47 protein-coding genes (2 of these 47 cut by a window edge) are annotated in these 57,671 nt (G+C 60.5%); 27 read left to right on the top strand and 20 right to left on the bottom strand.

The genetic code is table 11. The features are described 5' to 3' along the window. The 6 genes from nrdR to L6R21_01365 all read left to right on the top strand — a co-directional run. Positions 1 to 67, top strand: partial view of a transcriptional regulator NrdR gene (gene nrdR / locus L6R21_01390; protein MCK6557824.1) — the final stretch only. It extends 389 nt beyond the left edge of the window; the window shows 67 of its 456 coding nt (coding positions 390-456); its start codon lies beyond the left edge, outside the window; it ends in the stop codon at positions 65 to 67. A gap of 1 nt (position 68) precedes the next feature. After that, a complete protein-coding gene (tatC, locus tag L6R21_01385; protein MCK6557823.1) occupies positions 69 to 899 on the top strand; it encodes a twin-arginine translocase subunit TatC in 831 nt (276 codons plus the stop codon). 174 nt (positions 900 to 1,073) lie between these two features. Continuing rightward, complete coding sequence (dcd, locus tag L6R21_01380; protein MCK6557822.1) at positions 1,074 to 1,628, top strand: dCTP deaminase; 555 nt, start codon at positions 1,074 to 1,076, stop codon at positions 1,626 to 1,628. Between the two features lie 5 nt (positions 1,629 to 1,633). Further along, on the top strand, positions 1,634 to 2,464 hold the full coding sequence (locus tag L6R21_01375) for a PHP domain-containing protein (protein MCK6557821.1): 831 nt from the start codon (positions 1,634 to 1,636) through the stop codon (positions 2,462 to 2,464). Next, a complete protein-coding gene (locus L6R21_01370; protein ID MCK6557820.1) occupies positions 2,455 to 3,114 on the top strand; it encodes an MBL fold metallo-hydrolase in 660 nt (219 codons plus the stop codon). The genes L6R21_01375 and L6R21_01370 overlap by 10 nt, the downstream gene beginning before the upstream one ends. A 92-nt stretch (positions 3,115 to 3,206) precedes the next feature. After that, on the top strand, positions 3,207 to 3,866 hold the full coding sequence (locus L6R21_01365) for an HD domain-containing protein (protein ID MCK6557819.1): 660 nt from the start codon (positions 3,207 to 3,209) through the stop codon (positions 3,864 to 3,866). Between the two features lie 158 nt (positions 3,867 to 4,024). On the opposite strand, the gene L6R21_01360 is transcribed toward L6R21_01365, so the two are convergent. The 4 genes from L6R21_01360 to L6R21_01345 form a co-directional block, all read right to left on the bottom strand. Further along, positions 4,025 to 6,166, bottom strand: a complete 2,142-nt coding sequence (locus L6R21_01360) for a T9SS type A sorting domain-containing protein (GenBank protein MCK6557818.1) — start codon at positions 6,164 to 6,166, stop codon at positions 4,025 to 4,027. A 151-nt stretch (positions 6,167 to 6,317) separates the two neighbouring features. Beyond that, a complete protein-coding gene (locus L6R21_01355) occupies positions 6,318 to 7,094 on the bottom strand; it encodes a LytTR family transcriptional regulator DNA-binding domain-containing protein (protein MCK6557817.1) in 777 nt (258 codons plus the stop codon). A 78-nt stretch (positions 7,095 to 7,172) separates the two neighbouring features. Further along, on the bottom strand, positions 7,173 to 8,285 hold the full coding sequence (locus L6R21_01350; GenBank protein MCK6557816.1) for a histidine kinase: 1,113 nt from the start codon (positions 8,283 to 8,285) through the stop codon (positions 7,173 to 7,175). A gap of 75 nt (positions 8,286 to 8,360) precedes the next feature. Continuing rightward, positions 8,361 to 9,893 carry a xanthine/uracil/vitamin C permease gene (locus L6R21_01345; protein MCK6557815.1) on the bottom strand — a complete coding sequence of 511 codons (1,533 nt, stop codon included), beginning with the start codon at positions 9,891 to 9,893 and terminating at the stop codon, positions 8,361 to 8,363. A 239-nt stretch (positions 9,894 to 10,132) separates the two neighbouring features. Between L6R21_01345 and L6R21_01340 the strand changes: the two genes are divergently transcribed. The 3 genes from L6R21_01340 to L6R21_01330 all read left to right on the top strand — a co-directional run bounded on the left by L6R21_01340 (position 10,133) and on the right by L6R21_01330 (position 14,163). Next, positions 10,133 to 11,914: a DEAD/DEAH box helicase gene (locus tag L6R21_01340; protein MCK6557814.1), complete on the top strand. Its 1,782-nt coding sequence runs from the start codon at positions 10,133 to 10,135 to the stop codon at positions 11,912 to 11,914. 20 nt (positions 11,915 to 11,934) lie between these two features. Beyond that, on the top strand, positions 11,935 to 13,041 hold the full coding sequence (locus tag L6R21_01335) for a hypothetical protein (protein MCK6557813.1): 1,107 nt from the start codon (positions 11,935 to 11,937) through the stop codon (positions 13,039 to 13,041). 75 nt (positions 13,042 to 13,116) lie between these two features. Further along, on the top strand, positions 13,117 to 14,163 hold the full coding sequence (locus tag L6R21_01330; protein ID MCK6557812.1) for a 3-isopropylmalate dehydrogenase: 1,047 nt from the start codon (positions 13,117 to 13,119) through the stop codon (positions 14,161 to 14,163). Positions 14,164 to 14,184: 21 nt separating this feature from the next. Here L6R21_01330 and L6R21_01325 read toward each other — a convergent pair whose 3' ends face one another. From L6R21_01325 to L6R21_01305, 5 genes are all read right to left on the bottom strand, one after another. Next, the gene (locus tag L6R21_01325; protein ID MCK6557811.1) at positions 14,185 to 14,967 is read right to left on the bottom strand and encodes a hypothetical protein; all 783 of its coding nucleotides are present in this window, start codon (positions 14,965 to 14,967) and stop codon (positions 14,185 to 14,187) included. 88 nt (positions 14,968 to 15,055) lie between these two features. Continuing rightward, positions 15,056 to 15,544 (bottom strand): asparaginase, encoded by a 489-nt coding sequence (locus tag L6R21_01320; GenBank protein MCK6557810.1) that lies wholly within the window; start codon positions 15,542 to 15,544, stop codon positions 15,056 to 15,058. A 301-nt stretch (positions 15,545 to 15,845) separates the two neighbouring features. Beyond that, positions 15,846 to 16,469 carry an intradiol ring-cleavage dioxygenase gene (locus L6R21_01315; GenBank protein ID MCK6557809.1) on the bottom strand — a complete coding sequence of 208 codons (624 nt, stop codon included), beginning with the start codon at positions 16,467 to 16,469 and terminating at the stop codon, positions 15,846 to 15,848. A 416-nt stretch (positions 16,470 to 16,885) separates the two neighbouring features. Then, a complete protein-coding gene (locus L6R21_01310) occupies positions 16,886 to 18,352 on the bottom strand; it encodes an aminotransferase class III-fold pyridoxal phosphate-dependent enzyme (protein ID MCK6557808.1) in 1,467 nt (488 codons plus the stop codon). Positions 18,353 to 18,540: 188 nt separating this feature from the next. Continuing rightward, positions 18,541 to 18,708: a hypothetical protein gene (locus tag L6R21_01305; protein ID MCK6557807.1), complete on the bottom strand. Its 168-nt coding sequence runs from the start codon at positions 18,706 to 18,708 to the stop codon at positions 18,541 to 18,543. A 457-nt stretch (positions 18,709 to 19,165) separates the two neighbouring features. On the opposite strand from L6R21_01305, the gene L6R21_01300 reads away from it, so the two are divergent. From L6R21_01300 to L6R21_01230, 15 genes are all read left to right on the top strand, one after another. Next, complete coding sequence (locus tag L6R21_01300; GenBank protein ID MCK6557806.1) at positions 19,166 to 20,869, top strand: serine/threonine-protein phosphatase; 1,704 nt, start codon at positions 19,166 to 19,168, stop codon at positions 20,867 to 20,869. 208 nt (positions 20,870 to 21,077) lie between these two features. Further along, on the top strand, positions 21,078 to 21,995 hold the full coding sequence (locus L6R21_01295) for a radical SAM protein (protein MCK6557805.1): 918 nt from the start codon (positions 21,078 to 21,080) through the stop codon (positions 21,993 to 21,995). After that, positions 21,992 to 22,792: a metallophosphatase family protein gene (locus L6R21_01290; protein ID MCK6557804.1), complete on the top strand. Its 801-nt coding sequence runs from the start codon at positions 21,992 to 21,994 to the stop codon at positions 22,790 to 22,792. Before L6R21_01295 ends, L6R21_01290 begins: the two co-directional genes overlap by 4 nt. 87 nt (positions 22,793 to 22,879) lie before the next feature. Next, positions 22,880 to 23,209, top strand: coding sequence for an arsenosugar biosynthesis-associated peroxidase-like protein (locus tag L6R21_01285; GenBank protein MCK6557803.1), 330 nt, complete (start codon positions 22,880 to 22,882; stop codon positions 23,207 to 23,209). Between the two features lie 73 nt (positions 23,210 to 23,282). After that, entirely contained in the window at positions 23,283 to 24,476 is a 1,194-nt protein-coding gene (locus tag L6R21_01280) for an NAD(P)-binding domain-containing protein (protein ID MCK6557802.1), read from the top strand. A 311-nt stretch (positions 24,477 to 24,787) separates the two neighbouring features. After that, positions 24,788 to 26,341, top strand: a complete 1,554-nt coding sequence (locus tag L6R21_01275; GenBank protein MCK6557801.1) for a glycerol-3-phosphate dehydrogenase/oxidase — start codon at positions 24,788 to 24,790, stop codon at positions 26,339 to 26,341. A 242-nt stretch (positions 26,342 to 26,583) separates the two neighbouring features. Further along, a complete protein-coding gene (locus L6R21_01270; protein MCK6557800.1) occupies positions 26,584 to 29,472 on the top strand; it encodes an FAD-binding protein in 2,889 nt (962 codons plus the stop codon). Between the two features lie 493 nt (positions 29,473 to 29,965). Then, positions 29,966 to 30,451, top strand: coding sequence for a hypothetical protein (locus L6R21_01265; protein MCK6557799.1), 486 nt, complete (start codon positions 29,966 to 29,968; stop codon positions 30,449 to 30,451). Positions 30,452 to 30,650: 199 nt separating this feature from the next. Continuing rightward, a complete protein-coding gene (locus tag L6R21_01260; protein MCK6557798.1) occupies positions 30,651 to 31,745 on the top strand; it encodes a putative glycoside hydrolase in 1,095 nt (364 codons plus the stop codon). Positions 31,746 to 31,902: 157 nt separating this feature from the next. Further along, positions 31,903 to 32,247, top strand: coding sequence for a hypothetical protein (locus L6R21_01255; protein ID MCK6557797.1), 345 nt, complete (start codon positions 31,903 to 31,905; stop codon positions 32,245 to 32,247). A 179-nt stretch (positions 32,248 to 32,426) separates the two neighbouring features. Next, positions 32,427 to 33,782 carry a S8 family serine peptidase gene (locus L6R21_01250; GenBank protein ID MCK6557796.1) on the top strand — a complete coding sequence of 452 codons (1,356 nt, stop codon included), beginning with the start codon at positions 32,427 to 32,429 and terminating at the stop codon, positions 33,780 to 33,782. Positions 33,783 to 34,343: 561 nt separating this feature from the next. Continuing rightward, positions 34,344 to 37,358 (top strand): histidine kinase, encoded by a 3,015-nt coding sequence (locus L6R21_01245; GenBank protein ID MCK6557795.1) that lies wholly within the window; start codon positions 34,344 to 34,346, stop codon positions 37,356 to 37,358. A 12-nt stretch (positions 37,359 to 37,370) separates the two neighbouring features. Further along, positions 37,371 to 38,702 (top strand): T9SS type A sorting domain-containing protein, encoded by a 1,332-nt coding sequence (locus tag L6R21_01240; GenBank protein MCK6557794.1) that lies wholly within the window; start codon positions 37,371 to 37,373, stop codon positions 38,700 to 38,702. 108 nt (positions 38,703 to 38,810) lie between these two features. Continuing rightward, complete coding sequence (locus L6R21_01235) at positions 38,811 to 39,212, top strand: DUF309 domain-containing protein (protein MCK6557793.1); 402 nt, start codon at positions 38,811 to 38,813, stop codon at positions 39,210 to 39,212. Positions 39,213 to 39,220: 8 nt separating this feature from the next. Beyond that, a complete protein-coding gene (locus tag L6R21_01230) occupies positions 39,221 to 39,871 on the top strand; it encodes a response regulator transcription factor (protein MCK6557792.1) in 651 nt (216 codons plus the stop codon). Positions 39,872 to 39,896: 25 nt separating this feature from the next. Here the strand turns inward: L6R21_01230 and rnz are convergent, their stop codons facing one another. The 5 genes from rnz to L6R21_01205 form a co-directional block, all read right to left on the bottom strand. Then, on the bottom strand, positions 39,897 to 40,826 hold the full coding sequence (gene rnz, locus L6R21_01225; protein ID MCK6557791.1) for a ribonuclease Z: 930 nt from the start codon (positions 40,824 to 40,826) through the stop codon (positions 39,897 to 39,899). Next, positions 40,823 to 41,725, bottom strand: a complete 903-nt coding sequence (locus tag L6R21_01220) for a diacylglycerol kinase family lipid kinase (GenBank protein MCK6557790.1) — start codon at positions 41,723 to 41,725, stop codon at positions 40,823 to 40,825. Before L6R21_01220 ends, rnz begins: the two co-directional genes overlap by 4 nt. After that, on the bottom strand, positions 41,725 to 42,633 hold the full coding sequence (locus L6R21_01215) for a DMT family transporter (GenBank protein ID MCK6557789.1): 909 nt from the start codon (positions 42,631 to 42,633) through the stop codon (positions 41,725 to 41,727). The genes L6R21_01220 and L6R21_01215 overlap by 1 nt, the downstream gene beginning before the upstream one ends. Then, complete coding sequence (locus L6R21_01210; GenBank protein ID MCK6557788.1) at positions 42,630 to 43,475, bottom strand: alpha/beta hydrolase; 846 nt, start codon at positions 43,473 to 43,475, stop codon at positions 42,630 to 42,632. The genes L6R21_01215 and L6R21_01210 overlap by 4 nt, the downstream gene beginning before the upstream one ends. Positions 43,476 to 43,547: 72 nt before the next feature. Next, positions 43,548 to 44,213, bottom strand: coding sequence for an NAD(P)H-binding protein (locus L6R21_01205; GenBank protein ID MCK6557787.1), 666 nt, complete (start codon positions 44,211 to 44,213; stop codon positions 43,548 to 43,550). A 210-nt stretch (positions 44,214 to 44,423) separates the two neighbouring features. On the opposite strand from L6R21_01205, the gene L6R21_01200 reads away from it, so the two are divergent. Together L6R21_01200 and L6R21_01195 are read left to right on the top strand one after the other, a co-directional pair. Beyond that, positions 44,424 to 45,503 carry a hypothetical protein gene (locus tag L6R21_01200; protein MCK6557786.1) on the top strand — a complete coding sequence of 360 codons (1,080 nt, stop codon included), beginning with the start codon at positions 44,424 to 44,426 and terminating at the stop codon, positions 45,501 to 45,503. 48 nt (positions 45,504 to 45,551) lie between these two features. Beyond that, positions 45,552 to 45,908, top strand: a complete 357-nt coding sequence (locus L6R21_01195; protein MCK6557785.1) for a hypothetical protein — start codon at positions 45,552 to 45,554, stop codon at positions 45,906 to 45,908. A 534-nt stretch (positions 45,909 to 46,442) separates the two neighbouring features. Here the strand turns inward: L6R21_01195 and L6R21_01190 are convergent. From L6R21_01190 to L6R21_01170, 5 genes are all read right to left on the bottom strand, one after another. Beyond that, positions 46,443 to 49,205, bottom strand: a complete 2,763-nt coding sequence (locus tag L6R21_01190; protein ID MCK6557784.1) for an AAA family ATPase — start codon at positions 49,203 to 49,205, stop codon at positions 46,443 to 46,445. After that, complete coding sequence (locus tag L6R21_01185; GenBank protein MCK6557783.1) at positions 49,202 to 50,341, bottom strand: DNA repair exonuclease; 1,140 nt, start codon at positions 50,339 to 50,341, stop codon at positions 49,202 to 49,204. The genes L6R21_01190 and L6R21_01185 overlap by 4 nt, the downstream gene beginning before the upstream one ends. Before the next feature lie 310 nt (positions 50,342 to 50,651). Continuing rightward, positions 50,652 to 53,576 carry an ATP-dependent helicase gene (locus L6R21_01180; GenBank protein ID MCK6557782.1) on the bottom strand — a complete coding sequence of 975 codons (2,925 nt, stop codon included), beginning with the start codon at positions 53,574 to 53,576 and terminating at the stop codon, positions 50,652 to 50,654. 145 nt (positions 53,577 to 53,721) lie between these two features. Further along, entirely contained in the window at positions 53,722 to 54,555 is an 834-nt protein-coding gene (locus tag L6R21_01175) for a M23 family metallopeptidase (GenBank protein MCK6557781.1), read from the bottom strand. Between the two features lie 382 nt (positions 54,556 to 54,937). Then, on the bottom strand, positions 54,938 to 55,795 hold the full coding sequence (locus L6R21_01170; protein ID MCK6557780.1) for a sigma-70 family RNA polymerase sigma factor: 858 nt from the start codon (positions 55,793 to 55,795) through the stop codon (positions 54,938 to 54,940). Positions 55,796 to 56,157: 362 nt separating this feature from the next. Here L6R21_01170 and L6R21_01165 point away from each other — a divergent pair, with 362 nt between their 5' ends. Then, complete coding sequence (locus L6R21_01165) at positions 56,158 to 57,243, top strand: hypothetical protein (GenBank protein ID MCK6557779.1); 1,086 nt, start codon at positions 56,158 to 56,160, stop codon at positions 57,241 to 57,243. On the opposite strand, the gene rlmN is transcribed toward L6R21_01165, so the two are convergent. Further along, positions 57,217 to 57,671 carry the final stretch of a 23S rRNA (adenine(2503)-C(2))-methyltransferase RlmN gene (rlmN, locus tag L6R21_01160; GenBank protein ID MCK6557778.1) on the bottom strand. 598 nt of this gene lie beyond the right edge of the window, so only the last 455 of its 1,053 coding nucleotides appear in the window; the start codon falls outside the window, past its right edge — the gene reads right to left on this strand; the stop codon is at positions 57,217 to 57,219. The two genes, L6R21_01165 and rlmN, sit on opposite strands and share 27 nt — an antisense overlap.

Here is a 57,671-nt window from a genome sequence, read left to right as displayed (position 1 = left end):
TTACCGGAAGTTTCAAGCGAAAGAGGAATTTCTCGAGGAACTTAAGGGCCTCGAGATCTTTGCATAAGATGGAAGCCCCCCCCCAAGAGGTCAAGCGGCCGCGCCGGCACCTGGACGAACGTGAAATGCCATTTCTCGATCATTTGGAAGAATTGCGCCGGCGCATTTTCTATTCGTTGTTGTTTGTCGTGCTGGCCACGCTCGCCAGCCTGTTTTTCATCAACCAGATCTTTGCGTTTCTGGTAGCCCCTTACAATGACGCGCTCCGTATCGCGGCCGAGGGCCAGCCGGCCGGCGCCGCCGGGTCTTCGCGGCTGGTGTTTTTCACCCCCACCGGCGGCTTCATGATCTATGTCAAACTCGCGGCCACTGCCGGTCTGCTCGTCAGCCTGCCGTTCGTCTTCTACCAGCTCTGGAAATTCGTGGCGCCCGGCTTGCTGGAGCAGGAGAAGCGCTTCGTGCCGGCGCTGGTGTTCTTCACCGCCTTGTGCTTCGGACTGGGCGCCGCTTTCTGTTACTACGTCGTGCTCAAGTTCGGCCTGGGATTCCTGCTCAGTTTCCAGTCGGTGGATCTCATGCCGATGATCTCGATCGAGGAATACTTCGGCTTCGTCACGGCGTTGATTTTCATCTTCGGCATTCTCTTTGAAATGCCGGTGATTGCCTATTTGCTCACCCGCATCGGCCTTCTGACGCCGGAGTTTTTGCGGCAAAAACGGCCTTACAGCATCATCGTCATCTTTGTCGTTGCCGCGATCATCACGCCTTCCGTGGATGCCTTTACCCAGATTCTGCTCGCCGTGCCGCTGATGGGGCTGTATGAAATCAGCATCTGGATATCGCGGCTCGCCCTGCCTGCGGCGGTCCGGAACGCCTTGCGCGAAGCCGGCACGTCGTGAGCCTGCCGGACGCCTTTCCGCCGGCGCGCCATTCCTGTGCACCCGTGCATGTCCATTTTCCGAGGCGTGACGGTGCACAAGCCGCGCGCCACGGATCGACAGCAAACACCTTTTGCAGCAAACGCGCCTGCCCCAGCAGCAGCCCGGGGCACAAATGACTCAGACGGAGCTTGCATGAGCATCAAACCCGATCGTTGGATTCGCAAAATGGCGCTCGAACATAAAATGATCGAGCCGTTCGAAGACCGGCGCGTGCGGCCGCAGGTGATTTCCTACGGCTTGTCCTCCTACGGCTATGACGTCCGTATCGCCGATGAATTCAAAATCTTCACCAATGTCTTCGGCGCCATGGTGGACCCCAAGGCCTTTGACCCGAAATCATTCGTGGATTATCGCGGCGATGTCTGCGTGATCGCGCCCAACAGCTTTGCGCTCGGCCGCACGATCGAATATTTCCGCGTGCCGCGCAATGTAATGACCATTTGCGTCGGCAAATCGACATACGCCCGCTGCGGCATCATCACCAACGTCACGCCGCTGGAACCCGGCTGGGAAGGCTACATCACGCTCGAGATCTCGAACACCACGCCTCTGCCCGCCAAGATCTATGCCCATGAAGGCATCGCCCAGATTCTGTTCTTCGAGAGCGATGAGGACTGCGAAGTCTCCTATGCCGACAAGGCCGGCAAATACCAGGGGCAGACCGGCGTCACTCTGCCAAAGGTTTGACCGGCATGTACGACCTGCACACCCACACCAGCCGCTCCGACGGCCAGCACTCGCCCGAGGAACTGGTCACCCTCGCCGCTGAAAAAAAATTGCAGGGCCTGGGCATCACCGATCATGATGAAATCGGCGGAATTGAACGCGCGCTGGCGCAGGCCGCGATCGCCGGGTTGGACATCATCCCCGGCGTGGAGCTGAGCACCAGCCATCGCGGCTACGACGTGCATATCCTGGGCTATTTCATCGATTACGGTGACGCCGGGCTGCTGCGCTTCCTGCACACGCTCAAGGATCAACGCCTCAACCGGGCCTCCCGCATCGTCGAGAAGCTCAATCACCTCGGCTTGACCATGTCTTTCGATGCGGTTTTGGAAGAGGCCGGCGAGGGTTGCGTCGGCCGGCCGCACGTGGCCAATGCGCTGGTGCGCGAAGGTTACGTCACCACTTTTCAGGACGCGTTCAATCACTATCTCGCGGAAGACAAGCCTGCCTTCGTGCCCAAACCCGAACTGGCGCCGGCCGCGGGCATCGCCGTCATTCACCAGGCCGGCGGCCTGGCCGGCTTGGCACATCCCGGCCAAAATCTCACGGCGGAAGTCGTGCTGGAAATTATCAAGCTCGGCGTTGACGCCATCGAGACCATTCATCCCAAACACAGCGGCGAGCGCCAGCGCTTCTTTCAAGCCCTGGCGGAAAAATTCGATCTCCTGCAAACCGGCGGCTCGGATTTTCACGGCGGCGCCAAAGGCCTGGAGAAACTCGGGCAATACACGGTTTCCCGCGTGCAGGTCGACCGCTTGCGCGATTTAGTCGTGGAGAGAAGAAAGACATGGCATTGAGATGGCGTTGCCTCACCGTGGGTCCGTTCGCGATGAATGCCTATCTGCTGTGGGATGAGCAAACCCGGGCGGGCGTGCTGATCGACCCGGGCGATGAAATCGACCGGATTGCCGATGCGGTCGAAGCCAGCGCGGTGCAGTTGGAGCGCATCGTGCTCACCCATGCCCATCTCGATCACGTGCTGCACTGCCGCACCGCACAGGAAAGATTCGATCTGCCGGTTTATCTGCATCGCGATGATTTGCCGCTGCTGCAAAATATCGGGCGGCAGGCGGAAATGCTGGGCTTCAGCTTGGGCGACATTCCGCCGCCGCAAGTGGCGGGCCATCTCACGGAAGGCGATACACTCACGCTCGGCCGGAACCAGCTCAAGGTTCTGCACGGCCCGGGGCATTCCCCCGGCAGCCTGATGCTGATTGGTGACAAGCTGGCCGTGGTCGGTGATGTTCTGTTTCGCGGGTCAATCGGGCGAACCGATCTGCCGGGCGGTTCCTATGCGACGTTGATGCAAACGATTACGGAGAAGCTGTTGGTGTTGGAGGATGAAGTGGTGGTGCTGCCGGGTCACGGCGAAGACACGACGATCGGATTCGAGCGGCGCCACAATCCGTTTTTGCAGCCGGGCAGCGAGCTTTTCGACATGGACTGACCGGCTCGAGCCGCGCCGGCGGGGTATTTTTGCCTTCCCACTCGCGGCCGGCCGCCGGAGTCTACTGCACTGCTATGAGGAGCAACCGCACAATGATCACTCTAAACGACGTCAAAGCGGACGCTTTGGTCGATGCCTACATCGCACGCGCCGACGAATACCTGGAAGTGATTGGCTACACCGAACACGGCCGCCGGCACTGCGGCATGGTGGCCCGCAACGCGCGCAAGATTCTGCTCGATCTCGGCCACTCCGAGCGCGAGGCCGAGCTGTCGGCGATCGCCGGCTACTTGCACGACATCGGCAACGTTTTCAACCGGGTCAACCACCCCTTCACCGGCGCCATGCTGGCGCACACGCTGCTGCTGCAGATGGGCATGGACCCCATGGAAATCACCCAAATCGTGGCGGCGATCGGCAATCACGACGAGGTCAGTTGCGAGCCCATCAATGCCGTGGCTTCCGGATTGATCATTGCCGACAAAGCCGACGTGCACCGCTCGCGCGTGCGCAATCCCGAAATGATCAAATTCGACATCCACGACCGCGTGAATTACGCGGTGGAAAAAAGCAGTCTGGTGGTGGATGCCAAACAGCGCATCATCCGGCTGGAATTGTCGCTCGACACCAAAATCTCACCGGTGGCGGAATACTTCGAGATCTTCCTCTCCCGCATGTTGTTTTGCCGCAAAGCCGCGACGTTTCTCGGCTGCCAATTCAATCTGGTGGCCAACGGCACCGACCTGCTTTAGTGCCGGCGGCGCACGGCGGCCACTTCCTGAAATTCATGATGCAACCCTCCGCTCGCTAGCGTTAGCCCCGGCCGGCGCGAGCGGCGGCATGATCCGTCTCTCCGCCGCGCCGAGGCATGTCCGCTTCGACTTCCTTCCTGATTCCTCAAACCGCGCGCTTACCGGACCAGGCTCATCCTGCGTGTTGCGACCTGATCGCCCGCACGCAAGCGATAGAAATAGACGCCGCTCGCCAAACCGCGGGCATCAAACGTGACGCTGTGCGAGCCTGCCGGCAATTTCTCCTCGCTCAAAATCGCCACCTCTGCGCCCAGCGCGTTGTAGACTTTCAGAGAAACCATTGCGGCAACCGGCAAATCGAATGCAATCCGCGTTTGGGGATTGAAGGGATTGGGGTGATTCTGCCGCAACGCGAAATACGCCGGCACCGCGCCGTCTTTGTCATCCACCGCCAGCGAGCCAACCAGCCGAAAGCGGATTTCCTTCTCAAACGTTGTCGTGCCCAGGCCGAATCTCGATCTGACCACGGCGCGCGGGCTGTAGGTCGACAAATAAGGTTTGCTGAAGAGGGGAGGGAAAATCGCAAAGTTCACCAGCAGCGAATCGCCGGCTGCGAGCTCCACCGCCTGCGGTGAAAGGGCGGCGGCATTGTTCGGCCGGAGGCCGCGGTAATTGAGGGACAGATAAACCGAGTCCGCACCCGTGCCGCGATTGTAAATCCAAAACGTGGTGTCAACCTGCTGCGTGTTGACGTCGATGTCGCCAAGATTGAAGGTCGCAGTGTTGAGGATCAGCCGCGGCGTGGGATTGGCATTGCCCAGCAAAACCACGCGCTGGGGATTGGCATGAACGGCATCATTGCTGTACAGCCGCAGGGTATCGAGCAAGACACCGTTCTGCGTCGGCGCCCATTGCAACCGCAGCGTGTCGGTTGCCGCCGGCCGGATGCGCTGCGGCAGCGCCGTGAGCACGGCGAGGGTGTTGCCGGCGTTCACCGTGATTTCAGCCCTTTCGATCACCAGCGTGCGGCTGCCCAAGTTGAGAATGGGAATCGCGAGGGTGCCGAGATTGCCAGGCAGAATGTTGCCAAAATCCTGGCCCTCAGCGGGTAGCACGGCGGAAGCCCGGGAGAATGGTGCCAACACGCTGCTGGCCGGACCGCCGTAAGCGCCCATGTCATTGCGCCGGCTGCCGCGCGCCGGCCACCCTGCTTGCGCCGGCACACCTGCATCAGCAGGATCGAAATACGCAACATTGGGATCACCGGCATCCACGCCCGGAGATTGCGGTTCGAGATAGAAACTGCTGTCCGCAAAAAGCGGTGGCTGAGAGATATTCTCGGTGCCGGCAAAGCCGCCTTGCACGTTGCTGTAGGACAGGGAAAGATTGGAGCCGGCGAGGTGAATCGCGCCGCCCGCGGTTTGCGTGTTCGCCCACATGAGGTTGTTGCGGCCAATCACCACGGCATTGTTCCAGACGACCAGCGCGCCACCAGCGCCTGCCGGCGGCGCGGCATTCACGGCGCCCGCCGCGGCATTGCCAATGATGGTGTTGTTCTCGATGAGGTTCGCCGTGTTGGCGCCGACCAGTATGTCATTGATCCAAATGCCGCCGCCACCGAAAGTCTGTTTGCCGGCGGCCGCCGGATAGACGCGGTTTTCCGCGATGATGTTGTTTTGCACCACCGCGCCGGCGCAGTAATTCAAGACAATGCCGGCGCCGTACATGCCGCGGTTGCCGATGATCACGTTGTTGGTGAGACGCGGCGCGCCGTCACCGCAGCGCAGGCCGCCGCCGCCGGCGCTCACGGCGCGGTCGCCGTTGATCGCTTCGTTATCGATGATGAGATTGTGGCGAATCACCGGCGAAGCAAGTGCCGACAGCACGCCGCCACCTTCCCAATAATCGCCGGCGCCGTGCTCATCGCGCCAGCGCGTGCCTTTGCCGCCGGTGAGGGTGAACCCGGCCAACACCGAGCGGGAATCTTCACGATCGATGAACAGCACGCAGCTCGCGGTGTCGGGATGGGCCGGCCGGCTGCCGTTGATGATGGTGGCGGCGATATCCGCAGGCACACCGCTCAAGATGAAGCGGCTCGCCAGCAGAATCTGCTTGCCGCGGAAACGCACGTTTTCATAGTACGTGCCGGGCGCCACCAACACCGTGTCGCCGGCATCTGCCGCGTTGACCGCCGCTTGAATCGTGGCATACTGCGCGGGAACATGGCGAATCACGGCGGCCGCCGGCAGCACCGGCAGCAAAGCCGCCGCCAGCAAGAGTGCAAGACCTGATCGTCGCATGGGGATCTCCTGAACAAGAGTGGGTACTTGATGGAAACTGCAATGCTCACGGCCGGAGTTTACGGGCATTTTTCCCATCCGCCAATGAATTTGCGATGAACTGGAGATTCCTGCGGGCAAGGCGGAGAACGGGCAGGTCGAGTGGGGAAACTCAGGGGCGATTATTGAACAGCGCGGCGAAGCGCTGGCGGTAGTTGCGGCTCAAGGTCAGGCGGGCGCCCTCTTTGAGCAGCAGAACAGCATCGCCATGGGAGAGCAATTCCAGCTCCTTGACGCGGTCGAGGTTGACGATCACCGAGCGGTGAATGCGCACGAATTGCGTGGGATCGAGCTGCTGCTCCACCGTATTGAGCGTCTCGCGCAGCAGGTGTTTCTGCTTTTGCGCGTGCAGGCAGACATAGTCGCCCTCCGCGCTGATCCAGTCGATTTCCTCGGCCCGCACCAGCACTACGCGGCCGGCCGTGCGGACGAGGAAGCGCGCCGCCGGCTTGCGCTGCTCGCGCAATTCCTGCAGCAGCGCCATGAGATTGCCGTTGAGTTGATGCAGTTGCAGGTTGGCGCGCGCCCGCGCGAGCGCCGTCTGAAAGCGGGCCGGATCCACCGGTTTGAGCAGGTAATCCACGGCATGGGCATCGAAGGCGCGCAGCGCATACTGATCATAAGCCGTCACGAAAACGACCACGGGCAGCGGATCGGGCTTAAGGGCGGCCACTACCTCGAAACCATCCAGCTCGGGCATTTGCACATCGAGGAACATCAAATCCGGCCGGCGCGTTTCGCTCGCGACAATGGCCGCGAAGCCATCGGCGCAATCACCGACGATTTCGATATCACCTTCCGTGGCCAGCATCTGGCGGAGGCCTTCGCGCGCCAGAGGCTCGTCATCGACGATCAGCGTTCGAATCTTATGTGGCTGCAATGCAGGCATGGCTGAGTTGAAAAAATGAGTGACCTCGCGGCGCTCTGCCGGCTGGCGGCAATCTGCGCAAGCTGCCGGTCTGGGGTTCTAAAGCCGGTAAGGAATATCCAAAGTCACGATCGTGCCGCCAGCCTCGGCATTGGCAAGCGTGAGGCGATAATCGCGGCCGTACAACTGCTCGAGACGGCCGCGGGTGTTGCTTAGGCCGATGCCGGTTTGGCCGGCCGGATCAAAGGCGGGCGGCAGGCCACGGCCGTTATCCCGCACTTCGAGATGGAGATTACCGTTGTGCCGTTGCGCCGAGATTTTCAGAATCGCCGGACCGCGTTGCCCGCTCACGCCGTGGCGGATGGCATTTTCCACCAACGGTTGCAGGATGAGATTGGGAATCAACGCGGCCGTGGTTTCTGCGGCAATCTCCATCTCCACCTGCAGGCGGTCGCCGAAGCGCGTGCGCTCGATCTGCAGATAGCGATCCAGGAAGGCCAGTTCCGCGCCGAGCGTGACAAACTGCACGCCGCCGCTGTCGAGCGTGATGCGCAGCAGATCACTCAGCCGGCCGAGCGTCTGCCGCGCCAGCTCGGGATCTTTTTGAATGAGCACGGAAATCGCGTTGAGCGTGTTGAACAGAAAATGCGGTTGCAGTTGCATCTTCAACGCCTGCAGTTGCGCGTGCGCGAGCTGGGTTTCAAGCTGCGCGGCGCGCAATGCTTTCTCCTGATAGCGGCGATAGTAGTCCACCGCATAGTCGATGCTGATGATCATCCAGTAAAGCAGCACGCCGTAATCGAGGAAAGTCATCACCTGCTGGAAGAAGGCTTCGCCGGTCACGGGGGAGCCGGAGGCTTGCGCGCGAATATGCAGGATGGCGATGCCATAAATCGCTTTGTGCAGCATGGCGAACAGCAGGCTGGCGGGAACGTGCAACGCGAGACGGCCGGCGAGATGTTGGCGTTCCAGGCGATAACGCCGGCCCAGCCACACGACCAACGGCGTCAACCCCGCCCATAAATAGGCATACAACATCTCGCTGAGCAACGCCAGGCTCCACGCCATGCCCTTGCCGAAGCGCACGGACACGAAGTATACCTGCCCCGCCATGAACAGGCCGAAGATCGTCCATCCCAACAGCACGACACGCCAATCCAGCCGCAGCGGCTGGCGCGGGGCAGGGCTGTGGTCTTGATCAGTATGCATCATCGGATGAGCAAGAAGTGGGTGTCCGTCCAGCAACGTGAAGACCGCCGGGCGGTGGTGTTTTCGAACGCACACAAGTTAGAATTCGCTTCCTTCCAACTTCTTCACCTTGAACAACTCGCACAAGCCGAGCAGGATCGTCAACAACATGTATCCCAGAGCCAGCGGAGAAAGGGTGAAGCCGAGAGTGGGCGCATGAATCAACCCGCACAGGGCAAGCAAAAACGCCAGCCCACTGAACAGCATGGCGGCGCGCAGCTTGCCGTCGATCAAAAATGCCACGATTGCGCCCCACAAGAGTCCCGTGAGAATCGCGCCCTGCGACAGCGCCGCGTAGCCTTGCAGATGCACGCCCTGGCGCTCGGCCAGGCGCGCCATCAACTCCGGCGTGGCGGCACGCGGGCCGAGCAATTCGAGAATTGTGCCCTGCAGTTGCTTGTTCAGCAGATCGGCCAGGTGCGGAATCAAAGCAAAGGCCACCGCCACGCCGTGCCCGGCCGGCGTGGCGCGAAACGCCTGCTGCGCGATCACGATGCCGACGAACACCAGCAAGGGCGCAACGCTGGCTTCCGGAATCAAATGGCGCAGAAAGGCAATGACGCCGGTCATGCTGGCGAAAAAGAAAACCACGCCCACCAGCAAGGCATAGCCGGTGCGTGCGCCCAGCCGCTTGTAGGCCAGATGGCCGATATAGACCGTGGTGGGAAAGGGCGAGCCAAACACCGCACCCAGCGCCGTGCCGAAACCGTCGATCACCTGGCAACGCGCCACGGGATAATCGTCGCCCGCGGCTTTGGCGCTCTCCACATTGTTCATGGTCTCGATGAAATTGTAAATCTCGATGGGAATCACCACCGCGAGAATTTCCGGCCGGTGCAGAATGGCTTGCAGGCCGAGGCGCAAGTCTTCCAGCACCGGCAGGGGCAGATGCCAGGCCGCGGTCTCCCAGCGCAGTTCCGCTTCACCGGTGAAGAAGGCAATCACCACGCCCAGGCCGATCGCCACCAGGCCGGCGGGCAGGCCGAAGGGCAGGCGGTAGAATCCAATCAAGCCGAGCAGGATGATGAACAGCGCCGGCAGCCCGACCACCGGGTTTTCGAAAATCAGAGCGCAGGGCACGGCGGCAATCCACACCAGCGCAATGCCGGCGAGCGTGCCGAGCATGCCCGCGCGCGGAGTGACGCGGCGCAATGCCGGCCCGACGAACGCGCCGCTCATCTCCACCAGGCCGCCGATGAAGCCCGCGCCCAAGCCCACGCGATAAGCCAGTAGGGCATCAGAAGTGGCGAAATAGACCGGGCCGATGACGGCAAACAGATAAACAAACATCACCGGCGTGGAAATGCCGTACGGCAGCGCGGTGACCGTGTCGCGTTTTTCATGGGCGGCGAGGCGCCGCGCGAGATAGGCATAGCACAACAGGCCGAAGAGCAGCGCCACGCCCAAGCCGGGCAGAATCCGGCCGAAGACCAAATCATGTTCGAACTTGAAAATGCCGATCAGCACGCCGGAGAGGATGACCATGTTGGCGAGGTTGTCGGCGAACAACGCCCAAAAGCCGTTCCAATCACCGCTGTGCCAGCGCAAGCGGGCAAGACTCGAGTTTTGCATGAGATTGTCCCAGGCAGTGCTCTGGCGCTCACCATTGGTCGAAGCGGGGCGATGCCGCAGCCTGCCAGAGCGTCAAGGTGGCGGCAAACGTCGACGTCAGCCAGTGCCGGAAGATAATCTCAAAAACGGTAAATTGAAAAAACTTTCTTGCCTGCGGTCATGCGCTGCGGGAGCAGCGCAGGCTTGACATTCTCACGCGGCTTCTTATATTGGCACACGCAGCTTGCCGGAAACACCGATTGGACCGAGACTCTATTGCCAACCTTCCGTTCTCCATGCCCGAAGTCATCTCCGCAGAAATTCCGGTTACGTTTTCCTTTCGTCCCGTGGAGGCCGATGCCGATCCGGCGGGTGCGGCGGCGGGAGCGCCCAGCCTTGCTTTTTTCCGCGCCCGGCTCGATCTCCATCACCTCGCCTTGCTGCGGGAATTCGAGGAATTGCTCTGCCTGGACACACTGCACAACGTCGAGCGCTATTGGTTCCAAGTCGAAACCGTCAAGAAAGTGCTCAAGCAGATGCGCGGCCGGGTGCTGCTGTCCGACGAGGTCGGCCTGGGCAAGACGATTGAAGCGGGCATGCTGATCAAGGAATACCGCTTGCGCGGGCTGGTGCGCAACGCGCTCATTCTCACGCCGCCTGCGCTGGTCTCGCAGTGGCAGGAGGAATTGCACACCAAGTTTGACCTGCCGTTTGTCACCACCGATGACATCGAAGTAAAGCGCCACCCCGAGTTTTGGTCCAGCCAGAAGTGGATCATCGCCTCGCTGCACACCGCCAAATCCAAAACCAATTTCGAGCTGGTCACCGGCACCAAATATGATCTCGTGGTGGTGGATGAGGCGCATCATCTCAAGAACAAGGAAACGCTGGCATGGAAGCTGGTGAACGCACTGCAGAAAAAATTCATCTTTCTGCTCACCGCGACGCCGGTGCAAAACAATTTGATGGAGCTGCACAACCTGCTCACCCTGCTCAAGCCGGGCGTGCTGGCCACCGAGCAGCAGTTCCGCAAGACCTACGTGGCGCGCGGCGACAGCCGCATGCCGAAAAACCGCGAAGCGCTGAAGGAGCTGCTGCGGGAAGTCATGATCCGTAACACCCGCAGCCTGGTCGATGTCAAGCTGCCCAAGCGCTTTGCCGCCACCATTACGGTGCAGCCCTCGGCGGCGGAAAAGGAGTTGTATGAGCGCATCACGCGCCTGGTGCGGCAGCATGCCGCCAGCCGCCGCGGCCTGGAGCGCGTCGCGCTCAACCGTCTGCTGATGCAGGCCGGCAGCAGTCCTTTCGCGCTGATTGACTCGCTGGAATCGCTGCGCACGCGCCTGCGCGCCGCCGCCGGCGAAATCGATGCGCTGCTCACCCTGCTGCACAGCACGCGTGAAACGGAAAAGGGCAAACAACTGCTGCAGCTCGTGCAAAAAAGCGGCGCCAAAAAAATGGTGTTCACCAACTTCCGGCGCACGTTCGACTATTTGGCCGGTCTGCTCGCCTCGGCGGGCGTAGCCTATGCCGAGTTTCACGGCGGCATGACCGCCGCGGAGAAGGACGAGGCCATCGCCAACTTTCGCGCACAGACGGACGTGCTGCTGCTCACCGAGATCGGCGCCGAAGGCCGCAACCTGCAATTTTGCCAAACCATCATCAATTACGACCTGCCCTGGAATCCCATGCGGCTGGAACAGCGCATCGGCCGCATTCACCGCATCGGACAGACGCAGGACGTGTTCGTGTTCAATTTCTGCATCAAAGAAAGCATCGAGGAATACATCCTCTACATTCTCGACAAGAAGATCAACATGTTCGAGCTGGTCATCGGCGAGATCGACAGCATCCTCGGCAATCTCGACACCGAGGAGGAGTTCAGCGACATCATCGTCGACATCTGGCTGCATTCCACCCAGAAACACGAACTCGAACAGAAGATCGAGACTTTTGCCGGGCAGATTCTGCAAGCGCGCGCCGCCTACCAGCAAACCAAGGAATTGGATGAGGCCCTGTTTGCGGAAGAATACGAAGTCTAGCCCGTGTGGGGAAGACGCCCATGCCGCAACTGATTGACACGGTCGCCGATTTGCTCGAGCTTTCCGGCGCCGCCGTGGAAAAACAGCCCGATCGCCTGGAAGTGCTGCTGCCCGCGGCAACCGCCGCCTCGCTGCAGGTGGGCGAACACGCCGTACTCCACTTTGACCTGGCCACGCACGAGGGCCACGGCGAGCTGGTGACGTATCAATCCGAGTTCGTTGACCGCCTGTTTGCTTTGCTGCAGGACCAGGGCCGGTTCGCGGAAATCAAAGTGGCGGATCAGTATCGCAAGCAGGGAACGGTGGCGCTCGCGGAGAGCCGGTTCACCGTGCTCAATGGTTTGCTGAAGGCGCTCACCGCTTCCGAGCAGCGGCTGGCGTATCTGTGCTGCTATTTCAAATACACCGCCATCTCGGACGAGAAGCGTGAGGGCATGGTGTGCGCCGTGCTCAACCAGCACACGCTCGCGCCCGCGCATCGTTTGGTCTCCCAGTTGAGCATGGTGGATTGCGAAGAAGGCCGGAGTTATACCGGCCTGGAACCGCTGCCGTTCAACGCCGTCTATCGCGCGGCCTGCCGCCAGGCACAGATGCTCATTCACGAGGAGCTGGCGGATTTCCACCGCAGCCTGCAACGCCGGCTGCAGCGCGACATCACGCGTTTGGAAGAGTACTACCACAGCCTGAGCACCGAGATTGAGCGCAAGATCGTGCGGCGGCAACTCACCGGCACCGAGCGCGAGCACGAGGAAGCCCGCCAGCACGCCGTGGCGCTGGAGCGTGACCGTAAAATCGCGGACCAGCGCGAGAAATACGCCTTGAAAATCGAGGTCGAGCCGGTCAGTTTCCTGCGTCTCAATGTGCCCGCGCAGGTGGTGGCCGCCGAGCTGCGCTGCCGCAAGCTGAGCCGTGAAACGTTTTTCGTGTGGAATGCGCTGCTCAAGGAATTCGAGCCGGCCATATGTGAAAACTGCCGCGCCGCGCTGTACGCGGTGCAGTTGTGTGAAGAAAAGTTGCATCTGCTCTGCCGCGCGTGCAGCAACTGCGCGGCGTGCGGCCGCAGCATTTGCCATCGCTGCCATCCGGGCAAGTGTCCCAAGTGCGGCGAACGCTGGGCGCAGCCGTGAGCCGCGACGGAATTCGTTCCGATCAAACCGGCGCGCCGGCCTCATCAGGTTCTCTTATTCCGGGAAGGAATTGGCATGCAGAAAATAGCGATCATCGCCGGCGACGGCATCGGCATCGACGTGACCCGCGAGGCGGTGAAGGTCCTGCGGCGCGTCAACGACTCCTTCCGGCTCGGCCTGGAGCTGGTGGAATTCGAGTTTGGCGCGGATTATTTCCTCAAGACGGGCGTGGGCCTGCCGCCCGGCCAGATGGAGGATTTTCGCAAGAACTATGCGGCGATCTATCTCGGCGCGCTCGGTGATCCGCGTATTCCGGACATGCGTCACGGCCGGGAAATTCTGCTCGCGCTGCGTTTCGAGCTTGACCTCTACATCAATCTGCGGCCGGTGCAGCTTCTGCACGAGCGTTTGTGCCCGCTCAAGGGCAAAACCGTCAAGGAGGTCGATTTCGTGGTGTTGCGCGAGAACACCGAAGGGCCTTATGTGGGCGCCGGCGGAATCCTGAAAAAAGGCACGCCGGATGAAGTCGCCACCCAGGAATCGATTCACACCCGCAAGGGTGTGGAGCGCATCATCCGCGCCGCGTTCGAGTATGCGCGCACGCATGGCCGCACGCGCGTGACCATGAGCGACAAGTCGAACGTGCTGCGCTACGGCCATGATCTCTGGCAGCGGGTGTTTGCCGAGGTCGGCGCCGAATATCCCCATCTCGAAAAAGACCACTATTTCGTCGATGCGCTGGTGATGAAAATGGTGAAAGCGCCGGAGGCGTTTCAAGTCATCGTCACGGAAAACATGCTGGGAGACATCATCACGGATCTGGGCGCGATGCTGCAGGGCGGTTTGGGCATGGCCGGTTCGGGCAACATTCACCCCGGCCAGGTGTCGCTGTTCGAGCCGGTGCACGGCTCCGCGCCTTACATGGCAGGCCAGAACAAGGCCAACCCCATCGCGGCCATCGCCGCGGCCGCCATGATGCTCGATCATCTCGGCCATGCGGCCGCGGCGGCGGCAGTGCAAAGAGCGGTACAGCGCGCGGTGGATGAGAATCAGGTGACGGCCGACATCGGCGGCAGGCTCGGCACGCGCGAGTGCGGGGATTTTATCGCGGCCCGGTTGTGACGCCGCGCTGCGCCGGCCGCGCTACCATTGCAGCAGCACTTCGCTCTTGAAATAGTCAGCGTTTTTGATTTCAAAGTAGTCGACATATTCCAGGCGAATGATCAGCCGGTTGGCGCGGCGCAGGGCAAAGCCGGAAATCAAGGTGGGCAGGTCGCGATCATAACTGAGGGCGAGATGGCCTCCGGCGAGGGCGAGGCGCGGCCCCAGCAGCGTGCGCTGGTCCAGCCGCATGTAGTTGAAGCCGAGGAACGGCCAGGGCCAATAATTGAAACTGTCGTAGCGGTAGTATTGGGTTTCATGGCGGGAATAGGAGAGACGCCACGCCGGCAGCGTGAAGCTCATGCCCCTGGCGTTGATGCCGCCATACCAGTTCACGTAGAATCTGCCGAGCTGACGGCGCAGCAGCACTTTCTCGAGTTGCCACTGCACAAAGTCCAGCTTCTTGCGGCGCAAGTGCCGGCTGACCATCTCGGAAGCATAGTTGGCGATGCTGCCTGCCACCGCCACGCGGATGATCTCGGTTTGTTTGGCGCTCGGCATGGTTTCGGCGATGGCCTTCAACTCCGGCAGCGATTCCATGCCCTGCACGCGGTAGGGCGCAACGAAATCCAGCAGCCGGCGCACATCCTGCAAGACGCGGTATTCATCGCGGAAATAGGGATGCACCGGCGGCTGATGATAGCCGGCATCGATGTCGAAGCGCAAGCGTAGACTCGCGCTGTCTGCCGTCGTCAGCGTCACCGCCGCTGAGTCGGTTTCACTCTCGTCGGCCGCCTGAAACACCGGCGGCGCGAGAATGACCATCGACTCCTGCTGGCTGAGCGCGCCCTCTCCCCAGACTGCCAGCGCGCTCAGACACCAGATGCTTGCCCACCGGCGTGCCCGGAGAGTCTCACCGCATTCTCTCGAACACACCCAGTTCGCGATTCTTGCGCACATTGTCCCACGTGAAAAACATGCCGTTCATGGCGAGATAAACGCCGGCAGGCAACGCCTGCACGAATGACAGGGCGCTGCCGAGATTGAACAGCCCGTCCGAGCTGCCGAAGGCATAGGGCACCATGGCACCGGTCATTACGATGGTCTTGCCTTTCACGCCCTGCGCCAGCAAGTGTGCGGTTTCCACCATCGTGTCGGTGCCGTGCGTGATGACGATCTTGTCTTCCGCGCAAGTGCGGCATTCCTGGAGAATGGCTTGGCGATTCGCCTCCGTCATGTCCAGGCTGTCGATCATCATGACGGTATGGATTGCCACCGGCAGGCGGCAGCGGCCGAGGCGCAGCATTTCCGGCACATGCGTGTCGCGAAAGAAAAGCCGGCCGCTGATTTCATCATACTCTTTGTCAAAAGTGCCGCCGGTGATCAAGATCCGGATGCTCATCTTTGCTCCCGCGCAGAAGTTGAAACCCGGTCGAAAACGGATTACCGAAAGCAGGGACGCGCGATTACCACCGATGTTTCTCCACCACCGCCGTGCGGGTACTGATGATTTTCGCCGTGGGGAATTCTCTGCCGCCTCAGCGACACGGCACATGGTGGGCGAGAGACGTCAGCAAGCAGAAGACAATGGTTGATCCAAAAATCGGGCATGAAAAATAATCCGATCATGGCCTTCATGCCCCTGCCTGCCACTTCGCTTCCACCAACTTCAGCGCCAGGCTACTGTCACCTCCCACCTGCTTTCATTCATAATTGGGAATGTTCCTTCCCAAGACAATATTTCTTTCGCCGACAAGAAGGCTTCCTTCCTTTTTCAGCGACAGGAGTCCCGAGTTGCCGCCTCGTGGTGACTTGGGAGATACTTCTCTCGTCGTCACCAGAGAGTCTCCCTCGAAGTGATAGCTCTCCAGCCAGTAGTATTTGCCATTGGGCTCGAGTACAGTCAAATGAATGTGGGCCGGCGATGATCGATCGGGATAAGTGCCGGGCAAAAAAGTATAGAACGCGTACCGCCCATCGCGACTTGTCTTGACCCAGCCTCTGAGGTAGCCGTGGCGCTTGCCCCAGCCGGTTGCATTGCCTTTGGTTGCGTAGATTCCATGCTGGTCGGTATGATAGATGTACAAGACCACACCTTCAGCAGGTGATTTGCCATCCTTTTGAAATGCCGTGCCGGTCACCTTGATCTTGACTGCAGCCTCGTGGAAATCAGGCAAGGTGTCGACGGCAGCCAGGGCTCGCTCGCCATATTCGAAAACGGCTTCACAGCCTTCACAACGGCCACCCACCAATCTGGCATTGGCCTGGTCCCGCTGCTGCGAATTTGCATTTGCATAAAGCATGACGGTGAAGAACAAGATTGCCATAGGTTGTTTCATGATCCGATCTTCCCGCGAAACGTCGACAGTACGAAAGTTTCCCTGCTTGACCAACGGCCCCTCCGTGCAGCCGTTCGTGAGTCGCCGTGCCAATCCCATAGCGTTTTTCAAATGCGTGCGCAGGAATCGTAGTCTTGCCCCCTCGTGGGGCACTGTGGCAACCGTGAATTTGTTGGCTTTGACAGCCGCCCGCAAGGAGCGGGAACTACAAACCTGCTCATCCAATTGAAAACCGGTGTCATACAGAAACCAGCGCAGTATTCTTGCCGTTCAGTCCGGTTGCCGGCCAGTGCGAGGCGTTGAATTCTCATTCTCACCATTTAGTTCAAATCGTCTGCTGCCGCGCGTCCCACGACCAAACCTCGCGGCCACGATAGCGATTTTGATTCCCGAAAGCAAGGTTTTCAACTGGGCCGGCCCTGCCGCACTTCGCGCAAGGCCTCTTCCAGGCGATTGAGGATTTCATCCAGCAAGTCATCGGGAATGTTGAGCGCCGGCTCGAAGCGCACGGTTTCCGAGTTGCTCATGGTGCCGGCCACCAGCACGCCCTTGCGGAACAGCCGCGAAACCACTTGCCAGCCGTATTCGGCATTGCGGAATTGCATGCCCAACAACAAACCCTTGCCGCGCACCGCTGCAATGATGTCGCTGAAGCGTTGCTGCAGGCGCTGCAGTTCCGCCAGCAAGTAAGCGCCCTTGCGGGCCGCCTGGCCGGGCAAATCTTCGGCGAGGGTCACGGCGATCGCGGCGATCCCGGCGGCGCAGGCGAGCGGATTGCCGCCGGTGGTGGAAGAGTGCACTTGCGGGTCCTGCTCGAAGGCCGTCCAAATCTCGGGCGTCGAAATGAACGCAGCCAGGGGCATCACGCCGCCGCCCAGGGCCTTGCCGAGGCACATGATATCCGGCGCGACGTTCCAATGCTCGACCGCGAACATCTTGCCGGTGCGGCCCAAGCCGGTTTGCACTTCATCCGCGACCAGCAGAACACCGTAACGATCGCAAATCTCCCGAACCTTGGGCCAGTAATCATCCGGCGGCACGATGGCGCCGGCCTCGCCCTGCACCGGTTCGAGTACCACCGCCGCCATCTGCCAGCCCACTTTTTCAGCTTTGTGCAATTCGAATTCCAAATCCTCCGCGTCGCCGAATTCCACAAAGGTGACATCGGGCAGTAGCGGCTCGAAGGCCTTGCGGTAACGCAATTTGCCCATCAAACTGAGCGAGCCGAGCGACTTGCCGTGGAAGGCGCCCAGCGAGCTGACGAAACCATGGCGGTGCGTATGGGCGCGCGCCAGCTTGATGGCGCCTTCCACGGCATCGGTGCCGTTGTTGATCAAAAAGCTGTACTGCAACCGACCCGGCGTGAGCTGGGCCAGCAGTTTGCTCAACGCGCCGCGCAGCGGATCCAACAGTTCCTGGCTGGAGAGCGGATTGCGCTGCAACTGGGCCTGCACCGCTTGCACGATTTGGGGATGGCGGATGCCGGCATTGTACAGGCCGTAGCCGCCCAGGCAGTCAATGTACTCACGGCCGAGATTGTCGCAGAATTTCGAAGCCTGGCCCATCCATTCGAGGCAGGCATAATCACCGGCGGCGGAAACGGATTTGCGCGCGTGGCCCCATTGCTTGTTGATGTAGTCGATGTGATTGCGCAGCGTTTCTTCGATCATGGCGTGGTGCTGGCTTTCGTCCAACATCGTGCCGGAGATGATGTCCAGCCATTTGCGGCACTCGCGCAAGACTTCCTCATCTTGTTCACGGCCGGCTGAGGCAGCCGGCGGCTTTTTTCCTGCTGCGGCGCTTGCGTGGGACGGCAACAGCGGCGTGGGCCGCACCGGCGCGGCCGCGGGGGGCGTGTATGTCGAAATCATATGAAGACTCCACAGTTGATGAGCGTGACCTTTGCATTGCAACAGGCAAAGCTCCGCCTCCTTCGGTTCGGCAAAAAAACCGCGTGCAGATGCCAGCGGGAGCAACCGGCAAGCATCCCTTTGGGAAGGGCTATTCCTGGCTGGGCAGCGGAAGCAGAAGCGGAGCGGAGAATGGTGATCAGGCGGACTCAACCAAAGTGGAGAATTTCGCGATAGAAGAACTTCTCGTCGTAGAAAATGCGCAGGAGAATGGGGGAAACGGACTGCAGCAGCCAGGCTCCCAGAGGCTGACCTTCCGAGTTGCGCAGGCTGTGCACGCTGTTGAGATTGTAGGGAATTCCGATTTTGCGCTTCATGGCTGGGCCTTTCCATCGGTTTGGTGCGGCTTCGTCTTTTTGCGCAGCGGCAAGATAAGGAGCAAAAGGCTGACATTCAAGCTCGAAAACCAGAGTGCGTCAGGATACCGGCACGGCTCCAGCGGCGCGGGAGGATTGCCCGTGCATCCGAGTTTTCGCTTGACAAAGGTGTGACATGATGGTATATTGCCGGCAATTCAACACGGTGACAACATCTTCGCACAGCTCCTGGCGAGGGCATGGCGCGATTCAGTATGCCCTTTCTCCTCCCTGATGAGTCTCGCACCTATTTTGGCGAGCGGGTTTGCCTGACGGGCAGAGGAATGTGACTCCGGCTGCTCCTGCTCTTTCAAGCCCGCGACGTGAGTGGCTATGAGACGGAGAGCTTTTGGCAACTCGATCGTGTCCCTGCCAGCCACGCGAACCGCTTGCGGAAGCGAACGGCGACGCTCGTTAAATGGCCATGCACGCAAATCTCGAAAACAATCCACTGTCAGCCAGCGGCCCTGCGCTTTTGAATACACAACGGGGCAGCCTGAGCGAACGTGCCCGTGTCACCGGCCAGCCCATCTCAACTTCCTCCTCTGCCGAAACCGCCGCCCAGCGTCCCTCTGAACGCAATGGCAACTTGGAGCTGCGTCAGCCGCGCCAAAATGCCAACGAAGACGAGGCCACGATTTTCCCCTACATTCCGCGCAAACGCCAGGAACGCAGCGGGCTGCTGATCGACTATTTGTATTTGCCCGCGGCGCAGGAGGCCGGCGACCAGGTTGATTTTCTCATTCTCGGAGAAAACCGGGTGGGCGTGCTGCTGGCGGACATGACCGGCAAAATGCCGGAAGAAAGCTCGCCGGTGTTGAAAACGGTTTTGCGCTCGAACAGCACGGGTCTTTCCGCCGCGGCCACACTGCGCTATCTCGATCAATGCCTGTCGGAATCCTGCACCACGGATTTCCGGCTGACCGCCTTCTATGCGATCTTCGATCAAAACAAGCGGCTGTTGCATTTTGCCAGCGCCGGCCACCTGCCCATGCTGGTTTACCGCCCGGCGCTGGGTCAAATCTTTTTGTTGAATACCTCGGGCGCGCCGCTGGGCCGGATGTCCGCCATTCCGGACGAGGCGAACGGCCGCTTTGCCCCCAATCTGAGCACGATCGAAAGTGAAAAAGTCGCGCTCACCCAAAATGACCTGCTCGTGCTCTACAGCGACGGCCTGCTCTCGGTGCGCAACGGTGCGGGCGAATACTTTGGCCGGCAGCGGCTGATTGATTTCATCATGCAGCACGGCGAGCTTGCGCCCACCGATTTCCTGATGGAATTGCGCGGCCTGCTGCAGCGCTTTGCCGGCGATCAAATCACGCACGATGACATCACCGTCATCGCGCTGAAGAACATCCTGCGCGATTTGGACAAGCAGCATGCGGAAGCAGGCGGCTGCGAGCTGGCTGACAAATTCATGACCACCAGCCAGGAGCAGGCCATTTTGCAGGTATTGCGCGAAAACCCGCAAGCCGGCGTCGAAGAGATCATCGCGCATCTCGATGAAGAAGAGAGCTACACGCTCACGCGCGAGCGCATCGAACAATATCTGAAACAAAACGGCCGCTGGCTGCAACCCTGGCCGGCGCGGCCGCGCAAAGCCGCCGGCGCGGATGCACAACCGGGCAGCGCGCCCGCACCGGTCGACGCCGAAGCCGAGAGCCAGCAATTCCTGCAGGAGCTGCTGGCGGCATTTCCGCTGGGCAAGCTGCTGCACAAACGCTACCGCTTCAGCGGCGCCACGCCGGAGATGGCGCAGGTGATGCAGCACTACGAACATGGTGACTATGCCCGCGCTTTGCAGATCATGCTGCCGCTGCAAACGCGCATCAAGGATTCCGCCACCGTGCACTGCTTCGTCGGCAACCTGCATCTGCTCGCCGGCGCCAGAGCCGCCGCGCAGCAGGAATACCTCGCCGCCCTCAATCTCGATCAGCGCTGCGTGCATGCCCTGCTCGCGCTCGGCTACCTCGCCCTGCTGGACGAGGACTACAGCTCCGCCATCGAATCACTCGCCACGGCTTTGCGCCTCGATCGCAACCTCGCCGACTATCACACCTTTCTGCAAAAGCTGATTGGCGCAGTGGAACGCCGCGAAAATCGCAGCGAATGGCTGCTGTAGCGCTGTGACAGGCTGCGCCCGTTTGCGACCAGCACCCACCCGCAGCGCCGTCGGCCGCGGCCCATGCCTTGCCTGCCAGATTGCCAAACCCACAAATCACCGCTGCGCAGTTTCCTGTTGCGCCGGGGAATAACTTCCCCTAGATTGCCGTTGTAGACAAGCACAACCTGCATATGTGGATTGACACGGTGAAGAGGAATGCCCAACGATGCCCGCCGCGAAAGTTGAATTTGTTCAGCCCCTCAGTGCCGCGCCACGCGTGCCGTTGCACCAGCTCGACGCGTTGTGGTTGCAAGTGGGCGGCACGATCTGCAATCTCTGGTGCACCCACTGTTTCATCAGTTGCAGCCCCAAGAATCATTCCTTCGGTTTCATGTCCCGCCGGCAGGTACGCGAATACCTCGCCGAGTCCGTGCGTTTGGGCGTAAAGGAATACTATTTCACCGGCGGTGAGCCGTTCATGAACCGGGAGATGCTCGGCATTCTCAGCGACACCCTCGCGCTCGGCCCGGCCAGCGTGCTTTCCAACGGCCTGCTGCTCTCTCCTCAAACCGCCCGCGCCCTGCAGCAAATGGCGGCAGACAGCCCCTACACCCTCGAGCTGCGCCTCAGCCTGGATGGTTTTTCCGCCGCCACCAATGATCCGATCCGCGGCAGCGGCACATTTCGCCGCGCGCTGCAGGGCGTCGCGAATCTGGTGCAAGCCGGCTTTCTGCCGATCATCACCTGCATGCAAAGCTGGCCGGAGCATGAGCACGATCAGGTGCTGGCCGGCTTTCGGGAGGCGTTGGCGGCTCTCGGCTACACCCGCCCGCGCTTGAAGATTCTGCCGCAGCTCCGGCTGGGCCGCGAGGCGGAACGCGAGCGCGGCTACCTGCCGGTGGAACGCGTCACGCCGGAAATGATGGAGGGCTATGACACCGGCCTGTTGCTCTGCAGCAGCAGCCGCATTGCCACCGATCGCGGGGTGTTCGTGTGTCCGATTCTCATCGAAAAACCGGACGCCAAACTGGGCGACTCCCTGGCCGAGGCCCTGCGCCCCTTCCCCATGCGCCATCAAGCCTGTTATACCTGCTATCTCAGCGGCGCCATCTGCAGCAACTATGCCCCGGCACGTGACGCATGAACCTCGGCACGACTGACTTTCGCCGCATTGTGGCCTTCGGTGGAGTTTACAACAACTATCTCGCGCTCACCGCGTTGTTGCGGGAAGTGAGCCGGCTGCAGCCTGATGCCATTTTCTGCCTGGGTGATCTCGGCGCCTTTGGGCCGCACCCCAATCGCGTCTATCCCTTGCTCATCGAAGGCCGGGTGCAGGTGGTGCAGGGCAACTATGACAACAGCATCGGCCATGATCTGCAGGATTGCCAGTGCGGCTACACCGATCCGCGCGACAATTACTTCGCGCAGATCAGCTACGACTATACTCTGGCGCACACCTCGCCGGAATTCAAAGCCTATCAGCGCGGCCTGCCGCCGTTCATTCGCTTCACCGCATTGGGCTGCCGCGTGCTGCTTTGCCACGGCTCACCGCGCAAGACCAATGAATTTCTGTGGGAAACCGCCACGCCCGATCATTTCCTCGAAAAACTCTTTCACGATTACGCGGCGGACGTGATTCTCGCGACCCACACCGGCATCAAGTGGCAGCGCCGTCTGGCGGGAAACAAGTTGTTTGCCAACGTCGGTGTCATCGGACGGCCGGAAAACGACGGGCACACCAACGTCTGGTACAGCACGGTGGAATTCACGCCGGCTGTGAAAGTCGAGTATCATCCGCTGGCGTATGACCATCTTCGCCTGGCACGCGAAATGGCCGAAGAAAAACTGCCGCAGGAGTTCATCGACACCGTGCTGACGGGATGGTGGACGACCTGCCTTGAAATCCTGCCGGGCAAGGAACGCAGCCGCGGCAAGTTTTGATTCTTTGCAGCGAAGCGAGCGGCGGCAATGCCGCTTGCGCTGCGCAAACGCACTCATCTTTTTTCATTCACCCCACGGGAGAGCGATATGCCCAGCTATTACCTGAGTGAAGATTTGGCGCGGTTCGGCGAAGTCGGCGGGCCTTCACCTAAATTGTTCAAGATGTGGCTGGATTGGTACAACGAATGTCATCAAGACGGCGCGCTCGACAAAAAGTCCAAAGCCCTCATCGCCCTGGCGGTGGCGCATGTGCTGCAATGCCCCTATTGCATCGAGGCCTGGACCACCGGCTCGATCAAGGAAGGCGCAACACCGGAGCAGATGGCCGAGGCCGTTCACGTCGGCGCCTCGTTGCGCGCCGGCACGTCATTGGTGCATCACATTCAGTCCTTGAACGTGCAGGCACGGGAAGACTAAGGCCGCGCGCCGGGCCGCAACTCGCAGGCAGCCGGCGTGCTTGCTTCACACCTCACCCAGACTCGTGAGTCGCATGACACAATCATCCACAAACCCAAAGCGCGCAGTCGTGATCGGCGCCGGGCCGATTGGCCTGGAAACCGCACTGCGCTTGCTTGAACGCGGCATTCACACCACAGTGCTGGAAGCCGGCCGTGTCGGCGAACACCTGCGGCAATGGGGGCACATTCGCATGTTCTCGCCCATGCGCATGAATCTTTCCGGGCGGGCGCAGGCGCTGCTGGCCGGCCAACTGCCGCCGGCGGAGGCCATTCTCACCGGCAATGAATTCGTGCAGCGCGTGCTGGAGCCGCTGGCGCAGTCGGCGAGTCTGCAGCCATGCATTCACATCGGCCGCCGCGTGCTGGCAGTGACGCGCGCGGGCTTGGGCAAAACCGGCTTGCCCAATCACCCTTTGCGCAGCGAGCGCAGCTTTCGCATTCTGGCGGAAGACCGCGAAGGCCGCGAGCAGGTTTACCAAGCCGAGTATGTTTTCGATGCCAGCGGCGTGTTCAGCCAGCCGAACTGGAGTGGTGTCGCCGGCATGCCGGCGCCGGGCGAACGCCTCTGCCATGGCCGCATCCTCCGCCATCCGCCGGACGTCGCCCAACTCGCGGAGCGGCTGCAGCGAAAGCGCATTCTGCTGCTCGGCCACGGCCATTCCGCGGCAAACACGATCGTCGCGCTGCATGAGCTGCTGCAACGCGCGCCGCAGACGCGGGTGATTTGGGCGGTGCGTTCGGATCGCACCAAGCCGGTGCCGGAAGTGGCGGATGACCCGCTCACCGAACGCGCGGCAATTGTCGCGGCCGCCAATGCGCTGGCGCAGAATCCGCCGCCGCAGATGCGCGTGCTGCGACGCGCCACGATCGAGGAATTCCGAGTCGCTGCCCCGGAAGCAGCGTTGCGCGTGGCGCTCAAGATTTGGAAGAGTACGGAAGAAATCGCAGTCGATGAGGTGATCGCGCTCACCGGCTATCGCCCGAATCTCGAGATGTTGCGTGAAACCACGGCGGAGTTCTCCAGCGTTTCAGAGGGCGTGCGCGGGCTTTACCGCGCCCTCACCAACGTGACCGACTGCCTGGCACGCATCAGCGTTTCGCCGCAGGATTTGCACACCGGCGAGCCGAATCTCTTCGTGGTCGGTGTCAAGAGCTATGGCCGCAACCCCGGCTTCCTGCTGCAATCCGGCGTTGATCAGTTGGATACAATTTTTGCCGCCCTCTGATCTGCGGTATTGATTGTTGACAGGATTAGGAGGACTTTCAGAATTGGGGATTTGTCGAGTAGAAGCTTGTCGTGAAGATCTTTTGGAGTTTCTTCTGGGGCAGTGGCGATTGCCTTCATGGCCCTCTATTTATTTAGTGTCAGTCCAGAGATGAAGAAACCGCCCGTGCGCTTGGCCCTGAAGCGTGTACAAGTCAAATAAAGCCTGCTGCTGTTCATGGCGAAGCGCCCGGGCGGTGCTGTTGTTGGACGAACACTGTTTATTGATCATCAGCAAGCGCCGCTGGACATTCAATGCACCGTGGAGGAATCATGAATCGCCTCGCAATGCTGCAACGGCTGCGATCGATCGATCAGTGGGACGTGATTATCATCGGCGGCGGCGCCACGGGCTTGGGCGTTGCAGTGGAGTCCGCGGCGCGCGGCTATCACACCCTGCTGCTGGAACAGGGCGACTTCGCGCAAGGCACTTCGAGCCGCAGCACCAAGTTGATTCATGGCGGCGTGCGCTATCTCAGACAGGGCAATCTCGCGCTGGTGCTGGAGGCGCTGCACGAACGCGGCCTGCTGCGCCAGAATGCGCCGCAGCTCGTGCATCATCTGGCGTTCGTGGTGCCGCTGTATGATTGGTGGGAAGGGCCGTTCTATGGCATTGGCCTGAAGTTGTATGACATGCTTGCCGGCAAACTGGGATTGGGTCCCTCGCAAAATCTCTCGCGCGAAGAAACGCTGCAGCGCATTCCCACGCTCGAGCCGGAGGGCCTGCGCGGCGGGGTGATCTACTATGATGGCCAGTTCGACGATGCCCGGCTGGCCGTTTGCCTGGCGCAGACTGCCGCCGGGCTGGGGGCCACCGTGATCAACTATCTCAAGGTCACTGCGTTGCTGAAATCCGGCGACCTGATTGCCGGCTTGGCCGCCGAAGAGGTGGAAAGCGGTGAAAGCTTCGAATTACAGGCGCGCGTTGTGATCAACGCCACCGGCGTGTTTTGCGATGCGATTCGGCAGATGGACGATCCGCAAGCGCCCAATTTGATCGTGCCGAGCCAGGGCATTCATCTCGTGCTCGACCGGTCATTTCTGCCGAGTGATCATGCCATTATGGTGCCGCACACGGATGACGGCCGCGTGCTGTTTGCCATCCCCTGGCACAATCGCACGCTGGTCGGCACTACGGACACGCCCATCGATGAAATTCACATGGAGCCGCGGCCGCTGGCAGCCGAAGTGGATTTTCTGCTCACACACGCGGCGCGCTACCTCACGCAAGACCCAACGCCGGCGCATGTGCTGAGTGTGTTCGCCGGCTTGCGGCCGCTGGTGAAGTCACACGAGGCCGCCACCACGGCAGCATTGTCGCGCGATCACAGCCTGATCATCTCGCCCTCCGGCCTGCTCACCATCACCGGCGGCAAGTGGACCACCTACCGCAAGATGGCGCAGGATACGATCGATCAAGCCGCGGAAATGGCGGGTTTGCCGGAGCAGGCCTCCAACACGCACAGCCTGCGACTGCACGGCTGGCAGGCGGAAGCGGACAGCCAATCGCACTGGTCGGTCTACGGCTCCGAGGCCGCTGCGCTGCACGAGTTGATGGCGGCGCAGGAGGGGCTGGCCGCGCAGTTGCATCCCAATCTGCCTTATCGTGCCGTGGAAGTCGTGTGGGCGGCACGGCATGAAATGGCGCGCTGCGTGGCCGACGTGCTGGCGCGGCGCACACGCGCGCTGCTGCTGGACGCCGCCGCCAGCATGGCCATTGCCCCGGCGGTGGCGCAGTTGCTGGCGCAGGAGTTGGGCCGCGATGAAAAGTGGCAGGCGCAGCAAGTCGCGCAGTATCGCGAACTGGCGCAAGCTTACTTGCTGTGAAACTGCCGTCGTTGGCGGCGACTTTGCGCAGCTCGCCGGCAGCGATCCTCTCATGCGCGGCAGTTCTCAACTGCCGCGGGAAAATCTTCTGCAACCGTTCTCTTCCTCATCATTGCCGCAATGCTTCCTGCTTTGATCCTGCCGGATGAAAGCGTATATTCACCGCGTTCAATCCCCGTTCACCGCAAAAATTCCATTTTGTGAAGATGAAAGCCTCCGACGCCGCCAAGTTAGAAGCCGAATTGAAACGCAAACTGCGGGGAGAAGTTCTGTTCGACGAGGTGACCCGCTATCTCTACAGCACGGATGCAAGCTTGTATCAAATTCCGCCGGTGGGCGTGGTTTTGCCGCGCGATCGTGAGGAGGCGATTCAGGCGGTTCGCACTGCGATCAAGTATGACGTTGCAATCCTGCCGCGCGGCGGCGGCACCAGCCTCGCCGGCCAGGCGGTCGGCCAGGCCTTGGTGGTCGATTGCTCCAAATACCTGACGCGTGTGCTCGAGTTCAACCAGGAAGCAGCCTGGGCGCGAGTGGAGCCGGGCCTCGTGCGCGACAATTTGAACGAGCAGCTCAAGCCCAGCGGCCTGCACTTCACGCCGGATGTGGCCACCTCCAATCGCGCCACCGTGGGCGGCATGATTGCCAACAACTCTTCCGGCGCGCATTCGATTCGCTACGGCAAGACCGTCGATCAAGTGCTGGCGCTGGAGGCCGTGCTTTCCGACGGCAGCGTGGTGAATTGGGGCGCGCTTTCGCCGGCGGCCTATGAGGAAAAATGCCGGCAGCCGGATCTCGAAGGCCGGATTCATCGCGAGACGCAGCGCATCGTGCGCACCCACGCCGATGAAATCCGCGCGCGCTTTCCCAAAGTCATGCGCCGCGCCGGTGGCTACGCGCTCGACGAGCTGCTCGATCAACCGCAGTGGAATCTCGCCAAACTGGTATGCGGCTCGGAAGGCACGCTCGCTTTCCTCACCGCGGCCACCGTGCGCCTGGCGCCGCTGCCCAAGGCCACCGCGCTTTTGCTCGCGCATTTTGACGATCTCTTCGATGCGCTGCGCGCCACTGCCGCAATTTTGGAATACCAGCCGGCGGCGGTGGAATTGCTCGACCATCTCATCCTCACGCTCGCGGCGCAGAACCTCGAGAATCGCAAGCGCGCCGCGTCCTTCGTGCAAGGCGCGCCGCACGCCATGCTGGTGATCGAATTCTTCGGCGATCACCTCGACGAAATTCTGCCCAAGCTCGAAAAGCTGGGAGGCGAGTTGCAACGGCAGCACCGGGCCTATGCCTGCACTCGCGCCCTGCGGCCGGCGGAGCAAAACACCGTGTGGAGCTTGCGCAAGGCCGGCCTGGGCTTGATGCTGAGCATGAAGGGCGATTTCAAGCCGCTGCCGTTCATCGAGGATGCCGCCGTGCCGGTGGCGGTGCTGCCGGACTACATACGCGACGTCATCGCCATCGTGCAGCGCCACGGCCGCGAAGTTTCGATGTATGCCCACGCCAGCGTCGGGTTGCTGCACGTGCGGCCGATTATCAATCTCAAACAAGCCGAAGATGTCCGCCTGATGCGCAGCATTTCCGAACAAGTGCTGGCGCGGGTGATGCACTACGGCGGCATGATGAGCGGCGAACACGGCGACGGCCTGGTGCGCAGCTTTCACAATCCCGTCTTCTTCGGCCCGCAGCTCTATCAGGCGTTTCGCGAAATCAAGGCCGCCTTCGATCCGCACAACCGCTTCAATCCCGGCAAGATCGTGGACGCGCAGGACATCGCGGAGAATCTGCGCCTCGGCCCGCATTATCACGCGCGGCCGCTGTATACGCATTTTCACTTTCAGGCGGATGGCGGCTTTGACCGCGCCGTCGAAATGTGCACCGGGGTGGGCGCCTGCCGCAAAACCCTGGGCGGCACCATGTGCCCCTCCTACATGGCGACCCGCGACGAGGAACATTCCACTCGCGGCCGCGCCAATGCGCTGCGCGCCGCGCTCACCGGCGCAATCTCCCCAGCGCAATTCACCACCGCGCGGCTGCGGCAAGTGTTCGATTTGTGTCTGGCCTGCAAAGGCTGCAAGGCGGAATGCCCCTCCAACGTCGATGTTGCCAAATTGAAATACGAGTTTCTGGCGCACTACTATGACGAGCACGGCACGCCGCTGCGCGTGCATTTGTTCACACGGCCGGAGGTGCTCGGCCGCCTCGGCACTCTCTTTCCCGGCTTGACCAATCGCCTGCTGCAAAGCAATGCCATGCGCCGGTTTTTTGAAATGGCGCTCGGCGTCGACCGTCGCCGCGTGCTGCCGCTCTATGCCGCAGAGAGTTTTGGCCGGTGGTTCAAGCGCCGAAAAATCCAGGACAATGATGATCTCCAGCGTCCGCAAGTCGTGCTCTTCAATGATACATTTCTTTCTTACCACGAGCCTGACATTGGCAAAGCGGCGGTCAGAGTCTTGGAGGCGCTGGGCTATCGCGTGGTGCTGGCCGATGCCGGCTGCTGCGGCCGGCCGCTCATCTCCAACGGCAGGTTGCGGGCAGCGCGGCCGCGCGCGGAAGCGGTTGTCGATCGGCTCGCGGTGTTTGCCGAGCAGGGTTTGACGATTGTCGGTTGCGAGCCGAGTTGTGTCTCGGCAGTGACGGAAGATTATCCCGACCTGGTGCGCGAGATCGACAAAGCCAAAATGGTGGCCGAGCATTTCCTGCTGATCGAGGATTTCGTGATGCAGCATCTCCAGCAAAACGAGGCACCGGTTGCCTTCAAGCCGCTGCTGCAGAATATTCTCTATCACGGCCATTGCCATCACAAGGCGCTGTTCGGCACGGAGACTTCGAAAGCCGCGCTCACGCAAGCAGCGGGCTGCAACGTCACCGAAGTGGATTCCGGTTGTTGCGGCATGGCGGGCGTCTTTGGTTATGAAAAGGAGCATTACGCGCTTTCTCTGAAGATCGGCGGCCAGCGCCTGTTTCCTGCGCTCAGCGCGCTGCCCGCGGAGCATCGCGTGGTGGCCAACGGCTTCAGTTGCCGGCATCAAATCGAACACGCCACCGGCCGCCAGGCGCTGCATGTGATCGAGATTTTAGCGGAAGCGTTGCGGGAGGAGACACAACAAAAGCCTGGGCAAGTCATTTAGACAAGCTGAGGAATTGCGCCCTGCGGACAGCTCAAAAATTTTCCAACGAATAGAAACAACCCAACCGATGGAATCCCTCCGCGGGATTGAATCGATCCGTTGGAAAATAGTACTACAACGTTGCGTCGAATTCCAAGGCAAAGTCAAGCAGCCCCGAAGGAGGCGAAATGCAGAAGCGAAGGGCAACACCCTGGAAAACCAGTGATCATGAGACATCAACAAGCCCCGACGGGGCGTCATAGCCACGTCAGGTATGACGCCCCGTCGGGTCAGCATGCGACAAATCTCATCCGTTCCCAGGGCAATGCCCGTGAGCTATTACATGCGACCACGTTGAGGGGCCAGCCTGATCCCTTCGGGAGAAGACAGGGTGTACTCAACGTTGTAATTATGCTCAGTGTCTGTCCAGAAATGAAAAAACCACCGACCGTGAGGCCCTGTAGCGTGCCCCAGTCGAATAAGACGTGTTAGATCGCCTGCGTGGTAACTAGAAATGAGCGAAGAGACTGAAATCATCAAACGGGACGTGTCTAGCGGCGCTATCGAATTACTCGGTAGTTTGTTCTGGCATGACAGTGTTCTGCATGAAATAAAGTTCATTCGTACCGATTCTGCAGACCAAGTGGTGCTGATCCTTGATTTGCTTGAAGATTGGGAGAAACAAATCTCACGGCGTGCCGAAATCACCTTCCAGCGTTGCTTCCTCGTTCAATCTCAAATGAGTTGGGGCACCAGGTGCATGTCTGAAGGGGAGATGATATTCGGCACCACGTGCGTTGCCTCAAGCGATCTGATTGAGAAAGTGAGATCTGACTGGGTGGGTATCAACCTTGATACTAGCGGGTTGGCAGAGTTCAAGCTGGAATTGGCTTCGACAAGCTCTACCCTGGAAATAGTTTTCGGGAGCGTTGCGATAAGATACCTGAGCGGGAGCAGCCCACATCATGCCCCGCCACCGCTACCATTGAAGGATAGTTGAGCATAAGGCAGCGGCGGCATCTAGCACGGCGTGGTACGGACGGCGCGACGGCGGCATGGTTTTCAATCTAAACGCGCTTGAAGTCGCGCCGCCGCACACGCGCGATGTTCTTGTTCATGCTGAAGCGCCCGGGCGGTAGTGTTTTCGGACGGCCACCTGACTCAACAGTTCTGCTGATTTTTCACCGGTGATACTTGATATGAAACTCTACCTCTCCCTTTTGCTCACCTTCACCCTTTGCGGCAGCACGGGCCCGGCAGCCTGGGCGCAAGCGCAAACGCGTGCGCTGTGGGGCTTCACGCCGGAAGGCCCGTTTGCCGGCACGCCCAAGGAAACCGCGGCCGCGCTTTATCAAAACAACATCAATGCGGTTTTTGTGGATACGATTTCGCCGGAACTGCACCAGACACTCAAATCCATCGGCGTCAAAGTCTACACCACGATGAATGTCTTCGGCGGAAATGCGCCTTGGCGGCGGTATCCCCAGCTCCGGCCGGTGGATCGCCAGGGCAATCGCGTGGCCGCGGTGCCCGGCAACGGCATTTGCCCGACGCAGCGCTGGTATTGGCCGCGCCTCCTGCGCCAGATTGCACAAAAACGCGATGCCGGTTTCGACGGCATCTGGCTCGACTTTCTGCGCTTCAGCGGCCACTGGGAAACGCCCACTCCGGATTTGCTGGAAACCTGCTTCTGCGACTCGACGCTGGCGGATTTCGAACGCAGCAGCAGCTTGGTGATTCCGGAAGACCTGCCGATCGACACGAGCAACGGCGGTCCGGCAAATGCCAAAGCCGGCCTGCTCGCTGCCAAAGCCAACTGGATTCTCACTCACCATCGCCGCGAGTGGATCATCTACAAGATCGGCGTGATTGCAGACTTTGCCCAGCAGGCGCGCGAAACGATTGCCAAGAAGCCAGGAGTAGTACTGGGACTGTTCAGCGTGCCCTGGCAGCGCGAAGAATATGGCCGCGCGCTGATCAACATGTTGGGCCAGGATTACCGCCGCCTCAGCAGCCATTTCGACGTCTTCTCTCCGATGCTCTACCACGAACTCTGCGGCCGGCCGGTGGAGTGGATTTCGCAGTTCGTGCAATACACCGCGCGCGAAACCAACAAGCCGGTGTGTCCCATCATCCAAACCGATCTCGGCGGGGCGCACAAAGTGCCCGATGACGAATTCAGCGCGGCCGTGCTGCACGGCCTGGAGGCGCCGGCAACGGGCATCATCATTTTCCGCCAGCAAACCTTGTTGAGCGCCAAACAACTCTCCATTCTGCGCGCGACCTGGCAGTGAGCGCTGCAAATTCCGGTTGACATCGCAGCTTGGGATTGCTACTTTGCAGCCAGTTGCCGATCGTTGACCGGCGCTGCCTCTTAGCCCTCCGCAGCCACCGGCGCAATGCAACCAGGCAGAGACACGGCAACCTCCTCTGCCTCGTTTCTCAAGACTCATGAAGCTCTTCATTGCACTCATGTTTGCCGCCGTTACCGCCTCTCTCTTGCCGCCCTGCAATCAAGCCGAACAACAGCGCGAAGCCACAACGGCGAACACCGCCGCCGCCCGGCCACCGGAGGTTCTGATCAAGTTCAAACCGGCGGCGCTGGCCGACTCGGTGCAGGCCTTCACTGCCGCGTTGGGTCTGGAGCAGGTGCGTGATTTGCCGGCGATCGGCGTGCGCGTCTATCGCCTGCCGGCCGGGCAATCACTCGATCAGGTACTGGAAAAGTGCCGTGCCCATCCCCAGGTTGAATACGCGGAGCCGAATCTCGAATATCGCATTCCCGAGAAGCCGTAAGTGCCGCGGGCAGCGCAATTGCGGCGGCGCGCGTTCGCCGCGAGCCACAGCCGCCGGCTCGTCTGCTGCCACCCGGCTTTTGCTCCCCCCCTGCTTGCTATCCCAAACGCCGGCGCCATTCTGTTAATCCATTGGGTTGGCGCCGGCAGAATCATCATTCCCACTGTGGAGGACATTTCATGAAAAAATGGTGGAGCCTGTTGGCCCTGTTACTGCTGGCCATGATGTTCAGCGGGCAAACGACCCAGCAGGAGCAACGGCCGTTGTTCGTTCCCGGCGAAGTCGTGGTCAGAGTCAGTGACCCCAGCTTGATGGCGGCCATGCCCTCCTCCAAGTCGGTCGGGCCGAGCGACATTTTCGTGGTGCGCGACACGACGGGCAAAGACGTCAACACCCTGGTCGATGAGCTGCAAAGCCGGCCGGGCGTGGTTTATGCCGAGCCCAATTATCTCTACTATGCCAGCGAAATTCCCAACGATCCACAATTCAGCCAGCTTTGGGGCCTCAACAACACCGGCCAGACCGGCGGCACAGCGGACGCCGACGTGGACGCACCCGAGGCGTGGGACGTGCAGAAAGGCAGCAGCGAGGTGTTGGTGGCGGTGATTGACACTGGCGTGGACTACAAGCATCCCGATCTCAGCGCCAACATGTGGACCAATCCCGGCGAGGATCCCTGGGCCGATCCCAATGATCCGCGCAGCGGCAACGGCATCGACGATGACAACAACGGTTACATCGATGACTGGCGCGGTTGGGATTTCGTCAATCGCGACAACGATCCCTTCGATGACAATATTCACGGCACGCATGTGGCGGGCACCATTGGCGCCGCAGGCAACAACAGCGTGGGCGTGGTGGGCGTGAATTGGAACGTCCGCATCATGCCGTTGAAATTTCTCAGCAGCAGCGGCTCGGGCAGCCTGTCGGACGCGGTGGAAGCAATCACCTATGCCGCCCGCTTTGGCGCGCACGTGATGAACAACAGTTGGGGCGGCGGCGGTCGCTCGCAAGCGCTGGAAGATGCGATCAAATTTGCGAACCAGCAGGATGCCTTGTTTGTTGCGGCTGCCGGCAATAACGGCACGGACAACGACGCCACGCCGAATTATCCCTCGAACTACGAAGTCGAAAACGTGCTGGCGGTGGCGGCCATCGACAACAAGGGCAATCTCGCGCTGTTCGGCTCCGGCGGTGGTGGCGGCATCTGCGGCTGCGTGGGCAATGTGTTGCCGACGCCCGGTTCCAACTACGGTCTCACCAGCGTGGACTTGGCCGCGCCCGGCAAGGACATTCTCAGCACCACGCCCAACAACAGCTATCAATCCCTCTCCGGTACTTCGATGGCAACCCCGCACGTGAGCGGCATCGCGGCGCTGGCGCTGGCGCAATTTCCCGGTCTCACCAACTTGCAGTTAAAGCAACACCTGATGAACTCGGTCGACATCAAATCCGGGCTGCAGGGCAAGATGGTGACCGGCGGCATTCTGAATGCTTTCAAAGCCGTGAGCACGACGCCGGCCATGGCACCGTAGTGCATTTTCCGCGTGAAGAAAATGGAACAGCCGGCCTCGTGCGCACGAGCCGGCTGTTCTTCACTTCGGCCGTCAAATGGCAAAGAACTCACTGGCAGGGATGGCGCGGTTGGCGCTGGTCTCATCTTGAGCGGGGCGCCGCTGCCAAAGGTGGTCAGTTGCCTTGAGGCAACCTCAGCCTTCAGCCTGAGAATTGATTCTCAGGAAAAAAGGGCACGAAATGATGCAATATTCAAGTAGCGGCTAACTTGGCAAGGTCAAGTTAAATCTGTTGATGCCCAACGACTCACTTCCCCCAGCTCCAGCTCTTGAGAGAAAAGTAAGAAAGCGAGTCAGAAGAATGCTGGCAACTCCCCTCTCTTGATAAGGACAAGGGAAGTTGATTGCTTCAAATAGAAACTGTTGCCTCAAAAGAAAAGAGGTATCTCCAATTGATGGAAACAACCCAACCGATACAATTCTATTCCATCGGTTGGGTTGTTTCTATCAGTTGGCGATTTTCTTTGATCGGTTTGAATTGATCATCTATCCGGGGCGTTGCCCTACCCTGCGCTGCGCCGCATGACCCTCAGAACAAAGACTGCCCTCCACAACCTTGGCTGGCTCTTCCTGCTATTTGTCCTCGCTGCGGAGAGCGCTGCACAAGTTCTTCCGTTCGAACATTACACCACCAAAGATGGTTTGCCTTCCAATTGGATTACGGCCATGGAGCAGGACTCGGGCGGCTATCTTTGGATCGGCTCGAATGAAGGGTTGGCGGTTTTTGACGGCGTGCAATTCCGTTCTTACAGCGTGGTGGACGGCCTGCCGGTGAATCAGGTTTGGGCATTGGCCGCCAGCCAAGCCAGCCCCGGCGTGATGTGGATCGGAACGCAGGACGGCGTCGCCCGCTTCGAACGCGGCAGGTTCACCAGCTTCCGGCTGGATGCAACCGGCTCCGCCGACGGCAACAGCGTGCACGATCTGATCGAAGATCGCGCCGGCACACTATGGTGCGGCACTTATGCCGGCGTTTACATGGTGCAGCAGGGCCGCGCCCGCTTGATTCCCATCGACAACCAAACCGGTGCCGTATCCTTCATTCATCCGATCAGCGACAGCCTTCTCCTCGTCGGGATCGATGCCCATGTTTACCGGTATCTCCCGCAGCAGCGGCAGGCACAACGCCTGCTGACGATACGGCATTTTTCCGAACCGGCATTCGGCATGACGCAAGATGAGCGAGGCGACATTTGGATCGTGGCGCGCGACAGTACCGTCTATCATATTCGTGACCGCGAGATTGTTGCGGCGCGGCGCTTGTCGTTTGGCGCCTCGCGGCTGGGCGGGTTGAGCGTTATCGTTGACCAGTACGGTTATTTGTGGATCAGCACCGGCGACGGCATCGGATTCATCCACCGCGATGATTTTGCCGAGGGCGAAATCATTCGCTACACCACTGAGAATGGCCTGCTCGAAAACACCATTGCCTGCAGCCGGCGCGATCGCGAGGACAATCTCTGGTTCGGCGGTTTCAGCAAAGGCCTGTGCAAATTGGCCGAGCGCGCCAGCTTTGATTTTCCCCTCACGGACTTGCGGCCCTCGGCCATGAATCGCGCCGCGGCCGTGGATTCTGCCGGGCATTTCTTCGTGGCTTCCGGTGCCGGCCTGTGGGAAATCTGGAAGAATCCCGGCGACAAGTGGGAAAAATACCTGCACCGCCTGGAGCGCCCCGAACTGCCCGGCCGTATCTACTCCGTTGACTTCGCGCGCGACGGTAGCCTCTGGGTTTGTTTCGCCCAAGGCGGATTGCGGGAGTACCGCGTGACGCGCCATCTGCGCCAGCCCTCCACACTGACTGCCGGCCGCACTCTGGCGGCGGGCAGCGAACTGCCGCAAGCCATTTTGCTCGGCTTCATCATTGATCGCAACAACCACTTGTGGTGCAGCCTGATGAACGCCGGCGTGGTTCAAGTCGATCTCAGCAGTGGCCGCGTGCGCGCCATGCACACCGTGGCCACCGGACTACCGGATGCCACGGTGCTGGCCATCCATCAGGATCGCGACGGCAACCTCTGGTTCGGCGGCTTTGAGCAGGGCCTGTCAGTCTTTGCTCCGGAAGGCGACGGCTACCGGCTGCAACGCAAACTCACCACCGCAGACGGCCTGCCGGACAACTTCATTCGCGCCTTGCTGCAGCACAGCAACGGCGAGATGTGGATCGGCACACGCTTCCACGGGATTGCGATCCTCTCGGCGAACGGTTGCGAGACTATTTCCACCAAGGATGGCTTGTTGGGCAATGCGGTGAACTGCTTTGTGGAGGACCACAGCGGCCGAATGTGGCTCGGCACTTCGCAGGGCATCCAGTACACCAAATCTGCCACAGCGCGCGAGTTGGTGACTCCCGAACGAATGCGCGGCAGGCAAATCGGCACTTTGGGCAAGTGGCCGGCGACCTCCGGCGTGTGGGCTTTAACGTGGGAAGGGTTGACACTCTACGCGCCCGAGCGCGATGACCTCGCGCCGGCGCCGCCGCCGATTCATCTCACCGGCTTGCGGGTGAAGGGCCGCGCGGTCGTCCTGCAAAACGGGCTGCGGTTTTCCCATGACGAAAACGTCTGCGAGATTCATTTTGCCGGCATCAGCTTTCGCGAGGCCGGCGCCGTGCAGTATCGCTATCGCTTGATCGGCGCCGATACCGAATGGCAGGGTCCGACCAAACAGCGCCAGGTGACCTATGCCACGCTGCGGCCGGGCACCTACACCTTCGAGGTCGTGGCACTCAATGCCGCCGGCGTGGTGAGCCGGGCGCCGGCGCGCCTGGTCTTCACCATTGTTCCGCCGCTGTGGCGGCGCTGGTGGTTCCTCGGGCTGGCCGCTGCGGGATTGAGCGGCCTGGTGGTTTTACTGGTGCGGCTGCGCGTGCGGCGACTGCTGGAGATTGAAAAGATCCGCGGCCGCATCGCCACCGATTTGCATGATGACATCGGTGCGGGCTTGACGCATATCGGCCTGCTCTCGGAAATCGCGTTGCGCCAATACCGCGCGCGGCCGGCGCCGGAAGCAGGCGGCAACCCCTCCCCGGCGGCGCCTGACAGCATCGAGAATGCCATCAGCCGCATGGGCACGGTGGCGCGCGAGCTTTCCACGGAAATGAGTGACGTCGTGTGGTCGATCAATCCCAAACATGACTCGCTTGAGGCGCTGTGGCATCGCTTGCGCAATTTTGCCAACGAGATCTGCAAAGCGAAAAACATCGCCCTGACTTTTGAAGTCGATCCCACGATTGCCAGGCTGAAACTAAATCCGGAATTGCGGCGCGGCTTGCTGTTGATCGCAAAAGAGGCGCTGACCAACATGGCCAAATATTCCGGCAGTGCCAGCGCGGCGGTGCGCCTGCAACTGGAAGGCAAGGCCCTGGTGGTGGTGGTCGAGGATTGCGGCCGGGGCTTCGCCAGCACGCGCCTGGGCCAGGGCCGCGGCAACGGCTTAACCAATATGCGCAGCCGCGCAGAAAAACTGCACGGCACGTGCGCAATCACTTCGGCAATCGGCCGCGGCACGCGGGTGGTCGCCCGCATCCCGCTGCCCTGAGAGGAGATCACAATGATGCGCAAAGCAGCCTGCGCGATGGCGGTTCTGCTGCCGGCCTGTCTGGGGCAAACGGCGGCAGGCCAAACCTGGCAGACGCTCAGTTCCGTCCCGATTCTGACGCGCTACAATGATGTTCACTTCGTGACGGCCGCGACCGGCTGGATCGTCAACGGCTCGGGCCAAATCTATCGCACGGACAACGGCGGCATTTCCTGGCAACTGCAACTCGAGCGCAGCACCGCGCATTTCCGGTCAATCGGTTTTCTCGATTCACTGCACGGCTGGGCCGGCAATGTCGGGCCGGGCGAGTTCAATGCCACTGACAGCACCGTGCTTTATCAAACCAGCGACGGTGGTCGCAACTGGCTGCCGGTGAAGTCGTTTGTCGGATTCACGCCTGCCGGGTTGTGCGGCATGCATGTGGTGAATGATTCGGTAGTTTGCGCCGTCGGCCGGGTGCGCGGACCGGCGGCGTTTGCGCGCACAGCCGATCGCGGCCGCACCTGGCGCACGAAAGACATGCGCGGACATGCCGCTGGGTTGATCGATGTTTACTTTTTTGATGCGGATACCGGTTTCGCCGTCGGGCTGACCAATGCGAATCATGACAATTCCAGCGGTGTGATTCTCCACACGACTGACGGAGGCGAAACGTGGGAGAAACGGTTCACCACCACCCGCACCGGCGAATGGTGCTGGAAGATTTCTTTTCCCACACGGCGTACCGGTTATGTCTCATTGCAACGCAACAGGGAATCACCCATCTTCTTCCTCAAAACCACGGATGGCGGCCGCACCTGGCAGGAGAAACTGTTCTCGAACAGCTACTACTTCGTGCAGGGCATCGGCTTCATTGATGAACAGCGCGGCTGGATCGGCGGCAACAGCACCAACCCGACCTACCAGACGAGTGACGGCGGGGAGACGTGGCAATCAGCCGGATTCGGCGTGCGGCTCAATCGTTTCCGCTTTCTCGGCGACACGGTGGGCTATGCCGCCGGCCGCACGGTCTACAAGTATCGCAACACCACCACCCGCGTGACCACGGCGCTGCCGGAATCGCCAGCGGCCTTCGAGTTGAGCCAGAACTATCCCAACCCATTCAATCCCAGTACCGCCATTCGCTATCATTTGCCGCGTGCTGCCCGCGTGAGCCTGACCGTTTATGATCTCACCGGCCGCCTGATCGAGCGCCTGCTCGATGAAACTCAGGACGCCGGCGGGCACACAGTGATTTGGGATGCCAACGACCCCGAAGGCAATCCCCTGCGAGCGGGCGTCTATCTGTATCGCATTCAAACCGCAGAATTCACGGCCAGCAGGAAGATGGTTCTGCTGCGCTAAGGCGCTGCTTCAGATCTCAGGAGGTCCGCGGCGGCGGATATGCTATTCGAGGTCTTGCGGCTCTTCAGAATCATCATGAAACCCGCATAAATACAGGAACAAACAGCCTTGTCCGGCCGGTTTATCGAAAATCTGCGCGCGCGGCTGGCGCGCGGCATCGACTTCTTCAATCGTGAATATTTCTTTGAAGCGCATGACGAGCTTGAAGAATTGTGGATGGACGCGCGCACGCCGGTGGAGCGCAATCTCTTTCACGGCCTGGTCAATATCGCCACCGGCTTCTATCATTACCGCATGCACAACCTGGTGGGCATGCAAAGCCAGCTTCACAAGGGCGTGGAAAAACTCGCGCAGGTGCCCGGCCGCTGCTGCGGCGTGGAGGTCGCGGCGTTGTTGCGCAGCCTGCGACCCTATCTCGGCCCGCCGGCCTTGCACAATCTGCCGGAGCCGTTGCCCCAAATCGAATTTCATCCGGATGAAATTTCCGATCCCCTTTCTTCTTCACGATAGAGTTGCGCATGGAGAACAAAAATCAGAGCATTGCCGTCGCCCTCGTGGATGACGATGCCAAGGTGCGGGACAGCATCTCCTGGCTGCTGGAAAATTCCGAGGGGTTCGCGTGCGTGGGCGCATTTTGCGGTTGCGCCGAGGCGCTGGCGGGAATTCCCGAGGTATCGCCCGAGGTAGTGCTAATGGACATCGGCATGCCCGGGCAGTCCGGCATCGAATGCGTGGAATTGCTGCGCGCAGAATTTCCAGAATTGAAAATTCTGATGCTGACCAATTACAGCGATGATGACCGCATCTTCGATTCGCTGCGCGCGGGCGCGGTGGGATATTTGCTGAAGAACTCCGCCGTCGAAAAGTTGTGCGAAGGCATTCGCGAGGCGCACGCCGGCGGCGCACCCATGTCCAGCGAGATTGCCAAGCGCGTGCTGGCGTATTTTCACGGCCAGAAACGCAGCGACAAGCTGCGCGCCGATCTCTCCCAACGCGAGCTGGAGGTGCTCGGCGCGCTCACCCAGGGTCTGAGCGACAAGGTCATCGCCGACACGCTGCACATCAGCATTCCGACGGTGCGCTTTCATCTCAAAAACATCTACGCCAAGCTGCACGTCAATTCGCGCGCGGAAGCCGTGATCAAGGCATTGCAGGAAAGAATTCTGTAGGCGAAGAATGAATGGGCCGCCGGCTTCAGGAGCGGGGCAGAATCGTGAAGCGCGCCAAATCGGTGGCAGCGGTCACCTGCGGCAGGAACGCGCGCGCTTCTTCGACCATCGCGGGCAAATCCGCGGGGCTTAATGTGCCGCTGAAGTGGGTGAGAAAGAGGTGGCGAACGCCGCAGCGTTGCGCCAGCTCACCGGCCTCAGCGGCGGTCGAATGCCCGGTTTGCTGCGCCCACTCGCGTTCCTGCGCGGGGAAGGTCGCATCCGCAACCAAGGCATCGGCCTGTTGCGCCAGCAATGCCTGGCCGGCACAGGGCGAGGTGTCCACACAATAGGCGATTTTCACGCCCGGCCGCGGCGGGCCAATCACCTCCGCGGGCGTGATGGTTTTGCCATTCGCCAGCACAACGCTCTCCCCGGCCTGCAGACGGCCGCGCTCCGGGCCGAAGGGCACGCCGAGCGCATCGGCGCGGTGTTCATCGAACTTGCCCGGACGATTGGCCTCCACCAGCGCATAACCTGCCGTGAACAGCCGATGCTGCAGCGGCTGCCATTCGACATGATAATCCGCGGCCTGCCAAATCACCTGCCCGCTGTTCTCCGAGATTTCATGAATCGTGAGCGGAAAGCTCAGCTCGAACCCGCACAGCCGGCGGTGAAATTCGATGTAGGAGGCCAGACCGTGCGGGCCGAAGAGATGAATTTCCTGCTGGCAACCGAGCATCTTCAAACTGGTGAGCAAGCCCGGCAGGCCGAAAAGATGATCGCCGTGGAAGTGCGAGATGAAAATGTAGCGCAGCTTGCCGGGTTTGAGGCCGGCGCGGCGGAATTGAATCTGCGTTGCCTCGCCGCAATCGAAGAGAAAAATTTCGCCCTGGCGCACCAGCGCCACGCCGGAGAGATTGCGGCGTGCGGTCGGCAGTGCCGAGCCGGTGCCGAGGAACACGAGATCGATCATAACATGAATTGCAGTTTTTTCGGTTGAACCGCGACAGTCACCGGCGTGAGGCCGGCGACTTCACCGTCGGGCGTCAGAACTTGCACCGGCTCCGCTGCAATCTGCAGGCTGCGGCCGCTGAAGATTTCGACGTTGGGATGATGCACGTGCGTGCCATTGAACACCGAGGGAAAGGCCCGCATTAAAGTGCGGCGACTCACCTTGTGCAGCACAATCACCTCCATCAAGCCGTCGTCGAGCAGGGCGCCGGGCGCAATCTTCATGATGCCGCCGGCATAGCGTGAGTTGCACACGATGACGAAAACGCTTTCGCGCTCGATCAGCCGGCCGTCGAGTTGCATGCGCAGATGCGCGGTGTTGAGTTTGGCCAGCGACTGCAGTACGCCCAGCGCGTAGGCCAGGGTGCCGAAGCTCTTGAAGTGCAACGCGTTGATGGTGACGTCGGAGACGAAGCCCAGCCCCAGCGCGGTGATGCAGTAATACCCTGCGGGAAAATCCGGCGCCGGCGTTTGCGGCAGGCAGTGCAGCACATCGATGCGCTTGGGTTCGCCGAACAGAATCCGTTCCCAAGCGGCGGGCAGCGCGGCGTGGGCCAGCTCGCGCGAGAAGGAGTTGCCGGTGCCTGCAGGAATGAGCGCCAGCGGCGACTCGAATCCCGGTTGCTGCAGGCAGCAATTCATCACTTGAAACAGCGTGCCGTCGCCGCCCAGGGCGACGATCTGATCCCAGCCTTCCGGCAAGCGGCGCGGCAGCGCGTGCAGCAAATGGCCGTTGCTTTCCGAGATCAGAAGCTCCGCACCGGCGCCGTGCCGCCGGAGCAGACGCAGCGACTGGTCCAATACTTTTTTGCCCCGCCCCTTGCCGGCATGAGGATTGGCGGCAATGAGAATCTTCTTCATCAAGCCCTCGGCTCAGCATAAATGGCCAGCGTGACGCCGGCCAGCGTGATCAAACCGCCCAGCATCACCCACCCCGCGACTTTTTCTCCCAACAACAGCCAGGCCAGCAAGCTCGCGCCCACCGGCTCACCCAGCAAGGCAATCGCAACCACCGGCGCAGAGAGATAGCGCAACGCCCAGTTGAAACTCGTGTGCCCCATGATTTGCGGAACGAGCGCGATCAACAAAAACAAACCAAAAGTCTGCCAGGAGTAGGACAGCAGCGGCACACGCAGCATCACCGCGGCCAGGAACAAAACCAGAGCGGCCGTCGAGTAGCAGAGGGTGACATACACGCTGGTGGCCATGACCTGCCGCAGCCGCCGTCCGATGAGAAAGTAAACGCTGCCGAAAAGCGCGCCGGCGAGCGCCAGCAGATCGCCGCGCAGAGAATCTTCTCCCGCCTGGCCGTCACTCATGGCAATGACGATGACGCCGAGCATCGCAATCACCAAACCGCAAGCGAGCAGCGGCCGCAGCCGTTCCCGCAGCACGAGCGCCGCGCCCAGTGCCACAAAAATCGGCAGGGTGGCAACCAGTACCGTGGAGCTGGCCACGGAGGTGTGGGAGAGGGAAGCGATCCAGGTGACGAAATGTCCGGCGAGCATGAGGCCGGAGAGCACCGCGAGTGCAGCCGCCGGCAATGGCAACGCCTGCCAGGCCCGCCAGACTTTGCCGCGCGTGGACAAAAACAGAAACGCCGAGGCGAAGAACAAACGATGGAAGGCAATCGCCAGAGCCGGCGCCTCACACCAACGCACAAATATCGCGGAGAAGGAAACGGCCAACACGCCGAGCGCCAGCACGGCATACACGCGCCGCCGCGGCAGCGCGGCGGCCAGGGGCAGGGAGCTGGCGGCGTGCGTCACGGTCTTCCTTTCACCGTGTCGGGCAAGGCCGGCGCCGCGCATTGCTGCACGAATTCCCGCACGGCTCGATAGTAGATTTCACCGCCGGAGAGGAAAGTGTCGTTGTGATCGACGCCCGCGAGCGTGACGAAGTGCTTGGGATCAGCGGCGGCCGCGAAGAGTTTTTGGCCAAGGGAATAGGGAATCACGCCGTCGCGATCGCCGTGCAGAAAGAGCTTGGGCAGGGTGAGCTTCGCGATTTTTTCGCGGCTCGCCCACTTCATGCCGGCGAGCCAACCCATCGGCAGGCCGCCAAACATCAGGCGCGCCATGTCCGCGGCATCGGTGAATCCGGATTCGATAATCAAACCCGTGAGCGGACGCCGGACGGCCAGCTCGATCACCACCGCACTGCCGAGCGAATGGCCGTGACCGAGAATCGGCAGATCAGGCACATGTTGTCGCAACCAGTCATGGGCGGCTTCGGCGTCACGATAGCAATTCTCTTCCGAGGGCGTGCCGCTGCTGCGGCCATAGCCGCGATAATCGAACATAAACAGGTTGGCGGGAACTTGCCCGTGCAAACGCGCCAGCCATTCGACGCGATCGCTGAGATTGCCGGCATTGCCGTGCGCCATCAGCAAATTGGCCACCGGCGCCGGATGCGGCACGAACCAACCGTGCAGCGCGGCACCATCAGCGGTGGTGAAAAAAGCGTCCTGCACGGCCAAGCCGAATCGCTCCGGCTGCCAGAAACCGGCGGGGTAGGTGCTGGGGAAGAAAACCAAATGGCGCTCGAACAGTCGAAGCAACACCAACAGCAGCGCGAAAGCAGAGAGGAGGAACAGCAGGGAACGCCACATGGAGGTCTTCTCGCCGGGGTTGGGGTCATGCGCTGGCGGTGCCACTCGCTGCGCAACCTGGGTGAAACACAATCATAACCGCATGAATCGAATCTCCGGCACTTCCATCACGCGAATGCCGGCCGCCGGATGTTCGAGGGCGTGAACCAGCGCGGCGATCATTTGCGCAAGCGTGACCAAGCCCAGCCGCTGCGCGGTGGCGCGCGTACTGGGCAATTGCTCACCCAACCAGTAGAGAGGCTGCAACAGATGCGGCCAGCGATGGCCAGGGCCGAGCACATACCACGGCCGGACGAAGGTCGCGCTCAGGCCGCTGCCGCGTATCAGCGCTTCACATTCGGCGCGCACCTGCACATAGGCTTTCATCACTGGCGCCGGTTGCGCCACGCTGACATAAACCATGTGCGCGATGCCACCGGTGCGGGCCGCGGCCACGGCTGCCTGCACCGAGGCCAGATCAACCGTGCGGAAGAGCGGCGCTTTCGCCGGCCCGGGATGGGAAACGCCCACGAGATGGACAAACGTGTCTGCCGGCGGCACGCGCGCAGCAAACGATTGAGAAACGAGAGCATCGCCGGCAATCGTCATGCAACCTGCCGGCAGCTTGCTCTCCGAGCCGGGCCGCACCAAAGCCCGCACTTCATGGCCACGCTGCAACAACGCGGGAATCAGATGGCGGCCGAGATAACCGCTGCCGCCGGTAATGAAGAGGCGGCGAGGTTTGTGCGCAGACGTCATGTGAGCGTTGGCCATTTCTGCATGGGCACATTGTGAAAGTAAGATTTGCCGCGCTTCCGGCTGCGGCATCGCACTGGCGTGCAGCGCGGCAAGTGGGCTGAAACATACAGAATCTCACCGGCATTCTCAAGGGCTTTTGTTTTTTGCCTTGCCTTCGCAAAAGGAATATGACTATATTCGTGCGCCATTCATTGATCGGGAATCCAACGTATGACTAATTTCGAGCCTGTTGATCGCCTGCAAGATGATTTCGTTTTGGCCAAGCAGGGCGACCGGCCTTCCCTGGATCGTTTGCTGGAGCGGCTGCGGCCGCAAGTCGTGGCCACCTGCTACCGCCTCATCGGCAATTTGGAAGACGCCGAAGATGCGGCGCAGGAGGCGCTCATCAGCATCGTCGAAGGCGTGGCCGCGGCCGAGCCGGAAGAGACCTGGCAGGCACTGGTGCACCGTTGCTCCGTCGCCGCCAGCCTGGAGGCCATTCATGCCGCCCTCCGGCAGCAGGCCGAGGACAACGGCGCGGCCGAGGACGGCGCGAGTGCTCGGCCGACAGTCGAGCCACTGCTCACCGGCAAGACACCGCTGGCGGATATCGATCGAATTGAAGCCACGCCGCAACGTTCTGTCGCGACCTATGAGAGCCTGTCATTGGTGTTTGTCAATGTCCTGCATCTGCTGGCACCGGAAACGCGCGCCCTGTTTCTGCTGACGGATATTCTCGGCGCCAGCGAGGCACACGCGGCGAGCGCGCTGCAGCTCAGCGCCGAGCAAATGCAGGAGCATCTCGCGTTCGCACGCAGGACCATTCACGCGGCGCAAAGCAAACTGCCGCGTCACCCCCTCCTCCCCAGCCATCCCATGGCGGTGAAGATCATGCGCCGGCTGGCCCGCGCGCTGATGCGGACCAATCCCGTGCAGCTCACGGCGTTGTTGGATCAACAGGCGGCGCTGGTGATTCCGGCAATCGGCTCCTTTCACGGCCCGGAGGCCATTGCCACGCAATTCAATCGCCTGTTCGAAGTCGGCCTGGCGCCGCATGCCACCACTTTGATCGAAATCAACGGCCAGTCCGGTTTGCTGTGTTACCGCAAACGCCGCGAACGCAGCGGTCTGCGCTATTATCCCACCCTGGCGCTCGCGCTGATGATCACGCGGACCCTGCCAGCAGCATTCAAGATCGTTCGCATCGACATGATCACTGATCAAAAAGTCATGCGCAAGCTCGGCAAGCTCGTACCCTATCGCAAACCGGCCGCTCCGGCCACAGGCAGCAACGGCACAGATCAACCCTGAGGACGGCACGACGGCAAACGGGCGGCAAGCAATACCGGGGAGCACAACATGAAGCAAACGGTGAAGAATTATCTGCGCGCGGTGGATCTCGGCCATCCGCCGCGCCATCCCGACAAAGTTGAAGCAGAGTTGAACCAGCTGCTTTCTGATATTCGCGGCTCCAAGGAATTTCGGGCGTTGAAAATCGTACACGGCTATGGCAGCCACGGCCGCGGCGGCGCGACCCGCGAAACCGTGCGCGATTGGGCCTATCGCTTTCAACGCCACTTGCGCGCCGTGATCTATGGGGAAGACTACAGCATTTTCGATGATGACACTCAGGAAATGCGGGAAGAATGCGGACAAGTCGAAGACCCGGACCTGGGCCAAGCTAATCCCGGCATTACCATTTTGTGGATCAAGTGACTGTCTCATCTTCCATTTTTGTAATTCGGTTCTGTAAGACTATCCTGCCAATGGCCTCCATTTTTCCATTTTCATGAAGAGCACTCTGCGCTTCGCAGCTCCCGCGGGCTGCTAAACCTCTGCAACCACACACGTTGACGCGGGATACCCGCCTTGCTTTTCATCATATGCGTTTTGACGCAGTACTGGCACACCGGTTGCTATTCGAGAAATCAGAGTTATTCTTGTCGTCGACAGGAGAGTTGGCGAAAGCGAACTTTGCATCCGGCTCATGACCGTGGCTGTTAGCAGATGTGGCAGGACTTCCTCCTTTCCGCGGAGAGCATGACGCTCGCCGCCCCTCACGGTTGGCCGGATGCTTTCTTTTTGGGATTCATCGGAACGCCGCGTGGCGATTGACATAGATATGGCTCCCCCTCACAGCCAAGAAGGCCTGAATCACCTGATTCGGGCCTTTTTTTTTGCGGCAAGCGGGAATGCGGGCAGGAAATCAATGCGGGCAAGACTGCGCCGCTGAATTGGAGGGTGTAAAACTCAAATCGCGATGATCGCCTCTGCGCCCTGGCGTGCGCGGAAATAATTCGCCACTTGAATGTCTTTGGTGAAATAGAAAATCTGGTGGGACTCCGCCAGCTCGGCGAAGATCGCCAGAGCTTCGCGCAGGCGGGTTTCATCGGCGTGCGCCAGCGGATCATCGAGCAGCAGCGGCATGGTTTCGCCACTCCTGGCGAACAGCTCGACCACGCCCGCGCGCAACAGCAGATAAATCTGCTCGCGCGTGCCGAAACTGAGCTTCTCGAGATCGACCGGCGCCTCATACTGGCTCGGCAGCAGGCGCACGGCAAACGTCGAGGGATCAACCAGCGCGGTAAGGTATCTGCCGTTGGTGAGTTTCTGCACATGCTGGCTGAGAAACTCGTTGAGGCGCGGCGCGAAATCGCGATGCAGCCGCTGGGCGGCCTGCGTCATGGTTTCGTGAGCGAGTTCGAGGGCGCGGCGGGCGCGCTCAAAGCGGGCGACATCCGCCTCGACCAGCGCGATTTCTTCCTCCAGCTCCGCGAGCAGTGGTTGGCCCTGCAGCCGCGCGGCAATGCGCTCGTGGGTCGCCGCCAACGTCTGTTGCAGGCTGTTCCTCTCGCTCAGCAAGCTGTCGCGCTTCTCGCGCAATGCCGCCACTCCCGCTTCGGAAACTTCCACGGCTCTGGCTGCGGCCGGCGGCAGCGCCGCGAGCTGGGCTTCGAGCTGGGCGAGTTGCGCATGGATGGTCTCGACGGTTTCGCCTTCGAGAATTTCGCGGCTGAGCGTGGCCGCCTGTTGCTGCTGCAGCCGCAACGTCTCGAGATACTCCCGCTTCTGGCAGTTGGCCAGGAAAATTTGAAACGCCTTCTCCCCCACCGGCTCGTCGAGGTGGGCGAGCTTCAGCAATTCTTCGAGCTGCCATCTCGTTTTGGCGAGGTTGGCGGAGCTTTCCGCCTGCTGCGCCAGGATCTCGTTGCGGCGCTGCCGCTGCGTATTGCCTTCACTCCACAGGCGGTGGCTTTCCTCCAAATTCTTCTCCGCCACCGGCAGGGAATCCGGGCCGACATAACTGATGCCGAGCGCCGACATCCACGGCTGCAGCTCGTCCTCGATCTGCTTGCGTTCGAATTCCAGCTTTTGATGGATCTGTTTGAAGCCGGCCAGGGCCTGATGCTGGGCGCGGCGCTGCGCCAGATCGGCGACGCTCTCGATGCCGAAGCGAAGCTGCAGGCTGTGGAACTCGTCGCGGTTGGCCATGTATTTCTCTTCGACGCTCACCAGGTTGAAATTCAGACTGCGGCTGCGGCTGTTCCATTGAATGTTGACCACGGCCACGATGACCAGAATGATGACGCTCAGACCGAACACCAGCATGTTGGAGAAATCAAAGCTCGTGCTGCTGGTGGAAGCCACCACGTAGAGCATGGAAACGCCGGCCACCAAACCCGCAAACGCGAGCACGCGGCGCCAGTAGGCGACGTTGCGATGAAACAGATCATACTCCTTGCGAATCCTGGTGACTTCATCATCCGATTGCTGCACCTTGGTTTCGAGTGCCTTGTAGTTTTCGAGATCCTCGTCGGTCATGCTGGCGAGCGCCTGGCGGTCTTCCTCCTTCAAACCGGCGCGGGCAAAGGCCTGATCGGCATCGCTGGCGCGGTTACCGGCCTCGATGGATTCATGGTACTTGTCCTGCCAGCGCCGGCACAACACCCGGAAATCTTCGATCGCAGAAATCTCCCAGAGCTTTTCCAGCGACTGCATCACTTTGCTTTTTTCCGCGAGCGCCATCAGGCGCAATTCGACGTTGTTGGCTTCGCTGGCGAGATTGGCCAGATGCCGCTCGAGGTAGAGAAATTCATCGCGCAGTTTGAAGAACTCCTCTTTGCGGCCCATGGGGAAATTTTCGAACAGCGCCAACTCCGCCATTTCCGCGCCGAGCTTGGCGCGCTGCTCTTCATTGAGCTGCCAGCGTTGCAGCCGGCGGCGCAGGAGTTCCATCTGGGTGAGCAGAATCTGGCGATCGAGCGCCGCGATTTGCGCGTTCAGCTCGTCGAGATCGAGCGTGAGGCGCTCCCTCTTCTCGTAATCTTCCTGCACCGCGCGTTGCGTTGCCAGGCGCAGAGCGTGGGTTTCGTGCAGATCATCCAGGCGGGCGCGGGCCATGGCCAGCAGCGTCTTTTGGGAACGATCGCTGCCCAATTCGCGCATCTTCAGCTCCAGGCGTTCGAGCGCGCGTTCCGCCGAGGTTTCCGTCACCGCGGAATCGAGCAGCCGCAGAATGGCATCGGACACGGCGTTGGACTCGCGTGCCTGCAGGCTGCGCAACGCCCCCTGCCCGATGCAGGCGGTGGCAAGAAAAACCTCGCGCGACATGCCAGCCTGCTTCTCCATGAAATCGACGCGGCCATGCCGGCCGCGGCTGAACCGGCCGGTGACCTCTTCGCCGGTGAGGCCGTCAAACAACTGGGTGGTGACCTCGTCACTGGCAAAATCGCGGTGCACGATCAACCGGCCGCCGTCTGCGAGTTGATAGTGCAGGCTGCCGGCATAGTCGGTGCCGTTGCGCCACGGCCGGAAGCGGGCATGCGTCTCGCGTTCACGAGGCAAGGCCCGCTGGTTGTCGTAAAAGCCGTAGAGCAACGCCACAATCGCCTGCTGCAAGGTGGACTTGCCGGCTTCATTCGGGCCAAAGATGACATTGATCCGCGGTTGAAACTGAAAATCGCGGCTGCTCAAACAGCCGAAGGCTTTGAGGTGAAGTTCAATGAGTTTCATCGCAGGGTGATGTCCTCATGTTCAAACGCCTGCATGCCGTAGTCCAGCGCTTCGAGATAAAGCGCGCGTTGTTCCGGCTCCTGGTCCATCGCCGCCAGCAGGTCGCGAATAAAAGCGCCGCGCACCGTGGGCTCGCTGGCAAGTGCAGTCAGGTCGATCGCCGGCCGCGTGTCGTTTTCCAGGTAGAGGAAGCCGAAGCCCTTTTCGACGCGCCGGGTGATGGCTTCAAGCTCAAGACGGAGCGTAGGCTCGGCCTCGCCGGTGAGGCGCAACCGCACGAGTTTGTCGCGATAGTGTCCCTCGCCGGCGAGCGCCAGAATGCGCTCGATGAGCTGATCGCGATGGCTGCAGCCGGCCACGCTCAACTCCAGGGTTGCGAAATGCAGTTTCGCCAGCGCGATGAATTCGAGCACCGGCTTCTGTTCCGGCTCCAAATGCACGAGCGTGACACCATGCTCGCCCTTTTCTTGAAAATGCAGCGGCTCAGGGCTGCCGGAGTAGACCGCAAGCACGCCCTCCTCCTGCACGACTTTGCGCGTGTGATAATGGCCGAGCAGCGCCAGCGCAAAACCGCCCTCCCGAATATCCGCCAGCGTGAGCGGCGCGTGACTGCGGCTGCCTTCGAAATTCGCCGGCGCCAGGCTGGCATGCAGCAGGAGAATGGGAACGCGCCGGCCGCTGGCCGCCGGCAAAACGAAGCCGCTCAGAAAATTGTGGCGATCACTCGGACTCAGGTGCGCCGCCGACCACAAACTGTAGGGCGGCGGCAAACGCCACTCGCTGAGCGCATGGCTGACCGCAATGCGCACGTTTTCCGGCCAACGCCCGCGCTGATAAAGAGAAGCGGCATCGGCAGCATCGTGATTTCCCGGCGCGATGAACACGGGAATCGGCGCCAGGCGCTCGAATTCCTGCGCCAGAAAAGCGGCCGTGTCGGGATTGAGCTTCTCGCGTTCGAACAAATCACCGGCAATCGTGACCGCATTGACGTGGCGCTGCTTGGCGAGATCAACGATGGCGCGCAGCGTCGAGCGCAACTGTTCGCGGCACCGGCGGGCGATCTCCGCAGGCAGCCGGCTCGCGGCAAAGGCCGCGTCGAGATGGAGGTCGGAAAAATGGAGAATGGTGAAGGGCACGGGCGGCTCCCGCATTCGTGCTGGTAAAAACCCGAAACCAACGCGCTACGACTGAAAAAACCGCCGTAAACGATAATCAATTTCTTTGTGGAAGTAAAGCTTGAAATTGGGAGGCCGGAGGGAAACTCAAAGGAGAATGTTGCAAAAGGGCGCACCAACAGCTCACCAAATCACGAATCACTCCTATCCCTGGCACAAGCGCAGATCATTACCAGCCGCAATTCATCAATCCCGTGCCGTTGTTTTCCTCCCGAAAGCAATAGACCGGAGGGGTGGGGAAAAACCAGGGAGAATCCGCCTTTTTGTCAATTCAACTGTTGTCCGCCGCGGGGCAAATATCATTGAGCGCGCAAAACGGGCAGGCGCCGGGGCCGGGGGTGGCGTGATAGTCGCGCTGGCGAATGCCCGCGGCGGCAGTTTGCACGTGTTCACGAATCGTGCGCAGATAGAGCTCTTTGCGCGGCACCTCGCCGAGCATGCCGGATTCGAGAAAATACAATCGCCAGCCATCGACCGGCTGGCCAAACCGTTCCTCATAGGCCCAGGCATAAAGCCGCAATTGCCGGCTCTTCATCGCCCGTTCGCGCGCCTTGTCCGCGTCTTCAACGGCGGAGGACTTGAAATCGGTGATCACGAGGCGGCCATCGGCAAGCTGGTCGATGCGATCCCAGCGGCCGCTGATGACATTGTTTTCGAAGGTGAACTTGAACGGCTCTTCCACATACAGCGGCCGGGCCGGATCAGCCTCCTGCTGCGCGAAGAAACGGCGCAAGGCCTCCTCCCCGGCGGCGAAGCGCAGTTGTTCATGCTCGCGGCTCAGATAGCCGTGGCTGCGCCATTTGGCCCGGTACACTGCCAGCAGTTCTTCGACGGTGACGCTTTCGCGGCGGAACTTGCGGCGATTATAAAGCTGCACCACTTCATGCAGCAGCCTGCCATAGACGATGGTATGATGCTCGGCCACCGGCACGTGCAGAACGTGAATGTATTTATACTTCAGCGGACAGGTCAGATAGTCATCGAGTTTGCGTTGATCGAGATGCAACACCTGATCCGGCGGAATCGGGCCGGCCGCCGGTGACTGCCGGGCGCCGGGCTGATCGAAGCGCGCCAGCGCCTCGAAGGGCGAGGCTTTGATCACGTCATCATCGGCGTGCGCATCATCCAGCGCTTCGCGTACGAAGCTGCTGACTTTGCGCAAGCGCGCGCCGCCATAGTCGCGGCTGCTGGTGAGATAAAGCTCATTCTGCGCGCGCGTCATGCCAACATAAAACAGCCGGCGCTCTTCCTGCAGATGAAAATCGCCCTCGGGCAGAACCTCTTTGATGATCGCCTCCGGCAACTCGATGGTCGAGTTGCGGGATTGCACCGGAAAGCGGCCTTCCACCAGGCCCACCATGAACACCACCGGAAATTCCAAACCCTTGGCTTTGTGCAGCGTCATCACCTGCACCGCGTCGGCATCGAGATCGGCCATAGCCGTGCCGGGGTCGTCGCCGAACTCCCGCAGCAGCTCGAGATGATTGACGAAGAAGGTCAAATCACCGGGCGTGGTGAAATACGAATAGTTCTGCACCGTTTGAAAGAACTTCGTCAGGTTGCCGATCTTCTCGTCCGCGGCTGCGGTTTCACCGCGCGCCAGGCTGCTGAGATAGCCGGAGTCTTTGAGAAACGTGTAGAGCACGGTGTAAGCCGGCGCCTGGCGGGACAATTCGAGATACTTCTCATTGTCGGCAATCAGCTTCTCCGCCGTCGCCCTGCCCTCGGCCGACAGCGGTTGTTCCCACTCGAATTGTCCCGGCTCTTTGAAAATGCGAAAAAGGGTGCGATGCGTTGCGGCGTGCACCTGCAGCGCGGCCTGCAAGTCACGCATGGGCATGGCGTAGACTTCGCTCTGCGCCAGATGGTAAAGATTCTGCGAATCCAGCGGATTGGCGATGCTCTTGAGAAAGCAAATCAGCAAGCGCACTTCTTCCCGCTGATACAGACCGTAGTTGCCGGAAAAGCGATGGGGCAGGCCGGCCTCCGCGAGCGCGCGCAGGAAGGGATCAGCGGCATTGTTGGAGCGCACCAGAATGCAAAAATCCTGGTGGCGCGCCGCGCCGGCTTGCAGACGGTCGCGAATATGCTGCGCCACGGCCGCCGCTTCGTTGCTGACGGTGTCGAAATGCCAGTGTGCCACCGGCTGGCCGCCCGGCGACTTGCCGGTCAGCTTCTTGTTGATCTGCTGTTTGACCTCCAGCCGGTTGGGATCGTTGTGCCGGATCAGGCGGTAGGCGGCGTCGAGAATCGCCTGGGTCGAGCGGTAGTTCTGTGTGAGCACGACGTGGCGCGCGTGCGGGTAGGTTTGCGTGAAATTGAGAATATTGCTGATCGCCGCGCCGCGGAATTTGTAGATCGATTGATCGTCATCAGCAACCACCGTGAGATTCTGGTGGCCGGCAGCCAGTTCCTTGACCAGTTGAAACTGCGCGTAATTGGTGTCTTGAAACTCATCGACGAGAATATAGCGATAGCGTTCCTGCAGCCGGCGGCGAACGTCGGGATGTGCGCGCAGCAATTCCAGGGAGTAGGTGATTTGATCGCCAAAGTCGGCGCAGCCCGTTTGCGCCAGCAATTTCTGATAGGCCTGGTAGCAGCGCGCCAGCTCCTGCTGTTTTTCCGCGGCGCGCCGGCCGGCCTCGTCGTCCGCGGGTGTTTCCGCCAGCAGCTTTTCCGCGAAAGCGAGATACTCTGCCGGTGAAATGTCTTCGTCTTTCAAGCGGCTGAAATGGCGCAGCAATTCGTGCAGGAATTTGGTGGGATCACCCAGCGGGCGGTAGTGATGCAGGGGCAGGTCAAAGAGATGCTCATGCAGAAACAGGGCTTGTTCCGCGGCGCTCAGCAGCCGGAAATCGGGGTTCAGCCCGAGGTCAACGGCGAACTCACGCACCAGCTTGTCGCCGAAGGCGTGAAACGTTGCGATGGTGAAGCCCACTTCACCGTAAGGCACCAGCGTATCGACGCGGGACTCCATTTCGGCCGCGGCTTTTTCAGTGAAGGTGAGCGCGAGGATTTGGTCGGGCCGGGCATACTGTGCCGCCACCAGATAGGCAATGCGGCGGGTAATGACCCCGGTCTTGCCCGTGCCGGCGCCGGCGATGATTACCAGCGGGCCGGCGAGGTGTTCCACCGCCGCGTGCTGCTGCGGATTGAGGGAGGCGAGAATCTCGTTGATTGAAAATTCGTGCGGCATTGCCATCCGGCAAGAGAAGCCCCGCAGGCAAGGATGGGCTGGCAGTCAGGAGGGGCGGAGCTTGCTCTCTTTCAGGTCAAAAGTCCAGGAATAAAAAAAGCGCACTTCCGGCCTCGGAAGGCGCTTGGCCATCATGCAAGCTGTTTCAATTGAGAAAGAAATTCTGAGGATCGACCGGTGAGTCGTCCTTGTGCACTTCGAAATGGAGATGGGGGCCGGTGGTGCGGCCGGTGTTGCCGACCAGGCCGATGACGTCCCAGCGTTCGATGCGCTGGCCTTCCTTCACCCAGACTTCGGAGAGGTGGCCGTAAAGAGTTTTGTAGCCATAGCCGTGATCGATGATGACATGCCGGCCATAGCCCTGGCCCAGGCTGTAGGTTGCCTTGGCCGCCACCACCACGCCCGCGGCTGCGGCATAGACTTCGGTTCCGATCTCCGCGGAAATGTCCACTCCGTAGTGGTGCTTCACGCGCTCGATGAAGGGATCCAGCCGTTTGCCGTATTTGTCGGTGATGCGTCCGGCTTCGACGGGGCGAATCGAGGGAGTGTGTTTGAGCTGGGCGTTGTCGTTCGCGATTTTTTCCTTCACTTCTTTGTTGTTGTCGAAGTGCAGGGCGATGCGGCGTTCAAGCTCGGCGAGCGTTTGATTCACCTGCCGGGTTTCACTTCTGACGGTTTCGGGCAGCAGGTTCAAATCCACGTCGACATAGGTGCCCAGCGCGCCGCCGGTGCCGGCCTTGCGCACGTCGGGGTCGAGGCGTGGGAGTTCGGCATAGACGCGCAGGTCATCGTCGTTTTGTTCGACAACTTGCATGCGGCTGTCAAGCTCAGTGACCTTGGCGCTCATGTGTTGGAGCTGCTTGGTCAGGGCCTGATTGGTTCGGTTGAGTCTGGTGATGCTTTCGTCCTTGTAGAAGTCGGTGAACAGAGCAATCGAAGAACCGACCATCAATAGCATCACGACGAATGATGAGAACATAATAGATATGATCCTCTTCCACGACAAATTAACCGTTCTGACTTCCGACCCCTGAAGCGAAAATAAGATCAGCTTAATCTTCTTATCGCCCATGATTCCCTTCCTCCGTGATTGGGGACGTTGCAGTGGACTTAAGTTGACTGTAGCTCGGGGGTGCTGGTCGTGTTGTGGTTAAGAGCGATACACATACTCCGTTCCTCCCCGTGCACCACGGGTTCCGATTAATTCGTGAAACCATCCTAGTCTTGCTTTCTGAAATAATTGTCTGTGCAATAGTTGGATGAGCCTAATCTACCCCGCTAACGCTCCAATGTCAACGGGAATCTTGGTCAGGAGGCTCATGAACCCGGCCGGCGGCGGTTCCTCGTCCTGAGGCGGGCCGTCAACCGAGATAACTGCGGAGCGGCTTGCTGCGCGAAGCATGCCGGAGACGCTTGATCGCCTTCTCCTTGATTTGCCGCACCCGCTCGCGCGTCAGTTTGAAAAGTTCACCAATTTCTTCGAGGGTCAGCGGATGTTCGCGTCCCAAGCCAAAATAGAGCTTGACGACCTCCGCTTCGCGTTCGGTCAGCGTCTCCAGCGCCCGCTCGACTTCGATGCGCAGCGACTCGCTCATGAGATTATTGTCCGGCGAGGGCATCTCCTCGTTTTCCAGCACGTCCAACAGCCGGCTCTCCTCATCTTGATTGAAAGGAGCATCCAGGGAGACATGCTTGCCGGAAATCTTTAAGGTATCTGAGACTTCATATGGCGTCATCTCGACTTTGTCGGCGATTTCGTGCGCGGAAGGCTCGCGTTCGAATTCCTGTTCCAGCGAGCTGAGCGCCTTGCCGATTTTGTTGAGAGCGCCGACACGGTTGAGCGGCAGACGGACGACGCGAGATTGCTCCGCCAGCGCTTGTAGAATGGACTGGCGAATCCACCAGACAGCGTAGGATATGAATTTGAACCCTCGTGTCTCATCAAAACGGCTCGCCGCCTTGATCAGTCCGAGGTTACCCTCATTGATCAAATCACCTAACGAAAGACCTTGATTTTGATACTGTTTAGCAACGCTGACTACGAAACGCAGATTGGCTTTGGTAAGTCTCTCTAATGCTTCTTCATCACCCTTCTTAATGCGCTTGGCGAGCTCGATCTCAGCTTCGGGGGATAGTAGAGGAACTTCACTAATTTCCTGGAGGTACTTCTCTAGGGACTGATCCGTTCTGGAACGGTTCGCACCCGTGAGTCTCGCCACACTCCCTCCTTCAAATTGGGTGATGCGTCTCTTGCATTATGCAGAGTTATTTCTCGAAAGCGTGGCAATCTACAAATTTTCAATTATTTTGTCAACAACTTCGTTTGCCACCCCTTGGGGCGGTTCCTCCACGGTGGCGCACGAAGCCGGTGACGATTTTCCGTAAAAAAATTGTGCTTTCTCCCTTTCCGCACAGGCAGCGCTTGCTTTTATGTTAATTTCTGCTAGTTTTTCCGCTCGCAGACCCGGCGTTGCCCGCAGTGGCTGCAGGAATTCCGGGCAGCGCGCGCGAGCGGCTGCCGCCGCTGGGCGAGACCGCCCAGCAATGACTTTTCGAAAACGTTTTGATGGATCGAAACCCCATGACAGGACGCCTGTTGCAAAAAGATAATCTTTTCAAAGAACTCCTGGTGCGTTGGCTGGCGGCCGCTACCGTCTTGCTCAGTACCGTATCTAGCTACCCGCAGGAGAAAAGGGCTGCGGAAATCGATTCCCTGCTGCAAGCCTCGGTGCATTGCACCATCAACCAGGAGTATGGCCGGGCACTCGCCGCCATCGACCGCGCCATTGCGCTTGCCCCCAACCATCCCCTCGGTCATCTCTTCCGCGCCGCCACCCTGCAGTCGATCATGCTCGACTATGAGGACAGCAGTGAGGAGAAGGAATTTTACAAAAGCTTAAGAAAGTGCCGGGAGCTTGCCGAAAAACAACTCCGGCAGCATCCCAACGATGCGGCCGCGCACTTCTTTCTCGGCAGCGCCTACGGCTATGAGTCTTTCTATGTCTCCAAGCATCGCCGTTATCTCGAAGCGTTTCATCACGGCGTGAAGACCATCCGCCACCTGGAGGCAGCCATTCGCCTGGATCCCACGCTTTATGATGCTTATCTCGGCATTGGCAGTTACAAGTACTATCGCAGCAAGCTCAGCAAGAAGCTTCCCGTTCCGCTCTTTTCCGACGAGCGCGAAGCCGGCATCCGAATGATCAGACAGGCCGTCGCCCACGGCCAGTATGCGCGCTATGCCGCCATCAACGGCCTCACCTGGATTCTGCTCGAGGAAGCCCGCCCCGAGGAAGCTTTCGCCCTGGCCGATTCCGCCCTGCGCCAGTTTCCCAACAGCCGCTTCTTTCTCTGGGGCGCGGCCGAGTCTGCCGTGCGGCTGGGCCGCCATGAACAGGCGCTGGACTACTACCGCCAGATCATGACCACGCTGCAACAGGAGAAGAAACTCTCCCCCTACCTCGAGGCGGTGTGCCGCACCAAAATGGCACGAGTCAGTTTTCAGGCAGGGCAAACCGAGGCGGGCTGCAACGAATTGGCGAGAGCTTCCCAGTTGCGCGTGCCCCGCGATGACTGGCACAAGGACATCAAGAAGGAAATCGAGGGATTGAAGCTCCAGTGCCTCAGCCCGGCGGCCGCCTCAAACGGCCACTCGACCGCGCACTGATCGCTCGGCCTTGGTCCAGAGTTGGCCGCAAGCAGCGTCGATGTCGTCTCCCTTGCTCCAGCGCAGCGTCACCGGCGCGGGCAAGTTTTGCAGCCGGCGATAAAACGCCTCGATGCGCTCAGCCGACGGCCGCTGAAAATTCTCATCCACGGCATTGTAGGGAATCAGGTTGATCTTGCAGGGAATGCCGGCCACGAGCTTCTTGAGGCGGTCGGCCTCCTGCACGCTGTCATTCACCCCCGCCAGCAGCACATACTCGAACGTCACCCGCTGTTTTGCCTGCCGCGTATAGTCCCGCGCGGCTGCCAGCAAATCCGCAATCGGATACTTGCGATTGAGCGGCATCAGCCGGTCTCTCACCTCGTCGGTGGTGGCATTGAGTGAGATCGCCAGCCGGTACTTGTGGCCCTCCGCGGCGAACTGCCGAA

Source organism: bacterium (assembly GCA_023150945.1).
In the GTDB taxonomy this organism is placed as follows: domain Bacteria; phylum Zhuqueibacterota; class Zhuqueibacteria; order Zhuqueibacterales; family Zhuqueibacteraceae; genus Coneutiohabitans.
This window is presented reverse-complemented; position numbering and strand designations above follow the sequence as displayed.

Bases quoted from the DNA above. Each gene is read 5' to 3' on its own strand.
- tatC (MCK6557823.1), top strand. From the start codon at position 69: ATGGAAGCCCCCCCCCAAGAGGTCAAGCGGCCGCGCCGGCACCTGGAC.
- dcd (MCK6557822.1), top strand. From the start codon at position 1,074: ATGAGCATCAAACCCGATCGTTGGATTCGCAAAATGGCGCTCGAACAT.
- L6R21_01375 (MCK6557821.1), top strand. From the start codon at position 1,634: ATGTACGACCTGCACACCCACACCAGCCGCTCCGACGGCCAGCACTCG.
- L6R21_01370 (MCK6557820.1), top strand. From the start codon at position 2,455: ATGGCATTGAGATGGCGTTGCCTCACCGTGGGTCCGTTCGCGATGAAT.
- L6R21_01365 (MCK6557819.1), top strand. From the start codon at position 3,207: ATGATCACTCTAAACGACGTCAAAGCGGACGCTTTGGTCGATGCCTAC.
- L6R21_01360 (MCK6557818.1), bottom strand. From the start codon at position 6,166: ATGCGACGATCAGGTCTTGCACTCTTGCTGGCGGCGGCTTTGCTGCCG.
- L6R21_01355 (MCK6557817.1), bottom strand. From the start codon at position 7,094: ATGCCTGCATTGCAGCCACATAAGATTCGAACGCTGATCGTCGATGAC.
- L6R21_01350 (MCK6557816.1), bottom strand. From the start codon at position 8,285: ATGATGCATACTGATCAAGACCACAGCCCTGCCCCGCGCCAGCCGCTG.
- L6R21_01345 (MCK6557815.1), bottom strand. From the start codon at position 9,893: ATGCAAAACTCGAGTCTTGCCCGCTTGCGCTGGCACAGCGGTGATTGG.
- L6R21_01335 (MCK6557813.1), top strand. From the start codon at position 11,935: ATGCCGCAACTGATTGACACGGTCGCCGATTTGCTCGAGCTTTCCGGC.
- L6R21_01330 (MCK6557812.1), top strand. From the start codon at position 13,117: ATGCAGAAAATAGCGATCATCGCCGGCGACGGCATCGGCATCGACGTG.
- L6R21_01325 (MCK6557811.1), bottom strand. From the start codon at position 14,967: ATGGTCATTCTCGCGCCGCCGGTGTTTCAGGCGGCCGACGAGAGTGAA.
- L6R21_01320 (MCK6557810.1), bottom strand. From the start codon at position 15,544: ATGAGCATCCGGATCTTGATCACCGGCGGCACTTTTGACAAAGAGTAT.
- L6R21_01315 (MCK6557809.1), bottom strand. From the start codon at position 16,469: ATGGCAATCTTGTTCTTCACCGTCATGCTTTATGCAAATGCAAATTCG.
- L6R21_01310 (MCK6557808.1), bottom strand. From the start codon at position 18,352: ATGATTTCGACATACACGCCCCCCGCGGCCGCGCCGGTGCGGCCCACG.
- L6R21_01305 (MCK6557807.1), bottom strand. From the start codon at position 18,708: ATGAAGCGCAAAATCGGAATTCCCTACAATCTCAACAGCGTGCACAGC.
- L6R21_01300 (MCK6557806.1), top strand. From the start codon at position 19,166: ATGGCCATGCACGCAAATCTCGAAAACAATCCACTGTCAGCCAGCGGC.
- L6R21_01295 (MCK6557805.1), top strand. From the start codon at position 21,078: ATGCCCGCCGCGAAAGTTGAATTTGTTCAGCCCCTCAGTGCCGCGCCA.
- L6R21_01290 (MCK6557804.1), top strand. From the start codon at position 21,992: ATGAACCTCGGCACGACTGACTTTCGCCGCATTGTGGCCTTCGGTGGA.
- L6R21_01285 (MCK6557803.1), top strand. From the start codon at position 22,880: ATGCCCAGCTATTACCTGAGTGAAGATTTGGCGCGGTTCGGCGAAGTC.
- L6R21_01280 (MCK6557802.1), top strand. From the start codon at position 23,283: ATGACACAATCATCCACAAACCCAAAGCGCGCAGTCGTGATCGGCGCC.
- L6R21_01275 (MCK6557801.1), top strand. From the start codon at position 24,788: ATGAATCGCCTCGCAATGCTGCAACGGCTGCGATCGATCGATCAGTGG.
- L6R21_01265 (MCK6557799.1), top strand. From the start codon at position 29,966: ATGAGCGAAGAGACTGAAATCATCAAACGGGACGTGTCTAGCGGCGCT.
- L6R21_01260 (MCK6557798.1), top strand. From the start codon at position 30,651: ATGAAACTCTACCTCTCCCTTTTGCTCACCTTCACCCTTTGCGGCAGC.
- L6R21_01255 (MCK6557797.1), top strand. From the start codon at position 31,903: ATGAAGCTCTTCATTGCACTCATGTTTGCCGCCGTTACCGCCTCTCTC.
- L6R21_01250 (MCK6557796.1), top strand. From the start codon at position 32,427: ATGAAAAAATGGTGGAGCCTGTTGGCCCTGTTACTGCTGGCCATGATG.
- L6R21_01245 (MCK6557795.1), top strand. From the start codon at position 34,344: ATGACCCTCAGAACAAAGACTGCCCTCCACAACCTTGGCTGGCTCTTC.
- L6R21_01240 (MCK6557794.1), top strand. From the start codon at position 37,371: ATGATGCGCAAAGCAGCCTGCGCGATGGCGGTTCTGCTGCCGGCCTGT.
- L6R21_01230 (MCK6557792.1), top strand. From the start codon at position 39,221: ATGGAGAACAAAAATCAGAGCATTGCCGTCGCCCTCGTGGATGACGAT.
- rnz (MCK6557791.1), bottom strand. From the start codon at position 40,826: ATGATCGATCTCGTGTTCCTCGGCACCGGCTCGGCACTGCCGACCGCA.
- L6R21_01220 (MCK6557790.1), bottom strand. From the start codon at position 41,725: ATGAAGAAGATTCTCATTGCCGCCAATCCTCATGCCGGCAAGGGGCGG.
- L6R21_01210 (MCK6557788.1), bottom strand. From the start codon at position 43,475: ATGTGGCGTTCCCTGCTGTTCCTCCTCTCTGCTTTCGCGCTGCTGTTG.
- L6R21_01205 (MCK6557787.1), bottom strand. From the start codon at position 44,213: ATGACGTCTGCGCACAAACCTCGCCGCCTCTTCATTACCGGCGGCAGC.
- L6R21_01200 (MCK6557786.1), top strand. From the start codon at position 44,424: ATGACTAATTTCGAGCCTGTTGATCGCCTGCAAGATGATTTCGTTTTG.
- L6R21_01195 (MCK6557785.1), top strand. From the start codon at position 45,552: ATGAAGCAAACGGTGAAGAATTATCTGCGCGCGGTGGATCTCGGCCAT.
- L6R21_01190 (MCK6557784.1), bottom strand. From the start codon at position 49,205: ATGAAACTCATTGAACTTCACCTCAAAGCCTTCGGCTGTTTGAGCAGC.
- L6R21_01180 (MCK6557782.1), bottom strand. From the start codon at position 53,576: ATGCCGCACGAATTTTCAATCAACGAGATTCTCGCCTCCCTCAATCCG.
- L6R21_01175 (MCK6557781.1), bottom strand. From the start codon at position 54,555: ATGTTCTCATCATTCGTCGTGATGCTATTGATGGTCGGTTCTTCGATT.
- L6R21_01165 (MCK6557779.1), top strand. From the start codon at position 56,158: ATGACAGGACGCCTGTTGCAAAAAGATAATCTTTTCAAAGAACTCCTG.